This window comes from Mycobacterium sp. 050134, assembly GCF_036409085.1.
Classification (GTDB): domain Bacteria; phylum Actinomycetota; class Actinomycetes; order Mycobacteriales; family Mycobacteriaceae; genus Mycobacterium.
On sequence record NZ_JAZGLV010000017.1, the window covers coordinates 55,394 to 113,064 of the forward strand.

A 57,671-nucleotide genomic window follows, 5' to 3' on the forward strand; every position below is an offset into this window, starting at 1 on the left:
GTGCCCAACCCGAACGGGGTCTGGTCGGTATCGCCGTGCACCACGTCGATGTCGTCGGGCGGGATGCCCAGCTCCTCGGCGACGATCTGGGCGAACGTCGTCTCGTGGCCCTGCCCCTGCGTCTGAACCGACAGCCGCACAACGGCTTTGCCGGTCGGATGCACGCGCAGCTCGCACCCGTCGGCCATGCCCAGGCCGAGGATGTCCATGTCCTTGCGCGGGCCGGCGCCGACGGCCTCGGTGAAGAACGACATGCCGATGCCCATCAGCTCGCCGCGCGCCCGCTTGGCGGCCTGCTCCTCGCGCAACGCCTCGTAGCCGATCATGTCCATGGCCTTGCGCATGGTGGCCTCGTAGTCGCCCGAGTCATACGTCCAGCCGGTCTTGCTCTGGTACGGGAATTGCTCGGGCCGCAGCAGGTTTCGCAGCCGCAGCTCGGCGGGGTCCATCTTCAGGTCGAAGGCCAGGCAGTCCACCAGCCGCTCGACGAAGTACACCGCCTCGGTGATCCGGAACGAGCACGCGTACGCCACTCCGCCCGGCGCCTTGTTGGTGTACACCGCGGTCATGTGGCAGTAGGCGGCCTCCAGGTCGTAGCTGCCGGTGAACACCCCGAAGAAGCCGGCCGGGTACTTCGTCGGCGCGGCCTGGCCGTTGAACGCGCCGTGGTCGGCCAGCACGTTGGACCGGATCGCCAGGATCTTGCCGTCCTTGGTGGCGGCGATCTCGCCGACCATGATGTAGTCGCGCGCGAAGCTGGTGGACGTCAGGTTCTCGCTGCGGTCCTCCATCCACTTGACCGGCTTGCCCAGCAGCAGCGAGCCGACGATCGCGCAGACGTACCCCGGGTAGATCGGCACCTTGTTGCCGAATCCGCCGCCGACGTCGGGCGAGATCACCCGGATCTTGTGTTCGGGCAGGCCGGCGACCAGTGCGTACAGGGTGCGGTGCGCGTGCGGCGCCTGCGAGGTGGTCCACAGGGTGAGTTTCCCGGTGACCGGGTCCAAATCCGCTACTGCGCCGCAGGTTTCCATCGGTGCGGGGTGGACCCGCGGGTAGACCATCTCCTGCTTGACGACGACGTCTGCGCGCGCGAACGCCGCCTCGGTGGCCGCCGCGTCGCCGGTCTCCCAGTCGAAGATGTGGTTGTCTTTCTTGTTCTCGAGGTCGGTGCGGATGACCGGCGCCGACGGGTCCAGCGCCTTGCGGACGTCCACGACCGGGTCCAGCGGGTCGTAGTCGACGTCGATCAGCTCCAGCGCGTCGCGCGCCGAATACCGGTCCTCGGCAACGACGAACGCCACCTCCTGGCCCTGGAACCGCACCTTGTCGGTGGCCAGCACGGCCTGCACGTCGTTGGACAGGGTCGGCATCCAGGCCAGCCCCTTCTCGGCCAGGTCGGCGCCCGTGACGACCGCCTTGACCTTCGGGTGGGCCTGCGCGGCGGTCACGTCGATCGAGGCGATGCGGGCGTGCGCGTACGGCGAGCGCAGGATCGCCAGGTGCAGCATGCCGTGCAGGTTGACGTCGTCGACGTAGGTGCCGCGGCCGCGGATGAAGCGCGGGTCCTCCTTGCGCAGCATCCGCCCGTGACCGCAAGGCTTTTGGTCGTTGTCGACTCGATCTTCCGGTGACGGCGGCCGGGATTCGATGGTCGTCATGCCTGGGCCTCCGCGCCGGAGTTGTCGGCCGCCCACTGGATGGACCGCACGATGGTGGTGTAGCCGGTGCACCGGCAGATCTGCCCGGAGATCGCCTCCCGGATGGTGTCCTCGTCGGGGTGCGGGTCGCGGTCCAGCAGGGCGCGCGCGGTGATCATCATGCCCGGGGTGCAGAAGCCGCACTGCAGGCCGTGACAGCGCATGAACCCCTCCTGCACCGGGTCGAGCCGGCCGCCCACGGCCAGCCCTTCAACTGTCCGGACGCTGTGCCCCGACGCCATCACCGCCAGCATCGTGCAGGACTTCACCGGCACGCCGTCAACGTCGACGACGCACGTCCCGCAGTTGCTGGTGTCGCATCCCCAGTGGGTTCCGGTGAGCCGCAGGTGGTCCCGCAGGAAGTGGACCAGCAGGGTCCGCGGCTCGACGTCGGCGCTGACCTGCTCGTCGTTGACCGTCATGGTGACGTGCATCGCTAGCTCCCCCCTGCCGTGGCGCGCACCCGTGCGGCGGCCGAACGCAGCGTGCGGGTGGTCAATTCGGCGGCGAGGTGCCGCTTGTAGGCGGCCGTCCCGCGGATGTCCTCCGCCGGCTCGCAGGCCTCGGCGGCCCGGCGGCCCGCCTCCACGAAGGCCTCGTCGGTGGCGGGGCCGCCGGCCAGCGCCGCCGACACCTCGGCCAGGGCGGCGCGGTCGGCGTCCACCGCGGTCAGGCCGATCCGCGCGGCGGCGATGGTGTCGCCGTCGAGGGTGATCGACGCGCCGGCGGCCGCGACCGCCCAGTCACCGACGCGCCGCTCCACCTTCGCGTACGCGCTGGACGTCCTGTCGCGCACCGGGATTCGCACCTCGATCAGCATCTCGTTGGGGGCGACGGCCGTCTCGTACGGACCGACCATGAACTCGTCCATCCCCACCGCGCGCTCCCCCGACGGCCCGCGGATCAGGCACACCGCGTCCAGCACCTCGCACACCGTGGACAGGTCCTCCGCCGGATCCGCCTGGCACAGCGAGCCGCCCAGGGTGCCGCGGTTGCGGACCACCGGGTCGGCGATCACCTTCTCGGCGTCGCGGAAGATCGGGCAAACCGCGGCCAGGGTGTCGGAGTCCAGGATCTCGCGGTGGCGGGTCATCGCGCCGATGCGCACCAGGGTCGGATCGGTGATGACGTACCCAAGCTCGAGGGCCAGGTCGTTGATGTCGATGAGGTACTCGGGGTTGGCGATGCGCAGCTTCATCATCGGCAGCAGGCTGTGCCCGCCGGCGACGATGCGCGCCCCCTCCCCCAGCCGATCCAGCAATCCGATGGCGTGGTCGACGCTGGTCGCGCGCTCGTATTCGAACGGCCCGGGCACTTGCATGTGACGCACCTCACTTCGGGGCTGGGGCCCCCAGTGTCGGCCGCCCTGACCTGGGCGTCAATAGCGAGTTAAGTGATCCTTTAACTCGCGGGCATCGTGGTGGATGCGCCCGGCGGTCTCCGACAGCGGCCGGCCCTTACCGCCCCAGCGCTTGGCGATGATGTCAGCGGCGATCGAGACCGCGGTCTCCTCCGGCGTGCGCGCCCCGAGATCGAGCCCGATGGGGCTGGACAGCCGGCCCAGTTCCTCGTCGGTCAGCCCGGCCGCGCGCAGCCGGGCCATCCGGTCCTCATGGGTGCGGCGCGATCCCATCGCCCCGACGTAGCCGACGCGGGGCAGTCGCAGCGCCACGTCGAGCAGCGGCACGTCGAACTTGGGGTCGTGGGTGAGCACGCAGATCACCGTGCTGGAGTCGACCGCGCCGGCCTGCGCCTGTTCCGCAAGGTAGCGGTGCGGCCACTCGACGACGACGTGGTCGGCCGTCGGGAAGCGCGCCGGGGTGGCGAAGACGGCGCGGGCGTCGCACACCGTGACGCGGTAGCCGAGAAGCGATCCCTGCCGCGCCAGCGCCGCGGCGAAATCGATGGCGCCGAAGACCAGCATCCGGGGCCGGGGGGCGTGGCTGCTGACGAAGACCGCCATGCCCGCCCCCAGGCGTTGGCCGTCGGGCCCGTACTCGAGCACCTCGCTGCGGCCGACGGCCAGCAGGCCGCGCGCGTCGTCGGTGACGGCGGCGTCGACGCGCGCCGAACCCAGCGACCCGACCGCGTCGTGCGGCCGGACGATCAGCCGGCCGCCCACCCGGCGCGCGTCGGGATGGGCGATGAGGGTCGCGACCGCCACCGCGCGATGCTGCCCGACGTCGTCGGCCACCGAGCCGAGTTCGGGGAACGTCGCCCGGGACACCGCCTCGACGAAGATGTCGATGATGCCGCCACAGGTGAGTCCGACCGCGAAGGCGTCACCGTCGCTGACTCCGTAGCGTTCCAGCCGCGGCGTGCCGGTCGCGGCGGCCTCGGTGGCCAGCTCGTAGACCGCGCCCTCCACGCAACCGCCCGACACCGAGCCGGCCACCGACCCGTCCGGAGCCACCACCATCGCGGCGCCGGGCTGCCGTGGTGCGGACCGGAACGTCCGTACCACCGTCGCCAATCCCGCGGTCTCGCCGGCACGCCAGACCGGCAGCAGTTCGGCAAGCACGTCACGCACACATCCCAAAGTAGGCTCATGGCGTGACTCCGGCTCAACTTCGGGCCTTTTCGGCGGTGGTGCGGCTGGGCTCCGTGCGGGCGGCCGCCGCCGAACTCGGCATGTCCGACGCCGGCGTGTCGATGCACATCGCCGCGCTGCGTAAGGAACTCGACGACGCGCTGTTCACCCGGACCGGCGCCGGCCTGGCGTTCACGCCGGGCGGGCTGCGGCTGGCCAGCCGCGCCGTGGAGATCCTCGGGCTACAGCAACAGACCGCCATCGAGGTCACCGAGGCCGCCCACGGGCGGCGGCTGCTGCGGATCGCCGCGTCCACCACGTTCGCCGAACACGCCGCCCCTGGGCTGATCGAGCTCTTCTCGTCACGGGCCGACGACCTGTCGGTGGAGCTGAGCGTGCACCCGACGAGCCGGTTTCGCGACCTGATCAGCTCGCGTGCGGTCGACATCGCGATCGGCCCCGCCAGCGAGAACTCGGCCACCCCGGACGGTTCCCTCTTCGTGCGGCCGTTCCTGAAGTACCAGATCATCACCGTCACCGCACCGAAAAACCCACTGGCGACGGGTGTTCCGACGCCCGCGCTGCTGCGCCAGCAGCAGTGGATGCTCGGCCCGTCGGCGGGCGGCGTCGACGGCGAGATCGCGAACATGCTGCGCGCCTTGGCCATTCCCGAGTCTCAGCAGCGCATCTTCCAGAGCGACGCGGCCGCCCTCGAGGAGGTACAGCGGGTCGGCGGCGCGACGCTGACGATCGGCTTCGCGGTGGCCAAGGATCTCGCGGCCGGGCGGCTGGCGCGGGTGGGCGGTCCGGGGCTGGAGAAGTCGGGCGAATGGTGCGCGGCGACGCTGCCGCCGTCGGCGCGTCAGCCTGCGGTGTCGGAACTGGTCAGTTTCATCACCACGCCGAGATGCACGCAGGCGATGATCCGTGGCTCGGGTGTGGGCGTGACGCGGTTCCGCCCGAAAGTTCATGTGACACTCTGGAGTTGAGTGTTGGCTGGATGCCAGCCCAACAGGTCGCTTCGGCGCGGACGTCCGTCGACCCGACGCCCGTCGACTGTGCACCTACGACTTTCACTGTGCACTCAATCAGTTGAGGCAGCGCGAATGCCCATCGGGCACTCACCAGGCGCGCGACAGGTCCGCATGCCGGCGAACCCAAGCGTGCATCGCGATCCCGGCAGCCACACCGGCATTGATGCTGCGCGTCGACCCGAACTGCGCGATCGACACGGTGATAGCCGCGCCCGTGCGGGTGTCCCCGGTGATCCCGGGACCCTCCTGACCGAAGACCAACAGGCAGTCCCGCGGCAGCGCCGTCTCCTCCAGCCGCGCGGCACCCGGGACGTTGTCGACCGCGACCACCGCCAGCCCGGCCTCCGCCGCGAAGTCCAGCAGCTCGGCGGCGCTGTCGTGATGACAGAGCCGCTGGTAGCGATCAGTCACCATGGCGCCGCGGCGATTCCAGCGCCGCCGCCCGACGATGTGCACGGTGTCTACGGCGAAGGCGTTGGCGGTGCGCACCACCGACCCGATGTTCGCGTCGTGGCCGAAGTTCTCGATCGCCACGTGCAGCGGGTGCCGCCTGGTGTCGATGTCGGCGATGATCGCCTCCCGGGTCCAGTACCGGTAGGCGTCGACCACGTTGCGGGAATCGCCCTCCCGCAACAGGACCGGGTCGTATCGCGGGTCGTCGGGAGGCTCGCCGGTCCAGGGGCCGACGCCGCCGCCCGGCACCGGCACCGCCCATTCGGTGGGCCCCGGTTCGCTCATCGCTGCGTCCACACCGCGGCGTGCGTGCCGTCCACCGCGACGGTCGCGTACAGCAGCGCCTCGTTGATCTCGCCCTGCGTGCACAGCGACGCGCTGACGTGCACCGAGTCCAGCGACGCGTCGGGCAGGATCAGCACCGACGACCCGTACACCGTGCACGACGGGTTCAGCCCCGGCGGGGGAAGCGTCGGCGACGCCAGCAGCATCATCGGGCCGCCGCGCTTGGCGGAATCGTCGCGGTAGCGGGCCGCGACCGCGTCGGCCTCCAGGCCCAGCAGCATGTAGCCGTTGCCGGTGAACGCTTGCGGGTCGCCGAGCTGCGCCTTGGTCACCGGCTTGCCGTCCGCCCGCCAGGCCGACAGGCTGGCCGTCTTGACCACCAGCCCGGTGTCGTTGGCGTTGGTCGGCATCAGCCCCACCGGGAACGCCACCGGGTAGGCCGACGACGTGTTCGGGATCCGGTCGCGCGGCGAGTATCCGTAGACCCCCCGGACCTGGCTTCGATCCTGCAGCGGCCCAAGGCAAACCGTTCCGGTGAGCCGGTCCGGCGGCGCCGACAGCGGCGAGCGGACGTCGCGCACGCTGCCCGACACGTCATCGCAGCTGCCCAGCGCTGTGTGTTCCAACGGGTGCGCCAGCGCCCCGTAAAGGCCGAGGCGGATGTCGCCTGGCGCGGCGTGCGCCGCGTGCGGATCCGCGACGCTGCCGTCAATGTCAACCAGCACGTAGTCGCCGTCCCAGCGCAGATTCGACGCCGACATGTTCCAGCCCAGCAGCCTCAGCGATTCACCCAGCCGGGCGCCCAGGGCGCCGTAGGGGCGGGCCTGGCCGCCGGAGCCGGAACACCCGGCCACGAGCGCCAGCAGGCAGGCCGCTATCGCGAGAAGCTGCGTGCGGCGATGCAAACTAGCCCAGCCCCAGATCGGTAAGGCCCAGCACGCTGCGGTAGGGCAATCCCTCGGCTTCGATCGCCTCGGCGGCCCCGGTGGCCCGGTCCACCACGGTGGCCACGCCGACCACCTCGCCCCCGGCGTCCCGCACGGCGCGCACGGCGGTGAGCGCCGAGTTGCCAGTCGTGCTGGTGTCCTCGACGACCAGAACCCGCTTGCCGACGACGTCGCTGCCCTCGATAAGCCGTTGCAGCCCATGCGCTTTCGCCGACTTGCGCACCACGAACGCGTCGATCGGGCGCCCGGGCGCGTGCATGACAGCCGTGGCGACCGGGTCCGCGCCCAGGGTCAGCCCGCCGACCACGGCGTAATCCCAGTCGTCGGTCAGCTCGCGCATCAGCCGGCCGATCAGCGCGGAGGCCCGGTGGTGCAGGGTGGCGCGGCGCAGGTCGACGTAGTAGTCCGCCTCCTTGCCCGACGAGAGGGTGACCCGCCCGTGCACCACCGACAGCCGGCGCACCAGGTCGGCCAATTCCGCCCGGTCGTCAGCTTCGGCCACGGCCACCGCCAACCCGTTTGACGAACCCGCGCAGCAGGCCCCGCGGGATGAGACGCCCGGCGGTCACCAGCGCTTTGTACTGCGCGCCGGGGATGCTGATGATCTTGCCGGCCGCGACGTCGGCCAGGCTCTTGCTCACCACGTCGTCGACCTCCAGCCACATGAACGACGGCAGCTTGGCCATGTCGATCCCGGCGCGGGCGTGGAACTCGGTGTGCACGTAGCCGGGACAAACGGCGTGCACACCCACGCCGGTGCCCTCCAAGGCCACGGCCAGGCCCTCGCTGAACGAGATCACCCACGCCTTGGACGCCGAGTACGTCGACCCGCGCCCCGCCACCAGCCCGGCGACGCTGGCGATGTTGATGACGGTCCCGGTGCCGGCGTCGAGCATGGCGGGCAGGGCCGCGCGGGTGAGGTGCATGACCGAGGTGACGTTGACGTCGAGCTGCTTCTGCAGCACCTCGGGCTCGGTCACCCAGAAGTCGCCCTTGGTGCCGAAGCCGGCGTTGTTGACCAGGACCCGCACCCCCTCCGCGAGGCGGTCGGCGACCCTCGCGCGGTCGGCGGGGTCGGCGAGGTCGGCGGGCAGGATCTCGACGCTGCCGGCCCTGGTCTGAAGTTCACCGGCCAGCTGGGTCAGCCGGTCGACGTCGCGCGCCACCAGCACCAGGTCGTAGCCGTCCCGCGCGTAGCGCCGCGCGTAGCCGGCGCCGATGCCTGACGTGGGCCCGGTGATCAAGGCGACGGGGCGGGGCATGAGCGACATCCTATGACGGCGGCCGCGCCGGCCGATCCGCGCTCCCAGGGTCAGTGCTGGAAGTTGCTGGCCTGCCGGCCGTTGCGCTCGGTCGGCGGCGGGCGGTGACCCGGTTCCGGCCGGGTTTCGGCCTGGGGCGGCTGGTCGCGGCGCACGGGCTCCGGGCCGCGTCGGCCGGCCGCAGCGTCCGAGCCGAGCAGCCCGGAGACGTCCTGCTGGGCGCGGCGCGGCGGGAGCGCCGCCCGCCCCGCCGGCGCGAACGGGCGGCCCGGCGCCGCGGTCCGCGGCGCGGGCACCGCGGCTTCCTCGACGGTTTCCTGCGGGGCCGGCGGCAGCACCCGCAGCAGGTCGTTGAACTGGCGCACCGTGCGCAGGCCCTCGTCCCACTGGGCGCGCGTGCTGGTGACCGGCAGCGCGACCAGCGTCCAGTTCTGCTCGTTCCACATGATCTCGGCGGAGTCGGGCGCGGTGTGGGCGAAGGTGACCATGCGCCGGTCACAGGCCCGGCGGGCGGCGTCGAGGTTGGTGGAGTACACCATCCGCGGGCCGATGGCGCCCAGCAGCCAAATGTCGCTCTCCCGCGGTTCTTTGAGCCCCTTGAGGCGCAGGTCCACCACGACGTTGGTGCCGACCTTGCGGTGTAGCGCGATGACCGTCGCGACCTCTTCGAGGTCGAAGATGTAGACGGCCTCGCCGCGGATCTGGCCCAGCACCACGTTGAAGGCCGGGACATCCCCGACCGTGGACATCACGCCGCGCTTCCAGCGCTTGAGGATCTCGGTCGACTCGTTCTCGAAGTCGAAGCCGTGCGAGCGCGCCCAGGATCGGCGACGCCGGCTGCGCCCGCGCCGCCGATCGAGGTCGACGTACAGCAGCACCCCCGCACCGACAAAGCACAGTGCGGACAGCGTGAACCAAAGGGGGACCATCCCACACAGGGTATCTGCTGTGGGGCCGGAACACCGAAGCCCGGCTGGTCACAACCCAGTTACAGCGGTAGGACGGTCCCGATCGCGAGCGCGGCGTAGCCCCTCGCGCGCCGAACGTCGACTTGTTGGGCGATTTCCGATGAAATGCCGACAACAAGTCGACGTTCGAGCCGCTTCAGCCCAGGATCAGCGAGTCGCCGTCGGGGCTGACGTTCACCGGAACGGTGTCGCCGTCGTGCACGTCGCCGGCCAGCAGCATCTTGGCGAGCTGGTCGCCGATGGCCTGCTGCACCAGCCGCCGCAGCGGCCGGGCGCCGTAGACCGGATCGAATCCGCGCTGCGCCAGCCACTGCTTGGCCGGCAGCGACACCTCCAGCGTGAGGCGGCGCTGCGCGAGCCGCTTCTGCAGCTGCGCCAGCTGGATGTCGACGATGGACACCAGCTCGCCCGGCTCGAGGCCGTGGAAGATGATCACGTCGTCGAGGCGGTTGATGAACTCCGGCTTGAACGCCGAGCGCACCGCGGCCATCACCTGCTCCTCGCTGCCGCCCGACCCGAGGTTGGACGTCAGGATGAGGATGGTGTTGCGGAAGTCGACCGTGCGGCCCTGCCCGTCGGTGAGCCGGCCCTCGTCGAGCACCTGCAGCAGCACGTCGAACACGTCCGGATGCGCCTTTTCGATCTCGTCGAACAGGATCACCGTGTAGGGACGCCGCCGCACCGCCTCGGTGAGCTGGCCGCCCTGGTCGTAGCCGATGTAGCCCGGGGGCGCACCGACCAGGCGGGCGACCGAGTGCTTCTCGCCGTACTCGCTCATGTCGATGCGGACCATCGCGCGCTCGTCGTCGAACAGGAACTCCGCCAGCGCCTTGGCCAGCTCGGTCTTGCCGACACCGGTCGGGCCCAGGAACATGAACGATCCGGTCGGCCGGTTCGGGTCGGCCACGCCGGCCCGGGAACGGCGGACGGCGTCGGACACCGCCTGGACGGCCTTGCGCTGCCCGATGACGCGCTTGCCCAGCTCCTCCTCCATGCGCAGCAGCTTGGCGGTCTCGCCCTCGAGCATCCGCCCGGCGGGGATGCCGGTCCACGCCGACACCACCTCGGCGATGTCGTCGGGCCCGACCTCCTCCTTGAGCATGACGTTCTCGCGGGCCTCGGCCTGGGGCAGCGCGGCGTCGAGCTTCTTCTCGACCTCCGGGATGCGCCCGTAGCGCAGCTCGGCGGCCTTGGCCAGGTCGCCGTCGCGCTCGGCGCGCTCCGACTCCCCGCGCAGCATCTCCAGCTGCTCCTTGAGCTCGCGGACGACGTCGATCGCGTTCTTCTCGTTCTGCCAGCGGGTGGTGAGCTCGGCGAGCTGTTCCTTTTTGTCGGCCAGCTCCGAGCGCAGCTTCTCCAGCCGCTCCTTGGACGCCTCGTCCTCCTCCTTGGCCAGCGCCATCTCCTCGATCTCGAGGCGGCGCACCAGGCGCTCGACCTCGTCGATCTCGACGGGCCGGGAGTCGATCTCCATCTTCAAGCGTGAAGCGGCCTCGTCGACCAGGTCGATGGCCTTGTCCGGCAGGAAGCGGGCGGTGATGTAGCGGTCGGACAGCGTCGCCGCGGCGACCAGCGCCGAGTCGGTGATGCGCACCCCGTGGTGCACCTCGTAGCGGTCCTTCAGCCCGCGCAGGATGCCGACGGTGTCCTCCACCGACGGCTCCCCGACCAGCACCTGCTGGAAGCGCCGCTCGAGGGCGGCGTCCTTCTCGATGTACTTGCGGTACTCGTCGAGCGTGGTGGCGCCGACCAGGCGCAGCTCGCCGCGGGCCAGCATCGGCTTGATCATGTTGCCGGCGTCCATGGCGCCCTCGCCGGTCGCGCCGGCGCCGACGATGGTGTGCAGCTCGTCGATGAAGGTGATGATCTGCCCGGCGGAGTTCTTGATGTCGTCGAGGACGGCCTTGAGCCGCTCTTCGAACTCGCCGCGGTACTTGGCGCCGGCCACCATCGAGCCGAGGTCCAGGCTGATGACGGTCTTGTCGCGCAGGCTTTCGGGCACGTCGCCGGCGACGATGCGCTGGGCCAGGCCCTCGACGATCGCGGTCTTGCCGACGCCGGGCTCGCCGATCAGCACCGGGTTGTTCTTGGTGCGACGGCTCAGAACCTGGACGACGCGCCGGATCTCGTTGTCTCGCCCGATGACGGGGTCGAGCTTGCCCTCGCGGGCCCGGGCGGTCAGGTCGGTGGAGTACTTCTCCAACGCCTGATAGGTGGCCTCGGGCTCGGCGCTGGTGACGCGGGCGCTGCCGCGGACCTTGACGAACGCCTCCCGCAGGGCCTGTGGCGACGCGCCGTGGCCGGTCAGCAGCTTGGCGACCTCGGAGTCGCCGGTGGCCAGCCCGACCATCAGGTGCTCGGTGGAGACGTACTCGTCGTCCATCTCGGTGGCCAGCTGCTGGGCGGTGGTGATGGCGGCCAGCGACTCGCGCGACAGCTGCGGTTGCGAACTGGCGCCGCTGGCCTGCGGCAGCCGGTCCAGCAGGCGCTGGGCTTCGGCGCGGACGGTGGCGGGCTCGACGCCGACGGCCTCCAGCAGCGGCGCGGCGATCCCGTCGTTCTGCGTCAGCAGCGCCAACAGCAGGTGAGCCGGCCGGATCTCGGGGTTACCGGCGGCGGAGGCCGCCTGAAGCGCCGAGGTGAGCGCCGCCTGGGTCTTGGTGGTCGGGTTGAAAGAGTCCACGACACCTCCGTTCGGGTTGTGGGAAAAATCGTTCTCGGCTTATTCAACGCCGTCAATCTTGAGTGTGTTCCGCTCAAGTCTAGTGGATTTGGCGCACCTCGGGGTAGAGGCTTAAGTCGCCACCCCGCCTAGAATCGGGGTCCGTGAGCTTAGAGGACCGGGAGGCGTTGCGGGTGCTGCGCGACGCCTTCGCCGGCAGCGAGCTCGTCCACCGCTTCTACACCCACTGGTTCGCGCTCGATTTCTCGGTGCGCGACCTCTTCCCGCCCGAACTGGACGCCCAGCGGGCGGCCTTCGCCCACGCGGTGCGCTGGGTCTACGGCGAGCTGGTCGAGCAGCGCGCCGCGGAGCCGGTCGCCTTCCTCGCCCAGCTGGGCCGGGACCACCGCAAGTACGGCGTGCAGCCCGGCCAGTACGACACGCTACGCCGCGCCCTCTACGCGACGCTGCGCGCCGAGCTGAATGAGGCGTGGACGCCCGCCGTCGACGCCGCGGCCACGCAGTCGCTCAACCTGATCACCGGCCTGATGCGGGGCGCCGCCGACGCCGAGGAGGGGCCCGCCTGGTGGGACGGCACGGTGATCGAGCACAACCGCGTCTCGCGCGACCTCGCGGTGGTGCGGCTGCACCTGGATCGGCCGCTGCACTACCACCCCGGCCAGTATGTCAACGTCCACGTCCCGCAGTGCCCGCGCCGCTGGCGCTACCTCAGCCCGGCGATCCCGGCGGACCCGGACGGCGGCATCGAGTTCCACGTCCGGCAGGTTCCCGGCGGTCTGGTCAGCGCCGCCATCGTCGACGAGACGCGGCCCGGCGACCGGTGGCGCCTGTCCAGCCCGCACGGCGGCCTCCGCGTCGACCGCGGGGGCGGCGACGTGCTGATGGTGGCCGGCAGCACCGGCCTGGCGCCGCTGCGGGCGCTGATCCTGGACCTGAGCAGGTACGCCGAAAACCCGCGCGTGCACTTGTTTTACGGCGCCCGCTACCGCTGCGAGCTCTACGACCTGCCCACCCTGTGGCAGGTGGCGTCGCACAACCCGTGGCTTTCGGTGTCACCGGTCTCGGAGTACGGCCGGGACCCTGCATGGGCCGCCGACTACCCCGACGTCACCCCGCCGCGCGGGCTGCACGTGCACCAGACCGGGCGGCTGCCGGAGGTGGTGACCAAGTACGGCGGCTGGGGCGACCGGCAGATCCTGATCTGCGGCGGCCCGGCCATGGTCCGCGCCACCAAGGCCGCCCTGATCGCCAAAGGCGCTCCGCCCGAGCACATTCAGCACGACCCCTTGTGGAGGTAGGCAATGGACGTCGTCACGCTGACCGACCCGGCGTCGGAGGTGGCCGCGCAATTTGTCCCGGCCGCGGGCATGATCGGCACCTCGCTCACCGACGCCGGCGCACAACTGCTCGGCCAGCGCCGCGGGCTGGAGGCGTACCTTGACGCGGGCAAGACGATGGGCATCCCGATCCTCTACCCGTGGGCGAACCGGCTGGGCGCCAACACCTATGCTGCGCGGGGCGTGACGGTGGAGCTGACCCCGGGCCACAACGGGGTCCGGGCGGACCCCAACGGTCTGCCGATCCACGGCGTGCTGGCCGCCTACCCGGGCTGGCGGGTGACGGCGCAATCGGACAACGAGCTGACCGCCGAGCTGGACTTCGGGGCGGACCCGCGCTTGATGGCGAGTTTTCCGTATTCGCACCTGCTTTCGGTCGCGGTGCGACTGGCCGGGCGCACGCTGACCGTTCGCACCACGATCACCGCGACTGGTGACAGAGCAGTGCCGCTGTGCTTCGGGTTTCACCCGTACCTGCAGCTTCCCGACTTACCGCGCCGCGAGTGGGTGATCGAGACGCCGGCCCTGCGGCATCTGGCGCTCGACGAGCTCGGGCTGCCCACCGGCGAGTCGCAAGCCCAGGAACCGATGCGGGAAGCGCTGGGCGACAAGGCGTTCGACGACGCCTACGACGGGGTCTGCGACGGCGCGGTGTTCGCGGTGTCCGGCGGCGGCCGGCGCCTCGAGGTGCACTTTGAGAGCGGGTATCCCGCCACGCAGATCTTCGCGCCGCCCGCCGAGAACCTGGTGTGCTTCGAGCCGATGACCGCGCCGACCGACGCGTTGCGCCGCGGTGGTTACCGGTGCGCCCGGCCGGGCGAGCCGGCGATCACCCAGTTCTCGATTCGCGTGGCCGCGGCGAAACTCTCGTACCCGATGGCGATCTGATGGCATGTCGGCCGCGCGAATGGCCGTTGCCGCCCGGGTACTAGGTCCGGACATATTGACGGGGCCGTTGCGCGACATAAAATTCGACAACGGACTCATCAGTTCGGACCGGTGATTTTTCGCGATAATGAACTCGGGGTACGAGCATGATCGCTGAGGTGTTGTCACGAGACTTCCTAACGTCGTGGCTCCGTCCCGTCCAAGAAGAACTACAAAGCCTCGTCGATGAGACGAAGGACCCGGATGGCAGTCTTCGGGCGGCCATCTCCGCGATCCGCGAGCTGCCGGACGAAGGGTCACCCGGACAGCCCGACGATGGCGAAATCGACACCCGGCGAGGCCGCCGGAGGGGGGGCGCAGAGCCGCCGTCGCTGGATGCGCAGTCGTACTTCTGCCGCGACCCGGTCATGAGCCTCCTGCAATCGGCGCTGGACGAACTGATCGAGGAGCGGCGCGCCGACCTGATCAAAGTCGAGGAACGGCCGGCCTCGGGAGGCCGCCGCGGCAGCTCGCTCCCCGCGGTCACCGACCGCAGCATCGGGATCTCCGGGCTGCGCGTGGACAGCACGCGGCGCCTGCTCGGCCCGTTCGAGCAGTCCGACATCCGCTGGGTTGCCGAGGTAGGCATCGCCAAGGCCCTGGCCCTGTTCCGCGACCGACACGAATTCAACCCGCGGCCCGCCGGTCCGATCCGCCTCGCCGACAACGCGCGCATCGTGATGGTCGGCGATTGGGGCTCCGGACTGCCCCGCGCACAACGGGTCGCCAAGCACATGCGCAACACGATCACCGAGGGACTCACGCAGGGCCGCCAGGTCCACGCGCTGCACCTGGGCGACGTCTACTACTCGGGTTTCCCGCGTGAATACACCAACCGATTCTTAAAATATTGGCCGGTTGACACCGAGCAGGCCGGCTCCGTGTATTCCTGGTCGCTCAACGGCAACCACGACATGTATTCCGGCGGGCACGGCTACTTCGAAACCTTGCTGGCGGACCCGCGGTTCGCCTGCCAGCAGCGATCGAGTTGGTTCTCGATCGAGAACGATCACTGGCGAATTGTGGGCCTGGACACCGCCTGGGATGAAAAAGGTATCCACGACCCGCGCCGGGAGCGAGGACTGGCCGCGCCCCAGCCCGAAACGCTGAGCGCGTGGGCCGCCCAAGACGATCGGCCGTTCATGCTGCTGAGCCACCACCAGTTGTTCAGCGGGTGGGAAACGCCGGGTCCGTATCTGCGCGACATCCTCAAGCCGCTGCTGGACGCCGGCAGGATCCGTGCCTGGTTCTGGGGTCACGAGCATAAGTGCGTCGTCCACCGTCCCTACGCGGGCGTTGAATACGGACGGTGCGTCGGCCATGGTGGAGTCCCGGTGTACGCGATCGGAAGCCCGAAACATCAACTGCCGGGGATTGATTGGGTAGAACAGCGTGCGATCGATGGATTCGTCGAGCGGTGGGCACTGTTCGGGTTCGCCGTCCTCGACTTCGACGGCCCCAGCGTCAGAGTCTCCTACATCGATGAATTCGGCCAACTTGCCCACGAGGAGTCTTTCGATGCCCGCTGATGATGCATCCGCCGGGGCGCTGGCCGCTCATACGCCGATCGAGCCGAGGGAGCTGCGCTCGGCATACGACGCTCTTCGGCATGTTCGGCAGCTCGGACTCGATCACAGCCACGGCGAGGTCTTCGGCCCGCTCGTGCGGCGCGTCTTGCGCGCTATCCGCAACGACGACGCCGAAGCGCTGAGGGCCGCGCTGAACGAGCTGGACGGGCAATTGCGTACGGCTACCACCGCGGGGATGAGTGACCAGCAGCCCACACGGCGGTGGCACGAGTCCCTCGGGAAGCCCCGGGGGCGTTTGACAAGCCCCACAAGGCCGTCTGAATACGGGTCGGACGATCTCCACATCACACCAGACGGGGCCGATGCCGACCAAGTCGTGCCAACCTCGGTCGGCCTCATCCAACGCATACCGCACATCGACGTCGGCGCCGACGAACCCCTGCAGGCCGGGGCCTCGTTCGTCGCGTCGGTGTATCTGGACACCAAGGCAGCACGCCGCTTCGAAGACGTCAATGTCTTCACCGCGCCGACACGATTTGACGGCGCTCCCTTGGTGATCGATGTCTGGCTCACGGCCTCGGCACATTTCACGATCACCGGTTCGCCATTCGGGCAAATCTCCCTTGACCCGGAAAAGCCTGCGTCGACCGAGGCCACCTTCACGCTCACGGTGGCCGACGCCGCACCACCGGACGCGGGGCCGCCAATGCTGCGGGCGATGCTCGATCACCGCCTGAGGGCCAGCGGATCGGTGTGCCGCTCCGTCGCGATCGACGGTGCTCCGGCGGCCGCCACTCCGAATGGTGCGGTCAGCTTGTCGCTGGCTACCGACACCCCGGAACCGGACATGCTCATCACCATCGATCGCGCGCGTGGCTCCCGCGACACCTATCAGGTGAAGATACAGACCGGCTTACTGGCGGGCGTTACGGTCAATGGCGAGTGGACCCTGGAGGGCGGCGCCGCGGATTATGTTGCCGCGCTGATGGAAAGGTTTGTCAGCGATGACCTCAGCCCTCTGGGGCGGCAGAACGCCCTGAAGAGTGCGGGTCTCCAGTTCTTCTCCGATGCGCCAAGGGGTTTTCGCGACTTGTACTGGCGGCTGGTCGACGCCGGAACACCGCCGAAGAGCATCCTGGTGATGTCGGTGGAGCCGTCGATACCGTGGGAGTTGATGATTCCCAATGCCCGCGGCCGTGAGGCAGGCGACCCGTTGGGAGTGTCCTGCCGCGTCGGACGCTGGTACGACGAGGACAACGTGGGGCCTGAAGAGTGGATCCCGTTGCGGGACAGCCTGATCCTTGCCCCCGACTATGAGACTGACAAGCTGCCTCACGCGCAGGAAGAACGCGAACTGGTACGGAAGAAATTTCCTGGGCAATTCGCTCCGGAGACGTATGTCGAACTCGACATGTTTTATCGCAGGAACTCAGCCAGCCTCCTGCATTTCGCCTGCCACGGCGAAGACGCAACCCTTCAGTCGATCCGTCTGCGGAAGAACCAGAAATTGTCGGCGGGTGAAATCCGCGGTGGTGGTCTGGGCAAGTCGTGCCGGGCTACCGGGCCGCTCGTCTTCCTCAACGCCTGCGAGGTGGGTCGCCCCGGCAAAGGACTGACGTCGCCCAGCGGATTCGCCGCCCAGCTGATCGCCTCCGAGTGTGGGGCGGTCATCGCCCCGCTGTGGCAGGTCGACGACGAGATCGCCCACGAAGTCGCGAAGTGCTTCTACGACGAAGTCACGAAGGACCCGAGCAGGCCGTTCGCCGACATATTGCGCGATCTGCGCGCTCGCGCGTATGCCGACGGCGGCGAGGACAGCTACGCCGCCTATTGCTTTTACGGCCATCCGCTTGCCTGCGCGGAGAAGTAGCGTCGACCGACTTATCGAACGAGACCGGAGGCAGCCATGGCCGGCACTGGCGGCAGTGTCGCCGTCGCGGTAATTGCCGCCGTGGCCGTGGCGTTGGCGGTGGGTGCGGCCGTCCTCGCCGGGCGACGGGAGCGGCTGCGCAACCGAATTCAGGTGCAACGCGTCGCCGATGCCCTCTCGGAAGCCGCCACGGCGCTTCAGTCCGCCGACACGTTGAATTCCCCGACGCAAACGCCGTCGCGGCGTCGCGGCGGCGGGGACAGCCAACTTCAGACGCCATCCGAATCCGTTCTTCCGGCGCACAACGAGCAGCGGCGTCTCACCGCCGGTGTCGACGCACGCGTTGAGGCGCGGTTCAAGCTGCAGCAGCTTCACTACGAACGCGCGCTGGACCAGAGCACCACGTATTTCTACGTGTCAATGGTGGTGGGCGTTGTCGGACTCGGGTTGGTGGCCGTCGGTGCTGCGCTGGCCCTCACGAATAGGGCGTCGGCGGGCACGGTGACCGCGCTGGCGGGAGTCATCGGCAACGCCACCGCAGCCATGATTTTCAGCCAGGCAAGCCGGGCGAAGCGGGATTCGCAGACCAATCTCGCCGGCATCGCCCGGTCGACCGAGATCGACGAGAAGTACCTGCTGGCGTTTCTCTGCGCCAGCCGCATCGAGGATCAAGCCGTTCGGGACTCAGCCAACGCGGCGCTGGCGCGCGCTTTGATCGGCGCCGATCTCGGCGACCGCACCGGCTAACGTCGTCGCGGCCGACTCCATAACCCCTTGGCCACCCGACGAACTGCGGGCGGCACCCATGCCGGGCAGCGCCGCGCCGAGGCCTTCGATGGCGTTGGCGCGACCCGCTCCCAGTGTCCGCCTCGCTCATGACGGCCTTGCCCCGGTGTCAGTTCAGCAGGACGCCGCACGCGGTGATGTCATGCCATCGGCGAGCGCCAAATGGCCTTCGTACCCAAACTTTTGGGCCATCGCGCGATATTGTCCGACCAACTCGCGGAAGGCGCCCTCCTCACCGCGGGCGCGCGCGAGCAGGGCGCGCAGCCGGAGCAGTACGGTCTGGCGCATGGCCAAACCGCCGTACGCTGGGCCGCCCTCCAACCGCTCGATCGCCGCCTCCGCTTCGAGCACGTCGGATTTCGTCCGTCGCGTCAACAACGTTTCGACCAGCACCCGGGTGCCGGGATTGCACCAGCCGAGCTGTCCGGCGTCGAACAACTCGTCGACCGAGCATCGCAGCAGCGGCATCGCCGCGTCGAAATCGCCGCGGCGCGCCTGCTCGCGTGCGGCGTAGATGTCGACGACGCGCAGCTCCGTCTCGGTGTAGCGGCCTTCCAGGCACATCTCGCGCACTTGGGCCAGCACCTGCAGACCCAGCTCACGATCCGCCTCACCTCGATGCACCAGCGCCAGCCCCAACGCAAACCGAACCAACGCAAGTCCGAAGTCGTCGCCGGTCTCCTCCACAATCCGCAGCGCCTGGCCAATCTCTTCCATGGCTGCGTCATCGGGAAGCAACACGCCAGCCGGAATACCGGGCGTGTACTTGTAACCGATCACGATCGCGTAGGACATCGGATCGGCCTCACGCGCGAAGGCGACCGCTTGACTGAAATCGTCGCGCCAGGTCGTTTTCCCTAGACCCCACCGGGCGAAGCCCCGCGACGCGAACGCCAACGCCAGGGGTGACCCGATCACCAGGTTGCCTTTCGTGGCGTCGCCGTCTGCAAGGTCGATCACCGCGTCCGACCACCGCACCACGTCGGCGATCTCGTCGGTCTCCACCTTGGTGTGGATCGCCGCGAACGACAATCCGATGGTCAGTACCGGGTGAGCCATCGCATCGATCAAGCCCATGTATTCAGACGCGAGCAGCGACGCCTCGCGCAGTCGTCCCCGGTTGAGGTGTTCCATCACCAGTCCCGCCATCCCGATCACCAGGGATGCCTTGTCGCCGGCCAGCTCACACAGCTGACGCAGCTCATCGAAGCGGGAACCGGCGATGCTGGCATTGGCCCGCCAGGCGCTGCCACACAACAAGGTGCGGGGAGTGATCCGCATGGAGGTGCGCTGAGGGTCCTTGACCGGCAGGGCGTCGGCGACCTGAGCGGCGCTCTCCCAACTCAGTCGCGCCGCGGCGATGTCACGGTTGATCGACCATCCGCCGGCGCGCATGTGCCACCCGTACGCGGCGTGCAGCTCGCGGGCGGCAACCAGATGCTCAGCGATCAACGCGGCGTTGGCGTCCGCCAAAGCAGGGTCTCGACCTTCAATTGCCGCCGCCAGGCGCCGGTGCAGCGTGGCGCGGTCGGATCTGAGCTGCGACTCGTAAGCGACCTTTCGGATCAGCGGATGGTGAAACGCGTACTCCGCGCCGGAGGTGAACCGCACCTGGTCGATCAACTCAGCCTCGATGAGATCGTTCATCGCGGGTTCGACACCGATGCTGGTCAGAAGGTCGGCGTCGAAACGCAACCCAATGACCGCGGCTGCACTCAACGTCCGCTTGGCTTCTGGCACAAGACGATCGATCCGCGCGGCGATGGCGGTTTGCAGCGTGGCCGGCACGCTGATGTCAGCGATGTCTTCGTCGCACACAAACGCGCCGCGCTGGCCGCGAAGCACCCCGCGCTCGCCGAGATCGCGAATGATCTCTTGCGCGAAGAACGGGTTGCCCGCGGCGCGCGCCGAAATCGCCGCGCCGAGCCCCGAGACCGACGGATCCCGCCCAAGCGCATCGGCGACCAGCGCTTCGATTTCTGAATCACTCAGCGGGCTAAGGGCAATCGTCTGCGCACCCGCAACTCGGCTTAACGCGCCGTGGTACTCGGGGCGATACGTGATCATCACCATCGACGGAGTCTGCGGAATCACCATGAGGAAATCGACAAGCATCGATTCGCTCACTTCGTCGATCCAGTGGGCATCCTCGACAATGTGGAGCGTGGGTGCGGCGCGGCCCAGTAGTGCGGCGTTGACCAATGCGGTCAATCGGCGCCGGCGCGCGGCGGGATCAATCTTCGGCAGTGCCGTAGCGGGGTCGCGAACACCGAGCAAATCATCAAGCAGCACCAGATCCTGCTCATCGGCGTCAGCTATCAAGGCTCGCAAGCGGGTTCGCGCGGCCTCGTCGTTGAGATCGGTGACGCCGAACGCCGACCGCAGTAGGCGCGTCACGGTATGGAACGGGATCTCACCCCCGTGCGACTCGCAGAACGTCCACAGCACATCGACACCACGGCCGCTCGCCATGGCAGCCGCTTCGCGAACCAGCCGGCTCTTGCCGATTCCCGGCGACCCGACCACGCCCATCACCGTGCCGTGCCCGTCGATCGAGCGGTCCAACACGCCACCGACGGCCGCCACTTCCCAGCGTCGTCCGACGAGTGGAGATTCCGCGCGCACGACGGGAGCGTCCAACGGTTCGATATGCACCAAACGGCGCGCCGACACGGGGGCGTCGCTGCCCTTGATGCGCACCAGCTCGCGGGGACCGAGCATCGCCACGTCCTCCACAAGGCGGGCGGTGGATTCGCTGACCACCACTCCGCCCGGTGGGGCCACCGACTCCATCCGCTGCGCCATCCCGACATGCTCGCCAACCGCGGTGTAGGCCAACGGGGTTGAACCGACCCCACCGGCGATCACTTGACCTGAATTCAGCCCGACCCGCAGCCGCAGCGCGACGCCGTCGCGCTCGTGCACGTCGTCGGCCAGGCGCGTGGCTTGGTCTTGAATTTCCAGCCCGGCCAGGCAGGCGCGCAAAGCATGGTCCTCCAGCGCCACCGGCGCTCCGAACAACGCCATAATGCCGTCGCCGGTGAATTTGTCGACCGTGCCGCCGTAACGCCGAATGACGGCCGCCGACCGGTTGACCAATTCGGTCAAGATCTCCCTGAGCCGCTCGGGCCCGAGTGCGGCGGCGATGTCCATGGACCGGACGAGGTCGGCGAATAGTACGGTCACCTGTTTGTACTCTGCCGCGTCATGCCGCCTCACCGTCGGCGCGCCGCACGCGTCACAGAATCGAGCGTCAGGGCGCAAAACAGTGTCACACTCCCGGCATGACGGGGCCGCCGTCATCATGTGCCGCTCCTACCGCGAATTACGTGATGGACAAAGGATAAGACGTCAGCCATGCTCAGCGCCTCAAGAGCTGTCGGCGACGACGGCGGCGGCGGTACGCTCGGCCAGCGCCGAGATGGTCATGGCCGGATGAAACCCGAGCGCCGTGGGCACCACCGACCCGTCTGCGATGAATAAGCCGGGATAGCCGTGCACCTCCCCCACCGGGGACACCACGCCTTGTGCGGGGCTTTCGGCGATCCGGCAACCGCCGAGGGGGTGGACGGTGAAGATCCGGCGAAACACCTTCCAGAACATGTTCGGGGTGAAGGTGCCGCCGTAGCAGCCCGACACCTCGGCCATCGCCCGCTCGATCCGGTCGATCAGTTCGGCGTTGTCGGTCCGGTAGTTCCAGCGGACGTCGAGTCCGCGGCGGGTGAGATGCAGGCGGCCTCCAGCGTTGTCACGACCGATGGCGATCAGATTGGTGGACCGCCGCCACCCCGGATCGCCGGATGCCGCCAGGGCCGACCGGGACAGCACACCATGGGCGAATGCCCACGGCACAAGCGCCGGCAACAGCCGCCACAACAGCAGAGCCACCGGGCGCGGCAGGCCAGCCGAAGGCCTGCCCATGGCGGCAAGGGCCTTCATGACCGGGGCATGAAACGTGGGGGCGGCAAGGGTGAACTCGGGTGCCTGGTCGCAGAATCGCATCACCGACGTGACGTCTGGCCCGCGGTCGGGGGCCAAGTCGGCCTTGGCGTTGCTGACCGACCCAAGGAAGTCCCCGTTGGCCGAAAAACCCTGCCCGAGGATCGGACTCAGCTGCGGTAGCGATCGGAGTTGGTCGCGGCACCGCAGCAGCAGCTCGCTGGTTCCCAACGTTCCTGCGGCGAGCACCACCCGCCGGCCCACCGTGACATGCTCGGCGCCGGTGCCAACATCGCGGTGCCTGACCTCGTATCCGTCGCTGCACCGACGCAGCTCCACCACGACCTGCCCGGGCCACACTCGCGCCCCGCATCGTTCGGCTTCGGCGAGATACGTGGTGTCGGCGGAGCGTTTGGCTCCGAAGCGGCAGCCGAGTTCGCATTCGGCCACCAATTGGCACGTGCCCCTCGACGTGGGCGGGTCGGGCGGCTGCGGCCAGTGGACGGCTGCGTCGGGGTCGAAGCATTCGCGACCCAGCCGCGACGCGGCGCTGTGGAAGGCGTCGCGTTTCGCCAGCCGAATCGAGGCGGGCAGCGGCGCCACCGCGAACATGTCTGCCACCCGCTGGTAGTAGGGGTCGAGGCTGACACGGTTGGTGCCTTCGGGCCAACGGGGATCGTCGAAAACGGCCGGGTCCGGGCGGATATGGACATTGGCATACACCAGTGAGCCGCCGCCGACGCCGGCGGCGACCACACAGCCCAGCGCGGAAAAGAAGCGAACGTCGTAGAGCCCGGTGGCCTTACGGCGGTTCTCGTGGCGCCATAGCAAGGCGTCGGTGTCGGTCACGTCCCGCGGGAAGTCCTGCGGTCCGTATCGCCGGCCGCGTTCCAGCACGACCACCGAGCGCCCAGCCTGCGCGAGCCGGCAAGCGGCGATGGAACCGCCGAATCCCGACCCGACCACGACGGCATCCGCGGCGGGGCTTAGCGCGCTCACAATCGCGCCGAGGGTTCTAGACCGGCGACGATCTTCGGGTAGACGTCGGCGGCCGCGTGCTCCCCGAAGACGCAGTCGATGTGACCGTATCCCGCAATGACGTGGCGGCTGTAGTAGTGCGAGCCGTTGGCGGCCGACAGTGCGTCAATGGATTTCTGTGTGCTCAGCGGAAGGTAACACGCGTTGTCCGCGCCGTGAATGATGGTCAGCGGCAGCGCCAAACGTTGCAGGTGCGACATGTAACGGTTGGATCCGTCGGCGCCGACCAGGTGGCCGGCGCGCACCATCGTCGCCAGGTGTTTGAACGCGGCGATGTTCGCGACGCCGAACATTTCGGCGAGCGCGGCGTCGTGGGTCACCCGGTTCAGCTGCGTGTGTTCGTACAGCAGCCCGTAGAGGAACGTGATCCGATGGCAGACGGCGTTGTCGCACTCTTCGCCGGCCGACATCGGCCAGAAAGCCAGGGCCCGGTCGAATGCCTTCTCCCACCAGCGCTCGTCGTTGTGGGCGTCGGTGGACAAAGTGTCGAATCCCAGGCGATCCAACAGGTCGGGGACGTGTAGGCCGGTTTTCCACCGCATCACGTCCCCGACCACCATATGGGTCGAGATCTGGGAGCACACCGCCGCGCGCACCTGCTCTGTGGTCAACGACCCGCCCAGCATGGCACAGGTGAAACTCGTCGAACCGGCGCAGTGCGCCACCACTTGCACATTGGGTGCACCGGTGAGCCGACGGACCTCGTCGACGGCTGTCGGCCAGTCATATTGCGCCACATCGTCGAGGGTGAACCTATGCCGTGCGGCGGGCAGGGCGGTGCTGATGCGGAAATCCAGCAGCCAGACGTCGTAGCCGCTTGCGCTGAGAAACTCCACCAGATTGGTTTCGATGGTGTCGATGGTGAAGATCAGGCTCGACACACCGAGTCCGTGCGCAAGCACCACGGGGCCCTTGCCTCCGCCGCGATACCGGGTCAGTCGCAACTCGACGCCGTCGGCGGCGTTGAACGCATGGACCGTCGGCACCGGCGCCCGCAAGGGACGTTTCGGGCGGGGCGGGGCTTCGTGGTCGCCCAGGCGGGCACCGGCCACCGCACCGCCGTAGACGTGGAACAGCTCGGACGCGAACATGGCGCCGAAGCGGGCTTTGGCCGTGAGTTGCTCAGCGACGCTTTCTGTTCCGGTGACCCGGAAGGATCGCAACTGCTGCAGGAAGTCTCCGGGAGATATGGTGAGCGTTCCGCGCGCGACGACCGGACCGGTCCGGTCGTCGCCCGCGTGGACGACGGTGAACAAGGTGGTGGTGTCGCCCCACAGGTCAAGGCCGGTGTCGTGGTGGATGTCTTTGTGACCCTCGAGGAAGAACCGACGATCGTCGCTCGTGCTCAACCGAGCTTGATAGGTCATGTGAGTCGTGCCGGTGGTTTGCGGGTCATCGACGAACAGGTTGAATGTCGCATCGCTGGCCGCCATCGGATCGGGCGACAGGGTGGGGGCGACGACGGTGCCCACCATGCGCGCTCGGCGGTCAGGGTCGACGAGAAACTCGTCGAGGTCTTCGACGAGGATGGTGAACACGAATGACAATGCCGTGCTTGCAGTTTGGCCGGCACGCTCGGCCGCCACAAAGTCAACCGGGATGTCAGCGCCGGTCGCCACCCAGCCTTTCATCCGCTCGGTGAACTCGATGCCGACCGCCTCGGGCGGCCCCGGCGGGAGGTCCGGCGTTGGCGATTCGTAATCGATGTGCCAGCCCCGGTCCTCGGCCAGCAGGGCGGCGTTGCGTTCGGCAAGCGCCGAAATCGTCAATAGCGGGTTGACACCGACCGACGACGGGATGATCGAGCCGTCGCAGACGTACAGGCTGTCGTAGACGGCGTCGCCGCTGCCGCCGCGGAACACCTGGCCCTTGTGATTCACCACACCGGTCGCGGCGTCGCCGCCCATCGGGCAACCGCCCAGCGGGTGCACGGTGATCGGCCTACCGCCCAGTTCGGGGAACGCCCCGGGGTTCTTCACGAGGGTGCCGCGTTGCGATTTGGTGGCCCGCAGCAGTTTGTCCGGGATCTTGTGATGGATCGGTTTGTCGCCGACGCCGGGCCACGCCACCCGCACGTGGCCGTCCGCGCCGAGAACGAGGCGGCCGTCGGCGCCGTCGTGCGCCATCACCAGGAAAGTCAAGGTGTTGCGAACCGCACCGGAGTGCGGACCAAACAGATTGCTGTCCAGTTCCCTGGCTGCCGATCGGAGTTGATCGCCGAAACTGGTGGCGGTGTTTACCCCGAGGACGCCGGCGGCGCTGAACGCGGCGGACAGCTGCGGTGCAAGCCCGCTGGGGATCACCCCATCCTCGATCACCATGGCCTCGTCGAGTTCGCCGTTGCGCAGGTCCACTACGCCGGTGATGCAGGGCCCCACCGGTTTTCGCGCCAGCTCGTCGGCGCGAGCGTTTCCCCACCCGACACCATCGACGGGATAGTCACCGTTGTAGGAGAAGCCCAACACGTCGCCGTTGCCGGTAAAGCGGCTGCCCAGCGCGCTGGACAGAGCGAGAAATTCTCGGCTGCGCAGCAAGATTTCGGTGGACCCCAGCGTGCCGGCGCAGAGCACCACAAGGTCGGCGGTCACGGTGATCGCAGGAGCATTGAACAGCTCTTGACCGGTGTCAAGGAGTTCGCAATGCAGCACCCACCGGTCGTTCTCGCGACTGAGGTGGTGCACCGCAACCTGCGTGAAAGCTTTGACGCCGTGCGCGACCGCGTCGGGCAGGTAGTTCATCAGCAGTGTGTTCTTGGCACCGACATTGCATCCCGAGACGCAGTCCCCGCACATCGTGCAGCCGTTCTGATGAATGCCGGCGGCGTTGGCGCCGTCTTGAAAGGTCACCGCGAGCGGCACACGGTAGAACGGTCCGGATAGCTGCTGGGCGGACTGCCGCAGCGCGTCTAACTTGTTCAGGGCGTGACGTTGGGGAAGCTCCTGCGGCTGCAGCATCCGCCGGGCGCGCGCGTAGCCGTCTTCAAGCCGCGTCGCGGCATCGTCGCGGATTTCCGCGGGCCAGCTGGCGAACACCCGGTCGTCGGCCTGCAATACAACGTTAGCGTTGATCAACGATGTGCCCCCGAGCCCGCATCCAACCAGGACCTGCATGTCGCCATTGGCGCGGATATCGAACAGGCCGGTTCGGGGGCCGAGGTGCCGCGTGTCGAGTTGCAGCTGCCCATTACAGAGCGCCGCGGCCAGACTGTCCGGAAACTGACCGGGGTGCGACTCACGCCCACGTTCCAGCAGCCAGATCTTTTTTCCGTCGCGCGGCAGTCCGGCCCGGGCCAGCCGCGACGCCGTGACCGCGCCGCCATACCCGGAGCCGATCACCACCACCGACGCGTGCCCGCAGAGTTCCTCGACCGGCGATGACAGCCGCGGCAATTTTCGGGTCTTAACTTCCGTGACCGCTTGTTCACGTGTCTGCGCCATAAGAACCAACCCTTTTGCTGGCAGACTAACTCGTACAGCCTGATGTTTCCACGCACGCGCGGTGGGGTCGATAAGTAATCGGCTACTCGATTTCGAATTACCGTGTCTAAGTGGCCGGTAAAGAGGTGCTATTTGACCGCATCGCCGTCGCCACGGTCCAGACGCTTGCACAATTCGCAGACCCGGTTGTGGACATCGAGCGGAAGGAAAGGCGAACCAACCAAAGCCCGTCGCGAGTGGACGACTGGTAGATCACCGTCCTGTTCGCTGCCGCGGACCCTGTACAACGAAAATCGGCGGATTTGTCACTTCTCGGGTGACGGCACATCAGTAGGTGCCATGTGTCTCTGGCGCACAAGCCATAGCCATCGCGCGGGTTCTCCCCTGCGTCGTGGGCATGAAAATAGAGATCGGTGACGCCGCTGCGATCGCGTTCTCTGCGGGCGGATCTACAAAGCAAAATCCCGGTTGCGCAACGATCAGCCTCGCTTGAGCCCGGCAGGCCACACAATCCGTACCTCACGGTCAAGTCGTCGCGCGTGCGCTACCGCGTCGGCCGTTCCGCCCCGACCGCGTGCCGGCTCGCCGTCCCAGACCGCGATGAGCAGATCGCTGTGCTCGGCAATCCACCGCCCCGCGGCCTCGTAGGCGGCCTCACCGGGAACGGCGAACCGCAGTCGGGTGATGCCGGCCGCGGCGGCGAGGAAGCGGTGGTATGCGTCGGCGGCCTCACCGCTCAGGGTCATCGCGTAGCCGTCGGCTGGGATGACCACGTGCAGTCGCCCACCGGCAGCGAGCACCTCCGACGCGAAAAGTTGGTCGGCGCCCGCCGCCAGGCTGCTGTATCCGACGACATCGGTGAACCCTGCCAAGATCTCCCGGATGCCGGCGGTGACGTAGCCGAGCGCGGAGTCGGGCAGATCCTGGTGGCCGGTGACCCCGATACCGGTCATATCCGGCCGGCATCGACCAGCCGCCAGTAACGCTGGCCCAAGGGGGTCAACCGGCAGCCGGTCGAACGCATCGCCGCGTAGTACATGTGCTCCTGGTCGATGGGTACCACCAACTGACAGGCCCGGCACCGCTGCAGGGCCGAAAAGACCGCCACGTGGGAGGCGATGGCCTCTTTTGCGGTCGGCTCATACGACGGGTCGAGCGGGAATTCGGCAACGGGGGTGGGGAACCAGTCGGTGAGCTTGCGTAGCTCGTGTAACGGCAGCCGGGGCGCACACAGCCGAATGTCTTGCAAAGCTTCGACATTGGCTTTGAAGGTGGGCCGCTGCTCCCAAGCCCCGAAGGACTCCGACAGGTAGGCGTACAGGTTCGCGACGTTCACATGCCCGAGCGTGTCGGCTGCGCCGCCTTGCAGGGCTGCCTCCAGATAGGTAGAAAACTGGCCACGCCCCTGGGCTGTCTCCATCGCCGGCTGATCGTCGCGGCTGGCCGTCAGCACCGCGAGTCCCTTGCGCAGGTTCGCCAGGCCGTTGTTCAACGCTTCAAGGGTGGTGGCCCCGCCCGAGAAACAGCAGTCGAGGATGACGGTGATCTCCGACACCGTGCTGTTGTTGACCTTGGTCAAGACCTCCGAGAAGGCGACCCCGGGCGTGTGCGCGGTGGCGTCGGAAGTGCCCAGCGCCACACCGCCGTTGGTCGAGCTACCGTGACCGGCGAAGTACAGCAGTGCGAAACTCGCGCCCCCGGCCAGCAACCTGTCCAGCATCTGAAGTAGTTGCCCGCGGGTGAGTTGCGAGTCGCGGTCGGTCGCGGTGGCGATCTGGCAGTCCAGATTCGGGCTGTTGTCCTCGTTCCTCGCAAGTAACGAGTGCAGCGCGGCAGCGTCGTTGGCGCAGCCGGACAAGGGCGGGAAATCACGGTCGTCGTAATAGTCGATACCCACCAGCAGCGCTCTTTTCACGGCGAGTCTCCTCGTACGCTATCGATGGCGTGCCCGCATCTTCGCATGTCGGGGGCTCATCCGCTGTCATCGCCGGGCGGCAGGCCCGGGCAGACGTCGATATAACCGATGTCAGGGGACACGAGCTCGTTCCACCGTTCGGGACTGATGGTATGAGTGAGCTTGGCGCACAATGCATCCGGCGTGGCGGCGGGCACCGGCCAGACGCGAAGGGTGTGATCGGCGCTGCCGGAGAGCAGCGTTGCGCCGTCAGGGCTCCAGTCCAAACTCGCGACGACGGACGTATGGCCAGAGAGGGGGGCGCCGAGCTGAACTCGGTCACGGGTGTCCCAGAGCCGGATCGTGCCGTCACCGCTGCCGGAGGCCAGGGTGCGACCGTCCGGACTGAACGCTAGGGCAGCCACCGTCACGTCAGCGTGCATCGGATCGCCGATCGCCCGCCAGGTGCGGGTGTCCCACAGCCGCACCGTGCTGTCCGCGTAGCCGGCCGCCAGCGTGTGTTTGTCGGCGCTGAATGCCATGCTCACCACCATCGCCGTACCGGTCATCGGCGGCCCCATCGCCTTGCCGGTGTCGGCGTCCCACAGCTGAATGGTTCCGTCGAAGTCGCCGGTGGCCAGTGTCCGCCCGTCGGCGCTGTATTCGATCGCGATGACCGATCCTGCCCGCGTGACAGGTTGACTCACTTCCCGCATCGTCTCGACGTCCCACTGTCGCACTTCGTCGGCCGACACGCGCGCCGCAATGCGGTGGGTTTCCCGGTTGTACACGATGGGGCGCAGCGCGTCGTAGGGCCCCAGACGCAGCGGCTCGCCCAACGGTTGGCGGGTCCGCGCATCCCAGAGTCGGACAGTGTTCACCGAGCCGTACGACAAGAGACGGTTGCCGTCGATCGGCCACAGGCTGTGAACGTCGTCGTCGTCGACGCGCAGCGGTTCGCCGATCGGTCGCAGCGCCGCAGCGTCCCACCACCGCGCGGTCTTGTCGAGGCTGCTGGATTTGATGCGACGCCCATCCTCGGAAAAGCTGGCCATCACCAGATCGTCGTGGCCGAGCAGGGGCTGCCAGCTTGCGGCGTCCCACATCCGCACCGTGTTGTCGTCGCCGCCGGACACCAGCCGCCGCCCGTCGAGACTGAACACCGCCTTCTCGACGACCCCCCGATGTCCCAGGAGTACGCCGACTTGTCTGCTAGTCGCCACATCCCACAACCGAATTGCCTTGTCAGCGCTCGCGCTGACCAGGAGCCGTCCGTCGGGGCTGAAGGTTACGCCCGGCACCCCGTTGTCGTGACGTAGCGGGGGGCCGACGGGTACCCCAGTGTGCGCATCCCACATCCGGGCGGTGAAATCGAGGCTCCCCGAGGCGATGCGGGCCCCGTCGGGGCTGAACGCCACGCTCATCACGTCTGCGCTGTGACCACGCAGTGGCACCCCTACCGGCACGCCCGTCACCGCATCCCACAACCGCACCGTCTTATCCCCGCTGCCCGACACGATGCGGCTGCCATCGGGGCTGAACGCAACGCTCGAGACCAAATCGTCGTGGCCGCGCAGCGGGTCGCCGATCGGTTGGCCGGTCGCCACGTCCCACCGCCACACGTATCGGCTGTTGCCGGACGCCAGGCGGGTGCCGTCGGGGCTGAACGCCACGCTGGTGACCACCTGGCGCGGCGAGCGCAGCGGCTGGCCGATCGGTTGGCCGGTGGCGACATCCCACAACCGGACGGTCTGATCCATGCTGCCGGAGGCCAGGCGGGCGCCGTTGGGGCTGAACGCCACGCTGGTGACGATGCCGTCGTGGCCGCGCAGCGGCTGCCCGATCGGCTTGCCGGTCAACGCATCCCACAACCGGACCGTGTGGTCGGCGAGTCCCGCGGCGATTCGGCTGCCATCGGGGCTCACCGCGACGCCGGCCACCATGGCCGGAACGTCGATGACCTTGAGCAAGTCTCGTTCCTGCTGCAGCGCGGTCAGCAGCGGGTACCGCTCGCCCTGGTGGTGCGACGGAATGGCAAGCGCGGCCAGCAGCTTCTCGATGGCGGTGACGTCGTCGCTGCCGCCCGGACTCAAGCCCGCGAGCAGCAGCTGCGACTCCCCGTACAGCCGCAACGCGGTCGCATCCCGGAAACGCGCGTCGGCGTCACGTCGGGCGAGGAACGCCCAGCCGAATCCGATCATGGCGACGACCGCGACCACGGCCACGAGGACCAGCGCGACCCGCAGCACCCGAGCCCGTTTGCGAAGCCCCTGGGCGCGCCGATCCTCGCGCTGCCGAGAAGCAAGCAGGTATTCGCGGGTGGTGTTGAGCCGGTCCCGGAAACCCGGTTTGGTGGCCAGGGCTTCGGCCTCGGTGAGTCGCTCGCCCTCCAGCAGCCAGTCGCTGCGACGGGCGGTGCGTTCCCACGCCTGTGCCGCCTGCTCGAGATTGTCGGTGTTCTTCAGGTCGGCCGACTCGTCGTGCAACCATCCCGCGAGCGTGTCCCACTGACGCAGCAGGCTTTCGAGGGCGACCTCGACGATCACTTCACCGTCGCGCTCGTCTTTCAGCAGCAGCCGTTGAGCGACCAGGGCGTCGATGAGACGGTGACTCTCGGGAGGCAGGTCCACCCACCGCGCGGGCCGGCGCAGGGGCTCGTCGTTGGCGGCGTTGATAGTCGCCAGCCAGGGGATGAACGCGGAGCGCAGCCGCGCCAACTCACCCTCGCGGGTGTCGGGGTCGGCGGAAAGTACTGCGGCGATCTCGGTTTCGACGACTCTGCCCATCCCACCCGTCGCCTCGTACTCCGCGAGCCCGACCTCACCACCGCCGTAGTCCTCGTACAGGCGAGCAAGCGTCAGCGAAAGCAGCGGTAGCGCGTCGGCGCCCTCCGCGCAGTCCGCCAGCAGCCGCTCCACTAGGTCGGGTGACCACCGCAAGCGGCCGCCCGCCCGCTGCGCGCGTTCGGCCGGGCCGCAGATCACTTCTCGGTAGCGGTCGCGCGGCATGGGTCGCAAGTCCTCGAAGAGTTTCGGCGCGGGCGCCCCGGCGAGCTGCGGCGCCGTTTGCAGCGGCTCGACGCGGTCGGAGCGGATCGTGGCCAGCACCACGATCGACAGTGGGGGCTGCGCGCTGCGCAAGAGGCCAGCGACCACGGTCAGGAATTCCGAGGCTTCGTTCCCCGCTTCGGCGCCGAACAATTCCTCGGCCTGGTCGATGGCCAGCACAATGGTGGGCGGTGGTGCCGGACCGTCGTCAAGGACCCGTTGGGTCGCGGCGTGTTGGGCCTCCAGCAGCCAGCTCCGCACTCGAGCCGGATCGGCGGCGCAGGCCTTCAGGTCGCCGAGGACCGGTTGGGTGAGGCGCAGCGCTGCGCGCAGGCTGTGCAGGGAGCGGGCCAGACCGTAGGGGCCGGTCAACGGGCGGCGCTCCGGCCGCACGATGTCCATCGGCAGGAAGTGGCGGTCATCGCGCCGCAGCCGCGGCAAGAGGCCGGCCCGCAGAAACGACGACTTCCCCACCCCCGACGGCCCGAGGATGACCAGCGCCCGGCTCTCGCCCGAGCTGCGGAGTTCGCGGATCGCGCTCAGCGCGCGGTTGATCTGCGCGTCGCGGCCGAAGTAGACCGCGGCGTCCACGGCTTGCAGCGGTTGCCATCCGCGGTAGGGCGCGCGATGCGGGTCGTCGGCCGGCGGCCACTCGAAGCCGTCCGGTGCGATGCCGGCGTCGCGCAACCCGTTACGCAGCCGGCGTAGCCCCGAAGTCAAGAAACGCACCGCCTCGGGGTGCCCGTCCACGCTGATCGACGTCATGGGCCCGTCGCCGAACAGGTCGCAGCGTTGCCACTCACTGGTGATGTCGGCTCCGGTCGAAGGGGCCAGGCACACGGGGAAGATCGGCTTGCCGCGATCCTCGGCGATGCGGTACTCCGTCTTGCATTCGTGCGAATCGTCCCAATGCTGCGACAGCACACAGATAACCGCCTCGCAACGCTCACTGGCTGCCCGCAGCGCGTCCTTCCAGCGACTGCCCGCCGGGGTGCCGGTGTCGGGGTCCAAATCGAGATAGATCTCGTTGGCGAGGCCGGGTTCTGTCTGCTCGAGCCAGGTCTTCAAAGCCACTGCCTGCGCGCTGTCCTGATGCGAGTGGCTGATGAACACCCGGGACATGGCTATATGCTCGCGCAAAACGCGCCAGGTGGGTACGTATTCGACGGCTTAGTTTGCGCTCGGCGCCGGCTTCCGAAACGGCCAGGCCGCTCGCCAACGATTGCCACCACCACCGGAAGTCATACGCACCGCAGAAGTGCGGGATGACGGACCACCAGGCGACATCTGGTGCGAACCCCCGCGCGGATGTAGCCTCGACCGGTGAAGCGGCCTTCGGCGCTATTGAAACGCCGCCGGCAGACGACCGACCCGCAGCTGCGCGCGGCGCAGGACGAAGCGGGGCCGGCACGGACGCGCCGCGACGGCGATCCAATTCAATGGACGGAAATTCAAGGCGCACTTGCTGTTTCGCTGACCGAGGCGGCGGGTGACCAGCAATTCGCGCCGCTGATCGCGATGCGCGACGGTCAGCCATCGCTTGAACTCGATCCGCATTGGCACGTGCCGGTCGAGCTTCAAGACCATGCGGGCAAACTGCAGGCAAAACTCCTCGAATTCGTCGTCAGCGGAAAGCTGCCGAAACGCAGTCGGAAACAACGTGCCAACCTCGAGCACGAGCGACACGCCGATGCCAGGAATATGGTTTCGCACCTGGAGGAACGCCGGGCCGCGCGCCTGCGCACCGAAGCGCTCTTCGCCGACGCCCAATCGGCGGGCCGGCCGTTCGTGTTGTTCCTGCGCGGTTACAACAACCGCATCATGGCCCGATACCCCGCCGGCGTCGTCATGTCGGGCACCCTGGCACTGGAGATGCCCGAGCTGGCCGACCTCGTTGATTCCATCGCCCCGATGCCAGTGGTGTGGATGGCCAATCCCATAGAGTCGTATGTCGTCGACATCACGATCGGCAAGCGCAAGGCCTACCAGGTGGGCTTTCGCGTGGAGTCCGACATCGATTGGCAGGAGGACGTCGCCGCGCTGATGTCGGCGGCCTCGTTCATCGTCGTCGACAACACCGCTTCCCTCGTGGACCCCTTCACCTTCGGCGAGGACCGGCGCCGCGTCATGTCTCCGGGTGTGGTGGCCGAAATCAAGCGGCTCGCCGACCTCGGCAGGCTGGGGGACGCGTTCTTCGAGGACGCCGAGGCGGCGAACCTGCTCACCGGTCGGTCCGACTGTCGGGCGCTCGACGCCAAGGCGCGGAACATGATGCGTGCCCACGACACACCCCGGGTGCCCTCCGAGCCGTTGCCACCCGCGATGTGTCCCTGGGTCGGCGGGTCACGGCGCGCGACGATGGAACGCGAACAGGTGGCCGTCGCCGAACTGCTCGAGCGGCTCGAGACCGCCCGGCGACCCGAGCTCACCGACGTCGTGCTCGACGTCATCTACTGGCTGCTCAGTTATGCGGTGCTGCTCGAACAACCCGAACAACTGTCGGCGCTGCTCGACCGTCTTCCGTCGGGTCGCAGGCGATTTCGAACTCGCTGACGCGCGGGCCGGTCGCCTAGCGGGCGCGGCGCGGCTGCCACACGACGAGCGCGGTGCTCTTGGGCACCACCGCGAGGTCGCGGCGCTGGCCGGCACGCACCTGCGCCAGCTCCTCGGTCAGCTCCTTGACCCGCGACTGCAGCGCCTCGACCTGATTGGTCAGCTCGATGATGCGCTTGATGCCGGCCAGGTTGACACCCTCGTCCTGCGACAGCCGCTGCACCTCCCGCAGCAGGTCGACGTCGTGCTCCGAATAGCGCCGTCCCCCACCGGAAGTCCGGCGCGGGCTGACCAGCCCGAGGCGGTCGTAGGTGCGCAGGGTCTGCGCGTGCATGCCCGCCAGTTCCGCCGCCACCGAAATCAGGAAGGTGCGCGACCCCTCTTCTCGCGAATTCCTTGCCATCAGCGATTACCCGCCCATCCCGCTCGCGGATCGAAACCACTGGCCCGCTCGGCGGCCGCGTAGGCCTCCAGGGCCTCCTGCGCGGCGCCCTCCACGTTGGGCGGCACCGCCACCTTCACGGTGACCAGCAGGTCCCCGCTACCACCGCTGCGCTTGGGCACGCCGCGTCCGCGCACCCGCAGGATCCGGCCGTCGGCGGTGCCCTTGGGCACCCGGACGCCGACCTTGCCGTCCAGCGTCGGAACCGAAAGCGTTGTGCCCAAGGCCAATTCGGTGAAGCTAACCGGAACTGTCACCGTCAGGTCGTCGCCCTCGCGGCCGAAGACCTTGTCCGGCCGCACGTGCACCGTCACGTACAGGTCACCGGACGGGGCGCCGCGCAGGCCAGCTTCCCCCTGACCGGGCAGCCGGATGCGCTGCCCGTCCTCGACGCCGGGCGGGATGCGCACGTTGATGGTGCGCGTGCGCGTGGTCACGCCGGTGCCCTTGCACTCGTCGCAGGGGTGCTCGATGATCGAGCCGCTGCCCCGGCAGTCGGTGCACGGCTCGGAAAAACCGAACGCACCCTGATTGCGGTTGATCACGCCGGAACCGTTGCAGCTCGGGCACACCTTCGGGCTGGTGCCCGGGCGCGCGCCACTGCCGTGACAGTTGGTGCACGGCGCCGGGCTGGTCAGCCGAAGCGGCATCGCCACGCCCTTGGCGGCCTCGACGAACTCCAGCTGCGTCTCGGTCTCCAGGTCGTTGCCGCGCCGCGGCCGGCTGGGACGGTTGCCGGCGCCCCGGCCGAACAGGCCGCCGAACAGGTCGCCGATGTTGGCCCCGCCGCTTCGCCCGGCGGCGTCGAACAGATCGTTCAGGTTGAACTCGGCACCGTCACCGCCGAACCCGCCGAAGCCGCCGCCGCCGTCGAACCGGCGGCCGCCACCGAAGCGGCCGCCGGCGAACAGCCGACGGGTTTCGTCGTACTCCTTGCGCTTGGCCGGGTCCGACAACACGTTGTGCGCCTCGGACACGGCCTTGAACCGTTCGCCCGCGGCGGGGTTGTCGGGGTTGGCGTCGGGATGCAGGTCGCGCGCCAGCTTGCGGTAGGCGCGCTTGATCTCCTCCGGGCTGGCGTCGGAGGAGACGCCCAGCTCCTTGTAGAAGTCCTTTTCGACCCATTCACGCTGGGCCATGTTGCGTCACCCCCTCTCACCTTTTGTTGTCTTGTTGTGCTGATTGTGTGGTCTAGTCACCCGGGCTGCCGGCTTTATCGTCCGATTCGCCCGGTTTCGTGTCGGCCGCCGGGGCCGCGCCGGCGTCGCCGACCGTGTCGACGACGGCGACCAGCGCGTGCCGTAGCACCTGCTCGCCGAGCTTGTAACCCTGCCGCATGACGGTGCCGATGACGGGCCGGGAGCCCTCGCCGCCGTCGCCCTCGTGCTGGACGGCCTCGTGCAGCACCGGGTCGAAGTCCTCGCCCTCGGCGCCGAACGACGTCAGGCCGAGTCCGCTGACGACGTTCATCAGCTTGTCCGCCACCGCCTTCAGCGGGCTCGAATCGAGGTCACCGTGCCGGCGCGCCCGCTCGAGGTCGTCGAGCACGCCCAGCAATTCGTTGACGACGCCCGCCTTGGCCCGGTCCGCCGCCGCCTGCTGGTCGCGCAGCGCCCGCTTGCGGTAGTTGGCGAAGTCAGCCTGGACCCGCTGCAGGTCGGCGGTCAGCTCGGCGACCTTCGTACCCGCTTCCGCGCCCGCCTCGCCGGGCTTGCCGGCCGGCGGGCTCCCTTCCGGCTCAGCGCCGGAAGGGGCCTGCCGAACCTCGCCCGTCTGGGGGTCGATGCGCCGCTTATCGGTGACAGTTACCTGTTCCTGATTCGCTTCGCTCACTTGGACTCCCGGTCATCGTCGACCACCTCCGCGTCGACGACGTCGTCGGCAGAGCTGGACGAACCGCCGTCGGCGCCGCCACCGGCCTGACCACCCTCGGCCTGAGTGGCCTCGTAGATCGCCTGGCCGAGCGCCTGGGACTCCTCGCCGAGCTTCTCCATTGCGGACTTGATCGCGGTGATGTCGGTGCCGGCCAGCGCCGACTTGGCCTCGCCGATCGCGGCGTCCACCTTGTTCAGCGTGTCCTCGGGGACCTTGGATGCGCCTTCGGCCCCGCGCTGTTCGGCGACGAACTTCTCCGTCTGGTAGACGAGCGTCTCGGCCTGGTTGCGGACGTCGGCCTCCTCGCGGCGCTGGCGGTCCTCATCGGCGTGCGCCTCGGCGTCCTTGATCATCCGGTCGATCTCCTCCTTGGACAGGCCGGAGCCCTCCTGGATCTTGATCGTGTTCTCCTTGCCGGTGCCCTTGTCCTTCGCGGTGACATGCACGATGCCGTTGGCGTCGATGTCGAAGGTGACCTCGATCTGCGGGACGCCGCGGGGCGCCGGCGGGATGCCGGTCAGCTCGAAGGACCCGAGAAGCTTGTTGTGCGAGGCGATTTCGCGCTCACCCTGATAGACCTGGATCTGTACCGACGGCTGGTTGTCGTCGGCGGTGGTGAAGGTCTCCGACCGCTTGGTCGGGATGGTGGTGTTGCGCTCGATCAGCTTGGTCATCACGCCGCCCTTGGTCTCGATACCGAGGCTCAGGGGCGTGACGTCAAGCAGCAGAACGTCTTTCACCTCACCCTTGAGGACACCGGCCTGCAGCGCGGCACCCACGGCCACGACCTCGTCCGGATTCACGCCCTTGTTGGGCTCCTTGCCTCCGGTGAGCTCCTTGACCAGGTCGGTCACCGCGGGCATGCGAGTGGAACCACCCACCAGCACCACGTGGTCGATGTCGGACACCGAGATGCCGGTGTCGGCGATCACCGACTGGAACGGCTTGCGGGTGCGGTCCAGCAGGTCCTGGGTGATGCGCTGGAACTCAGCTCGGGTCAGCTGCTCGTCGAGGAACAGCGGGTTCTTGTCCGCGTCGACGGTGATGTAGGGCAGGTTGATCGACGTGCTGCCCGACGAGGACAACTCGATCTTGGCCTTCTCGGCCGCTTCCCGAAGTCGCTGCATCGCCATCTTGTCCTTGGTCAGGTCGATGCCGCTGGTGCCCTTGAACTTGTCGACGAGCCACTGCACGACGCGCTCGTCCCAGTCGTCGCCGCCGAGGTGGTTGTCACCACTGGTGGCGCGGACCTCGACCACGCCCTCACCGATCTCCAGCAGGGAGACGTCGAAGGTGCCGCCGCCGAGGTCGAAGACCAGGATGGTCTGTTCCTTCTCGCCCTTGTCCAGGCCGTAGGCCAGCGCGGCGGCGGTCGGCTCGTTGACGATCCGCAGCACGTTGAGGCCGGCGATCTGGCCGGCGTCCTTGGTGGCCTGACGCTGGGAGTCGTTGAAGTAGGCGGGGACGGTGATCACCGCGTCGGTGATGTCCTCGCCGAGGTACGCCTCGGCGTCCCGCTTCAGCTTCATCAGCACGCGGGCGCTGATCTCCGGGGCGGTGTAATTCTTGCCGTCGATCTCGATCGTCCAGTCGCTGCCCATGTGCCGCTTGACCGAGCGGATGGTGCGGTCGACGTTGGTCACCGCCTGGTTCTTGGCGGGCTGCCCCACCAGCACCTCACCGTTGCGCGCGAACGCGACGATGGAAGGCGTGGTCCTGGAGCCCTCGGAGTTTGCGACGACGACGGGGTCGCCACCTTCCAGAACTGCGACGACGGAGTTGGTGGTCCCGAGGTCGATGCCGACCGCACGAGCCATGGTGATTCCTCCTGAGTAGTAGAGCTTGGGTACTGCACTATGCTGAGTGAACCCCGCTCAAGACTGCGCCGGCCAACCCTATGGTGTCAACCCCAACCTTGAGCCTGGTTCACTCAACTTGTTGCCATCTTAACGGCGACCGGGCGCGTCTTGTTCCCGGGGTTTTCACGGGTCCGTCCGCGCCCACGCGTCGGGATGCCAGCTCCCAGCGATGGGAGGCGGGAATGCGCAGGCACCGACGGTACCTCGACATCAATTGAATCGGCTGCTGCAACGAGCTCAACGCCGCCTACGCCGCCGATGGATACGCACATCGGGTTGGGTCAGTTCCAGGACGCCCTGGCCGCCGCCGCCCGCGCAGTGGGCTACGACAACCTGGGGATCTGCGGTTAGCTGCTGGTCGAGTTGGTCGAGGCGGCCACCCGGTGCGGAGACCTTACGACGGCCGGCGAGGCGCTGGCACAGCTCATGGTCCGCACCGACGTGTGCCGACGCGCTCTACCGCCAAGCCCTCACCCACCTCCAAGGCAGCCCGGCCGTCGTGCATGTTGCGCGCACCCACCTGGTCTACGGCGAGTGGCTGCGCCGGGCGTCTCGTCGCGCAGAAGCCTCCGCGGATTCACCTTCGACTGACTTGCGGAGCCTGGACCGCAGCGGGCCGCCCGGCGTAGCGGTCCCGGAACGGCTTGCTGGCCGCGGGTCCCGCGGTGAACACGAAGTCGGGGCCGTCGACCCGCCGCCCCGAAACACGGTCGACCAGAACCGGTTCGGCCTCCACTCCGGTCTCCGCATCGACAAGCACCATGCTGCGCTCACGCGATTGCAGACGCGCGTTGCCCCACGCGGCCAGCGCGACGATCACCGGGCGCAGCGAGCGCCCCAGTTCGGTCAAGACGTATTCATGCCGAACGGGTTTCTCCCGATACGGACGCCGTTCGAAGATGCCGGCGTCGACCAGTCGCTTCAACCGGCCCGCCAGCAGGCTCGACGACACCCCCAGGTTCTCCTGGAACTCGTCGAAGCGCGTGTAACCGTCGAAGGCGTCGTGCAGGATCAGCAAGGTCCACCACTCTCCGACCAGCCCCAGCGTCGCCGACAGGGGGCACTCCCGGTCCTCGAGCCGAATCTTCTCCGTCATTGCGCCACCTTGACTTCTAAATCAGAAGTTACTAACTTCAATTTCAGAAGCGAGTCTACCCAGGGGAGAAGATCATGAGCCAAGAGTCGTTGCCCCAAGCCATTTCGGACTATCTGGCCGCGTCTGTGCGGCGCGACGTCGATGCGGTGGTCGCCTGTTTCAGCAAGGACGCCAGCGTGTTCGACGAGGGCAAACACCGGGCCGGTCGCGCCGAGATACAACGATGGCGCGAAGACGTCGACACCGCATTCGAATACACGTCCACTGTCACTGCCGCGAAGGCGCTCGGCGGCGCCGACGGTACGCAGCACTACGACGTGCACCTGCATCTCGAGGGCAACTTCCCCGGCGGCGAGGTCGACCTCATCAACAGCTTCGTCGTGCGCGACGACCACATCGTGGACCTTCGCATCGTGCCGGCGGGCTCGTGACCCCCCGTTACCGGCTCGCCTCGGGCGTTCGGCGCCTGGCTGCATCCCGGCTATGGAGATGCTGCTCGCATCGAAATGGCTACCGAGGCCGAACAATTGGGTTATCTGACGGTGTGGCTGGGCCTTGGTACCGCGTCAATTGAAGACCTCGCGCCGGTCAACCGGATCCGGGAAGGGACCGCCTCCATCGTCGTCGCGACCGCGATCGTCAACATGTGGACCAACGACGCTTCGGCCAGCAGCGCCGCTGACTTCGGGCCCCGCCGACAGGTTCCGGTGGAACACCGACCGGTTCGCCGCCAACTGCGCCTGCAGATCGTCGAACACCGATTTGGGGAGGCCATCGGGGTTGGCGTCGGTCTGAACCATGAGCGGCGGGACCGCGCTGATGAGAACGGCCTTGGCGGCCCTGGCTCACCGTGCCGAGCGAGGTAACGCACGACTTCGCCCCCGCCGGTGGAGTGGCCGACGTGAATCGCGTCGCGGAGGTTGAGATGCTCGACGAGCTCCGCGAGGTCGTCGGGTAATGACGCGGCGTCCTGCGGACCGGTAGTTCTGGTCCCGGCGTCAGGGCACGCCGGGCGCGCCACGGTCGGGAATCATCTCCTCGATCAGGGAGAACACCGCGCGCGTGGCCGCGCCGGGCGGGCGGACCGCGGACATCGCGACGTAGAGGCGCCAGCAGAGGTCCTGATCGGCGATGCGCACGGTCGCCAGGCCGTGGTCCCCGATTTCGTCGAGGATGAATCGGCTCAAGAAGCCGATTCCGATGCCGTTGCGGATGTGGGTCGCGGTCGTGCCGATGTCCGCGATCTCGAGCGCGATCGTGCGCTCCACCCCGGCCGCCGCGAAGGCCCGGTCCACCACCGCCCGGTTGCCGTAGCCGGGCGAACCGTCGACGAACGTCATCCCGGCCAGCTCGGCGAGCCGGACGGTCTCCCGCTCGGCGAGCGGATGGTCGGCGGGCACCACCAGCAGCAGCGGGTACTCGGCGACGAGCCGCGCGTGCAGATCGTCCGGCGGCCCGTCGGTGAAGACGGTGAACGCGACGTCGAGGTCGCCGGCCCGGAGTTGCTGCACCAGCCCGGCAGACCCCTCGCGGGCGGAGCGAAGCTGGACCAGCACCCCGGGATGCCGGGCGTAGAGCTTGGACAGCAGCGTGGGCAGGTCGATGATGTTGATCGAGGTGAGCGTCCCGAGGGTGACGGTGCCACGGACGGCCCCGCGGGCGGCCGCGACGGCGTCGACAGCCGCGCGGGCGGCGTCCAGGGTGGTACGGGCCCGTGGCGCCAGCGCGCGTCCCGCGGCGGTCAGCGTCACACCGGCCGGCCCCCGGACGAACAGTTGCGCGCCGAGCTCGCGCTCGAGCGCCTTGATCGTCGACGAGACCCCGGACTGCACCACGTGCAGCTTCTCGGCGGCGCGGGTGAAGCCATGGTTGTCCGCGACGGCGAGGAAATACTCCAGCTGGCGAAGCTCCACGTGGCCATTATCACCCTGCGTGATAGCCCCCATCAGAAACCGGTATTGGCACCGATAGCGCTGGTCAACGTACCGTTCGCTTGGAGTTACCCCTCCGGTTGATCGACCACGGTCCATCCGCGGTCCATCCCCTCCCCCTCACTGTGCTGGACGGTGCCTATGGCTTACCCCTTGCCGACCTTGACCAGGATCCGGACGCGTTGGTCGTCGGCGTCCACCGACGACCAGTTCGTCGTTCAGAACCCCGCGACGGGCCAGACGGTCACCGTCGTCCAGGGCTCCGGCGCCGAGGAGGTGGACCAGGCGGTGCGCGCGGCGCACTCCGCCCACCTGCGGTGGAAGCGGCGCCCGGCGGGCGAACGCGGACGGTACTTGCGCGAGGTGGCGGAGGTGATCCGCGCCAACGCCGACGAGCTTGCCCAGCTCGAGTCGCTGGAGATGGGCAAGCCGTTCACCCAGGCGCGCAACGTCGATGTGGACGCGGCGATCAACATCTTCGAGCACTTCGCCGACGCGGCGGAGGCGCTGCCCGGCGTGGCCCGCGACGACGCCGGCGAGCGGGGGCCCGTCTCCGGCATGACCACCCTGGAGCCGTACGGGGTGGTCGCCTGCCTCGTGCCGTTCACGTGGCCCCCGATCCACACGGCGGCGAAGGTCGCGCCGGCGCTCGCCGTCGGAAACGCCGTGGTGCTCAAGCCGCCGGAGCAGACTCCGTCGGTGGTGCTGCGCATGGTGGAACTGATGCAGTCGGTGCTACCGGACCGCGTGGTGCACGCCGTGCCGGGCAGGGGCGAGGTGAGCGGCGTGCTGGCCGGTCACCGGTTGGTGGGCAAGGTCTCCTTCACCGGCTCACCGCGGACCGGCGCCGCCGTGTTGCGGACCGCCGCGCCCAACCTGACGCCGACCCTGCTGGAGTTGGGCGGCAAGAACCCTCTGCTGGTCTTCGACGACGCCGATCAGCACGAGGCCCTGCTGGCCGCCGTCGACGGCGGATTCTTCAGCCACGGCGAAATACGCGCCGCGTCGTCGCGGATCCTGGTGCAGCACAACATCATCGAGGAATTCGGGGAGAAGCTGTGTGCGGCGGTGCGGCGGTTGCGGGTCGGCGACGGCGCGGACCCGGACACCGACGTCGGGCCGGTGGTCACCCGCGCGCAGCAGAAGCAGGTCCTCGACTACCTCGGCATCGGCGTTGCCGAGGGTGCGCGCATCGCCGCGCAGGCGCCGCTGCCAGACGACCCTCGACTGGCGGACGGCTTCTTCGTCTCCCCGACCGTGCTGACCGACGTGACCCCCCGCATGCGGGTGGCCCGGGAGGAGATCCTCGGACCGGTCGTCGCCCTCATCCCGTTCGCCGACGAGGACGAGGCCGTGCGGATTGCCAACGGCACCCGGTTCGGGCTGGCGGCGGCCGTATTCACCCGGGACGGCGACCGGGCGCTTCGGGTCAGCCGGCGGATGCGGGCGGGCACCGTGTTCGTCAACCGCGGGGTGGGTGTGTGCGGCTTCGTAGGCAACAACACCCAGCAGACACTCGCGGAATATGGGTACACCAAGACGATCCGGCTCGCCGACAACCGCGAGCGGCGGCCAGTCTGGACCGCCGCCGCCCGACTACTCGAGGGGTAGACACGACCGAATGCGCACGATCGCGCTCGAAGAGCATTTCGTCACGGCGGAATTCCTGAACGGTCCGGGCGGCTGGCTGAAATCGCGGCAGGGGATCGTGGAACCGATCAGCGACCTCGGCGACGGCCGGATCGCGGCGATGGACGACGCGGGCGTCGACCTGGCGGTGCTGTCGCTGGCGGCGCCGGGGGTCGAACAGCTGGACCCGCCGGACGCCGTTCCGCTGGCTCGCGCCTGCAACGAGGAGCTCGCCGCCGCGATCGCGCGCCACCCCGACCGGCTGGCGGGATTCGCCGCCCTGCCCATCAGCGCGCCCGAGCGGGCGGTCAAGGAGCTCGAGCGGACGGTGCGCGACCTCGGCTTCCTGGGTATGGTGGTCAACGGCCACAGCCAGGGCCGCTATCTCGACGATCCGTTCTTCGCCCCCGTGCTGGAGTGCGCCGCCGCGCTGCGGGCCCCGATCTACCTGCACCCCACCGTGCCGCCGGCCGGCGTGATCGAGTCCTGCTACGCGGGCTTCGCCGACCGCGTCACGTTCGCGCTGGCCACCGTGGGGTGGGGGTGGCACATCAACACGGGCACCCACGTGCTGCGGATGATCCTCGGCGGCGTGTTCGACCGTTACCCGACGCTGCAGGTGATCATCGGGCACATGGGCGAGGCGACACCGTTCATGCTCCCGCGGTTCGACGCCACGCTGTCCCCGGAGTTGACCGGCCTAAAGCGCCCGATCAGCTCCTACCTTCGAGAGAACTTCAACTACACGTTCGCGAACTTCAACGACGAAGCGACCTACGCGAACCTGGTCGCCCAGGTCGGCGTTGACCGGGTGGCTTTCTCGGCCGACTATCCCTTCGGATCCATGCGCGTGGCGCGCGCTTTCCTGGACAACCTGCCGCTCAGCCGCGACGATCGGGCCCGCATCAGCCACCGCAACGCCGAACGGATGCTGGGGATCTAGGTTTAGCCGGTCTGGGCCACCGTGCGCAGCGTCCATGGTTTAGCCTGGGGTCTCCCCGGAGTCACTACCGCAGGAGCTCGATGTCATCACCCGACAGTGCTCGGCTAACGCGTGAAGACGCGGGTTACCACAAAGGCCTCAAGAACCGGCAGATCCAGATGATCGGCCTCGGCGGGGCCATCGGCACAGGTCTCTTCCTGGGTGCCGGCGGGCGGCTCGCATCAGCGGGCCCCGGGCTGTTCGTGGTCTACGCGGTGTGCGGGGTCTTCGTGTTCTTAATCCTGCGCGCGCTGGGCGAGCTGGTGCTGCACCGCCCGTCGTCGGGCTCCTTCGTGTCCTATGCCCGCGAATTCTTCGGCGAAAAGGTCGCTTTCGTGGCGGGCTGGATGTACTTCATGAACTGGGCGATGACGGGCATCGTGGACACCACCGCGATCGCCCACTACTGCCACTACTGGGGCGCCTTCCAGGCGGTCCCGCAGTGGACGCTCGCGTTGATCGCGCTGGTAGTCGTGCTGTCGATGAACCTGATCTCGGTGAAGCTCTTCGGCGAGTTGGAGTTCTGGGCCTCGTTGATAAAGGTGCTGGCGCTGGTGACGTTCCTCGTGATCGGCGTGGTGTTCCTGGTGGGTGGGTTCAAAGTCGACGGCCAGGGCACCGGCCCCCAGCTCTGGGAGAGCCACGGCGGCCTCCTGCCGGCCGGATTGCTGCCCCTGGTGCTGGTTACCTCGGGGGTGGTGTTCGCCTACTCCGCCGTCGAGCTGGTCGGCATCGCGGCCGGTGAGACGGAGAACCCCGAGGAGATCATGCCGCGGGTGATCAACTCGGTGGTGCTGCGCGTCGCCGTGTTCTATATCGGGTCGACGGTGCTGCTGGCGCTGCTGCTGCCCTACACCGCGTACCGCGACCATGTGAGCCCGTTCGTGACGTTCTTCTCCAAGCTCGGGTTCGGCGGCGCCGGCAGCCTGATGAACGTCGTGGTCCTCACCGCCGCACTGTCAAGCCTGAACGCCGGACTGTATTCCACGGGCCGCATCCTGCGGTCGATGGCGCTCAACGGCAGCGGCCCGAAATTCACGGCCCCGATGTCCAAGAACGGCGTGCCGTTCGGCGGGATCCTGCTCACCGGCGCCATCGGCCTGTTCGGCATCGTCCTCAACGCCGTCAAACCGAGCCAGGCGTTCGAGATCGTGCTGCACCTTGCCGCGGTCGGCGTGGTGGTGGCCTGGGGCACAATCGTGGCCAGCCAGCTGCGGTTGCACCGGCTGGCGCGGGCCGGGCGGGTGCAACGTCCGAGCTTCCGGATGCCGCTGTCCCCCTACAGCGGCTATCTCACGCTGGTCTTTCTGGCCAGCGTGGTCGTCCTGATGTTGTTCGACAGGGTGCAGGGTCCGTGGCTGATGGGCGCGTTTGTCTTCGGCACCGTGGCGCTCACCGCCGGCTGGTATTTCGTCCGTCACCGCGTGCGGGCCGCCGCGCAGGACCCAGGTGTAACGACGTCGCCCCTCAGCGACCCGCCGGTGGCGGCTTAGCCGTCGGGCACGTCTCCCGGGTAATCGATGTCGTGGCCGTCGGCGAGGTCGGCGCAGTCGACGCGCATGACGTCGTCGCGGCCGCGCAGGTAGGCGCCCGCACCCTGGTCCCCGGACAACCTGGCGAGGACCGCCGGCCAGTGGTCCCGGGCCAGGACCACCGGATGGCCCGGCCGGTCGCCGAAATACGCCCGCGCCAGCCCGGCACCGGAGCGCGCCACCCGGTCCAGGACGCGCGCCACCACGTCCGGTCCGACGTCGGGGGTGTCGATGACGTGCAGCACCGCGTCGTCCGCCCGCAGGCGGTCGGCCGCGGCCAGGGCGGCTCGGACCGAGGCGCTCAGCCCGTCCTCCCAATCCGGCGCCACGACCGCAGTCACCCCGGGCGGCGGAACGACCTGGCCGGCGCCGAGCACGATGACGACGTCCGCGCAGCCCCCGCCGCGCAGCGCGCCGACGGCGGCTTCCAGCCACCCGTCGACCAGGACCTTCGGCTTGCCGTACCGCCGTCCCGCGCCGGCGGCCAGCAGCACCCCGACGCGCCGGCGCCCGGAGATCCTCGACCGGTCCCTCGGCTGCGATAACGCCACTCTCACATAATGGCATTGAGCTTCTCCCGCTATGCCGGGACCCGTGTCCAGCGCGTCGAGGACGGCCGGCCGCTGATCGGCCGCGGCGGCCCTCACCGACTTCACCCGCGTCCGGACGTCGGAGGTGCACGACGGTTTCCCCGGCAACGTGGCCGGCTGGCTGGGCGGGGCGGCAACAGATCTACGCGCCGGTGCCGACCGAGACATTCTTACAGGCCGTGAAACTCCTTGACGCCCAGGGATTTCGGAAGGAACAGCGCGACGCGCTCGCGCAGGGCCGCCACCGGCCACCTGGCCACCTGGCCGCCGAGGGCTGCATCATCCGGATGGAGCCGACCGGCAAGATGAACGTCTACGTCAACGGCGGCTCGAGCGGAACAGCCTGGAAACCAACGTGATTCAGCCCACCGCCGACGCGCTGGGTGCCGACATCGACGACGTGGCGACCATCCAGGGCGACCCGGTAATCACCCCGTACGGCCCGATGACGGCCGGGGCCGTCGGCGAGACCGGCGCCATCCTGCGCGAAAGGCTCGTCGCGCTGGCCGCGCATCGCCTCAGAGTCGCCGAATCCGAAGTGGAGCTGGCGTATTCGGTGGCCGGCGTGCGCGGTGACCCGTCGAAAAGGGCGGGTTTGCGGTCCGGGAGTTCTCACGCCGGCACGGCGATTTCGCGATCGCGGGGGCGGCTGAGGCGGCGGTGATCGGCAAACCGGCCGGCGGCCTGAAAGTCGACGAGATCGGGCGCGCCGCCATGGCCCTGCTGCGCGACAACCCCGATCCGACCGACGCCGAGATCCGGGAAGGCCTGTCCGGCAACTTCTGCCGGTGCACGGGTTACCGGGGCATCGTGGCGGCGGCGCACCGGGCGGCCGAGCTGATGCGCGAATCGATCACGCCGCGATAAAGATTCGCCATCGGCGTGCATCCGCGGGCGCGTCACTGCGGCCGCTTTCGGCGCCCGCTGTTTAGTCTGATCCCGGTATTGGACCGAGCTGGGAGTTACGCGTGCTGTTGCCTCGAAAGGTGCGGTGGGGGCTGGCCGGCGGATCCTTGCTGCTCGTCCCCGTATTCATCAGCCCCGCCCTGATCGACGGCTGCGCCTCGATCATCGAGGGAAAGCCGGTCGCCGCGCCGGGGGCCGGCCCGGTCGAGCCCACCTTCCCCACCCCCAGGCCGACCACCCCGACGCCCGCGCCGACGGCGCCGGGCACCACCACGGCCCCGCCGTCGGCGCCGGGCGCCCCGACCCCGCCCGCCGGGGCCATTCCGCTGGCGCCCGACCAGAACGGCTACGTCTTCATCGAGACGAAGTCCGGGCAGACCCGCTGCCAGATCAACAAGGACACCGTGGGGTGCGAGGCGCCGTTCACCAATTCCCCGATGCAGGAAGGCGAGCACGCCAACGGCGTCAGCATCAGTTCCGCCGGCAACGTGCAATGGGTGCTGGGCAACCTCGGGGCCATCCCGACCGTCACCATCGACTACAAGACCTACAACGCGCAGGGCTGGACGATCGTCGCCACCGCCGACGGCACCCGGTTCACCAACGACCGCACCCAGCACGGCATGTTCGTCAGCCTCGACAAGGTCAACACCTTCTGACCCGACGCCGCGGCCGGACCGGGACCACAGGTGGCCTTAGTACCATCGGTGCCGTGGCACGCAACGGCCCACCCGACGACTTCCACAACCAGGCGACCCAGTTCGGCGATTACAGCAAGGGCGGGCCCCCGTCGGCGGCCGAGCCCCCGCCCCCTCCGGCGGCGCCGCCCGAGGACGAGTGGCCGCAGTTCGCGGACCCGCTGCACGAGCCCGAGCCGACCCCCTGGTACCGCAAACCGGCGGCGCTGATCGCCTGGATCGTGGCCGTCCTGATCCTCATCGGCCTGATCGTCTTCGGCGTCCTGGAGCTGCTGCACGGCGACCAGGGCACCAGCCACACGCCGTCTACCAGCAGCACGACCCCGGCGACGACCACAACCACCACCACGACCGGGACCACCGCGCCGACCACCACCGAGCCCCCGAGCAGCACCGCGTCGGAGCCGCCCGCCCAGCAGCAGCCGCGCCAGCCGACCCAGCCGCAGCCGACCCACCGGCACCACCTGCCGCAGCTGCCGTCGGTGATCACGATCCCGGAGGTGCCGACCGTGATCACCCTGCCGCCAGGCCTCAACTGACGGGCCGAGCCGCTAAGGTGAGGGCCGCCGGGCTATCGCCAGCCGGACAACTGATACAGGGGTGCGCTATATGAGCGAATCGCTCGGGCTGTCGATCGGCGTGGCCCACCTGGTCGCGGCCCGCTCCGGCGGCGCCCCGGTCACCCGCAGCCCCGTCGTGACGCTGTTCGAGAACCGGCCCACGGAGGTGGGCCTGCCCGAGGAAAATCCCAATCTCACCGGGCAGGGGCTGGTGCTGCGCGGGTTCGTCGAGCGGGTCGGCGACCGCACCCCGCTGGTCGCCGCCGACGGCACGAAGTACCTCGGCGAGGTCCTCACGGTGGAAGCGATCGAGGCCATGGCCCGCACCGTCGGGTACGGGACGCCCGTCACGATCGCGACCCCGGCGTACTGGTCGGAGGCCCAGTCCACCGCGTTGCGTGAGGAGTTCTTCGCCCAACCGGACCTCGCGCGCGCCGGCGTGCCCCCGGTCTTGGTTCCCGACGCCACCGCGGCGCTGGCCGCCCTGCGCGCCCAGCCGGGATTCCCGGTGGGCGGCGTCGTCGCCCTGTGCGATTTCGGCGCCGGCGGCACCAGCATCAGCCTGTTCGATGCCGGCTCCGGCTACCGGCAGATCGGGCCCTCGGTGCGCAACACCGACTTCTCCGGCGATGCACTCGACCAACTCGTCCTCGAGCAGGCGAGCGCGCCCGCGGCCACCGCCGACGTCGCGAGCACCACCCGGATCGGCTCGCAGAGCCGGCTGCTCGGCGAGTGCCGGCGCGCCAAGGAACAACTGTCTTCGGCCACCACGGCGACGGTCTCGGTCGGGTCCGGCGAAACCGTCACGCTGACGCGCACCGACTTCGAGCGACTCGTCACCGAACCGCTGGACCGGTTCGCCGGCGCGGTCGAAGAGGTGTTGCGGCGCAACGGAATCGCCGGTAGCGGGCTGGCCGCCGTGGCGACCGTCGGCGGTGGCGCCGCCATTCCGCTGATCGGCAGGCGGCTCGCCGAACGCTTCGGGGTCACCATCCACACCGCGCCGCAGCCCGCGTTCAGCGCGGCCGTCGGCGCGGCCGTGCTCGGCGACCGGCAGTTGTCGTCCGGTGCACCCACCGCGGCGGCGGCCGCCGTCGAAACGCCCACCGAGATGGTTCGCACCGCCCGGGCCGCCGACGCCGACCCCGTCCTGGCCTGGTCGGAAGACGACGACGACACCGGTGAGCCGGTGCCTTACACGGGGCCGGACATGACCGGCCAGTACGACAGGGAAGCGCCGAAGGCCGCCGAGGTCTATCCCGGCGCCGACGCGGACCGCCTTCCCGCCGAACCGGGCGGCCTGCCCTGGTACAAGCGGACCGCGCTGGTGCTCAGCGTGGCGGGTGCGGCCGCGGCCGTTCTGGTCGCCGTCGTGCTGGCGCTCACGCTGGGCCACGACAAACCCGCTCCCGCCAGCACCACCGCGCCCAACACCCCGGCGCCGTCGCAGACGGTCACCATCACCGGGCCGAACGACATCACGACCGTGACGGTGGTCCCCGCGCCGCCACCCCCTTCGACGCAGCCGACGGAGACCACGTCCGCCGCCCCGCCGCCGAGCACCACGACGAGCACGACGACGACCAACCCGACGACGACAAACCCGACGACGACGAACCCGCCCACGACGACGACCACGGCGCCGCCGACCACCACCAGCCAACAGCCGACGACGACGCAGCCCACCACCACCGCCGCGCCGACCACGACGCGCGAACGGCCGCTGCCCCCGCCCTTCCAGCTGCCCCTCCGGCCCTAGCCCAGGCGAAGTTAGGGCAGCCTTTCTCGCGGCTCAGGCCGCGAAGATGCAACTATGAGCAGGGCTGATCAGCACAAAGCAGGCTGATTCACACTAGGCATTGGGGAGATTTTCTGTGACCACGCAGATGCTCATCAGACTGACCGTGGGCATGGGCATGACGCTGCTCGTGGTGGCGCTTGCCGCACGACGGGTCCTGTTCCTGTTCCAACTGGTCACGGCCGGCAAACCCGCGCCGGGGCACACCGACGACCCCGGCCGGCGGGTCTGGACGGAGATTGCGGAGGTCTTCGGGCAGCGCCGCCTGCTGAAGTGGTCGATCCCCGGCCTGGCCCACTTCTTCACGATGTGGGGCTTCTTCATCCTGCTCACGGTGTACATCGAGGCCTACGGCCTGCTGTTTCAGGACAACTTCCACATCCCGATCATCGGCCGGTGGGACGCGCTCGGCTTCCTCCAGGACTTCTTCGCGACGGCCGTCTTCCTGGGCATCACCACGTTCGCGATCATCCGCCTGACCCGCAGCCCACGTGAGATCGGCCGTTCGTCGCGGTTCTACGGATCGCACACCGGCGGCGCGTGGCTGGTGCTGTTCATGATCTTCAACGTCATCTGGACCTACGTGCTGGTCCGCGGGTCGGCCGTCAACAACGGCACCCTGCCCTACGGCAAGGGCGCGTTCCTGTCCCAGCTGTTCGGCGTGATCCTGCGCCCGCTCGGCCAGCCTGCCAACGAGATCATCGAGACGACGGCCCTGCTGCTGCACATCGCGGTCATGCTGGCGTTCCTCATCATCGTGCTGCACTCCAAGCACCTGCACATCTTCACCGCGCCGATCAACGTCATCTTCAAGCGGCTGCCCGACGCCCTGGGCCCGCTGCTGCCGCTCGAATACGACGGCAAGCCGATCGACTTCGAAAACCCGCCCGACGACGCCCAGTTCGGCCGCGGCAAAATCGAGGACTTCAGCTGGAAGGGGATGCTCGACTTCGCCACCTGTACCGAGTGCGGGCGCTGCCAGTCGCAGTGTCCCGCCTGGAACACCGGCAAGCCGCTGTCGCCGAAGCTCGTCATCATGGACCTCCGCGACCACTGGATGGCCAAGGCGCCCTACATCCTGGGCAAGAAGGAGACGCCCACCGAGAACACTCCGGAGGGCGGGCTCGGCGAGGAAGTGGCCGGCGAGAAGCACGAAGAGGAACACCACGTTCCGGAGTCCGGCTTCGGCCGCGTGATGGGCTCCGGGCCCGAGCAGGCCACCCGCCCGCTGGTCGGCACCGCCGAGCAACGCGGCGTCATCGACCCCGACGTGCTGTGGTCGTGCGTGACGTGCGGCGCGTGCGTCGAGCAGTGCCCGGTGGACATCGAGCACATCGATCACATCGTTGATATGCGCCGCTACCAGGTGATGATGGAGTCCGAGTTCCCGACGGAACTGTCGGTGCTGTTCAAGAACCTGGAAACCAAAGCCAACCCGTGGGGGCAGAACGCCTCCGACCGCACCAACTGGATCGACGAGGTCGACTTCGACGTCCCCGTGTACGGCGAGGACGTCGACAGCTTCGACGGCTTCGAATACCTGTTCTGGGTGGGCTGCGCCGGCGCGTACGACGACAAGGCCAAGAAGACGACCAAGGCCGTCGCCGAGCTGCTGGCCATCGCCGGGGTGAAGTACCTGGTGCTCGGCACCGGGGAGACCTGCAACGGCGACTCCGCGCGCCGCTCGGGCAACGAGTTCCTGTTCCAGCAGCTGGCCGCCCAGGCCGTCGAGACGCTGGACGGCGTCTTCGAGGGCACCGAGACCGTCGACCGCAAGATCGTCGTCACGTGCCCGCACTGCTTCAACACGCTGGGCCGCGAATACCGGCAGCTCGGCTCGAACTACTCGGTGCTGCACCACACCCAGCTGCTGAACCGGCTGATCCGCGACAACAAGCTGGTGCCGGTTACCCCCGTGTCGCAGGACATCACCTACCACGACCCGTGCTACCTGGGCCGCCACAACAAGGTGTACGAGGCGCCGCGCGAGCTGATCGGCGCGGCCGGCGCGACGCTGACCGAGATGCCGCGCCACGCCGAGCGCAGCTTCTGCTGCGGCGCGGGCGGTGCCCGGATGTGGATGGAAGAGCACATCGGCAAGCGGATCAACCACGAGCGCGTCGACGAGGCGCTGGCCACCGGGGCGTCCACCATCGCGACCGGCTGCCCGTTCTGCCGGGTGATGGTCACCGACGGCGTCAACGACCGGCAGGAGGAGGCCGGCCGCAGCGGCGTCGAGGTGCTCGACGTGGCCCAGGTGCTGCTCGGGTCGCTCGAGTACGACAAGGCGACGCTGCCGGAGAAGGGCACGGCCGCAAAGCAGGCCGAGAAGCGCGCACCGAAGCCGGAACCGAAGGCCGCCGTCGCGGCGCCGAGCGCACCGGCCGAGGCGCCCGAAGCCGAGGCGCCCGAAGCGGAAGCGCCGAAGGCGGAAGCGCCCGCGGCGCCGGTGAAGGGCTTGGGCATCGCCGGGGGCGCCAAGCGTCCCGGCGCCAAGAAGGCCGCCCCGAAGACCGAGGCTCCCGCCGCGAAGGCGACCGAGGCACCGGCCGAGGCGGAGGCGCCCAAGGCCGAAGCTCCGGCGGCTCCCGTGAAGGGCCTCGGCATCGCCGCGGGCGCCAAGCGTCCCGGCGCCAAGAAGGCCGCCCCCGCGAAGGCCGAGGCTCCCAAGGCGGAGGCCCCCAAGGCCGAGCCGACGCCCGAAGCCGAAGGCAACGGCGAGGCGTCCCCGCCGGCGGCCCCCACACCGCCGGTCAAGGGGCTGGGCATCGCACGCGGCGCCCGCCCGCCGGGCAAGCGTTGATCACAGATTGAGGTCCGTCAGCAAATTTCGGTAGACAGCGGTGGCACCATAGGTGGCGTGACTACCCACCAGCTGCCCCTGCACGGCCCCGGCCATCAGGCCGGTCACCACCGGCAGCGCACGTTCGCGCAGTCGTCCAAGCTGCAGAACGTCCTGTACGAGATCCGGGGGCCGGTGCACCAGCACGCCGCGCGGCTGGAGGCCGAGGGGCACCGCATCCTGAAGCTGAACATCGGCAACCCCGCGCCGTTCGGCTTCGAGGCGCCGGACGTGATCATGCGCGACATGATCCAGGCCCTGCCGTACGCCCAGGGCTACTCGGACTCGAAGGGCATCCTGCCGGCCCGGCGCGCGGTGGTCACCCGCTACGAGCTGGTCGAGGGCTTCCCCCGGTTCGACGTCGACGACGTCTTCCTGGGCAACGGGGTGTCCGAACTGATCACGATGACGCTGCAGGCCCTGCTCGACAACGGCGACCAGGTACTGATCCCGTCGCCGGATTACCCGCTGTGGACGGCGTCGACGTCGCTGGCCGGCGGCACCCCCGTCCACTACCTGTGCGACGAGACGCAGAACTGGCAGCCCGACATCGCCGACCTGGAGTCCAAGATCACCGAGCGCACCAAGGCGCTGGTCGTGATCAACCCGAACAACCCGACCGGCGCCGTCTACAGCCGCGAGGTGCTGACGCAGATGGTGGAGCTGGCGCGCAAGCACGAACTGCTGCTGCTCGCCGACGAGATCTACGACAAGATCCTTTACGACGACGCCAAGCACATCAGCGTGGCCACCCTGGCCCCCGACATGTTGTGCCTCACGTTCAACGGGCTGTCGAAGGCCTACCGCGTCGCCGGCTACCGGGCGGGCTGGCTGGCGATCACCGGGCCCAAGGACCACGCCAGCAGCTTCATCGAGGGGATCAGCCTGCTGGCCAACATGCGCCTGTGCCCCAACGTGCCCGCGCAGCACGGGATCCAGGTCGCTTTGGGCGGGCACCAGAGCATCGAGGACCTGGTGCTGCCGGGCGGCCGGCTGCTCGAGCAGCGCGACGTCGCCTGGGAGAAGCTCAACGAGATTCCGGGCGTCTCGTGCGTAAAGCCCGCGGGTGCGCTGTACGCGTTTCCCCGGCTGGACCCCGAGGTCTACGACATCGAGGACGACGAGCAGCTGGTCCTGGACCTGCTGCTGTCCGAGAAGATCCTGGTCGGTCAGGGCACCGGCTTCAACTGGCCCGCACCCGATCACCTGCGGATCGTGACGCTGCCGTGGGCGCGCGATCTGGCGGCCGCGATCGAGCGGCTGGGCAACTTCCTGGTCAGCTATCGCCAGTAATCGCCTCTACCGTGGAGCGCGTGACGCACTCCCACTCGTCCGGCCCGTCCCCGTTGCGCCCGCTGGCCGCGCGGATAGTCGTCGGGCTGCTGGCGGCGATCGGCCTGGCGGTGCTGGCGGGCGCGATCGCGTTATGGCCGAGCCGGCAGCACGTCGACATCCCGATGCCGTTCCAGAACGCGGCCGGCGGCGCCGTGAGCACCCAGGCCGGGCACGTCGTGTCGAGCGCCCTGGGCGACTGCGGTAGCCCGTCGGCCAGTCAGGTGCTGACCACCGCGCCGGCGCCCGCCGCGCCGGGCGCAGGGCGGTGCGTGCAGACGCTGATCGCGATCGATTCGGGGCCCAACGCCGGGGCCGGGACGCTGCTGGAGTTCTCCCCCGGCCCGGGACAGCCCCAGTTCGCGGCGGGGGACCGCGTGCGGCTCGTCCGGCAGGTTGACGACCAGGGCGCCACCAGCTACTCGTTCTATGACTTCGAGCGCGGCTGGCCGCTGGTGGCGCTGGCCGTCGCGTTCGCGGTGGTGATCGTCGCGGTCGCGCGCTGGCGCGGGCTGCTCGCGCTGGTCGGCATTGTCGTCGCGTTCGCCGTCCTGGTCGTCTTCCTACTGCCGGCGTTGCGCGACGGCGCGTCCGCGGTCCCCGTGGCGCTGGTGGCGTCGGCGGCCATCCTCTACGCCGTGATCTACCTCGCGCACGGGGTCAGCCTGCGGACCAGCGCCGCCCTGCTCGGCACCCTCTCGGCGTTGCTGCTGGCCGCCGGCTTATCCTGGGCGGCAATAGAATTGACGCATCTCACCGGCCTGTCGGACGAGCAGAACTCGGCGGTCAGCGCCTACCTGGGCAACGTGTCGATCAGCGGCCTGCTGCTGGCCGGCTTCATCATCGGGTCGCTGGGTGTGCTCAACGACGTCACGGTGACGCAGGCGTCGACGGTCTTCGAGCTCGCCCAGCTGGGCCGACCGTCCTCGCGCCGCGCCGTCTTCCTGGGCGCGCTGCGCGTGGGCCGCGATCACATCGCCAGCACGGTGTACACGCTGGTGCTGGCCTATGCCGGCAGCTCGTTGCCCCTGCTGCTGCTGTTCAGCGTCGCCAATCGGTCGCTGGCCGACGTGCTGACGGGCGAGAGCGTGGCCATCGAGCTGGTCCGGTCCGCGGTGGGCGGCATCGCGCTGGCCCTGTCGGTGCCGTTGACGACGGCGATCGCCGCGGTGCTGGCCACGCCGGGCCGCGTCACCTCCGACGTTCGAGCAGATCCAGCAGGTACGACCCGTAGCCCGACTTGAGCAGGGCATGGGCCCGCTCGGCCAGCTGCTCGTCGCCGATCCAGCCCTGGAGCCACGCCACCTCTTCGGGGACGCTGACCTTCAGGCCCTGCCGCCGTTCCAGGGTGCGGACGTAGTCACTGGCGTCCAGCAGCGAGTCGAACGTTCCGGTGTCCAGCCACGCCGTGCCGCGGGCCATCACCTCGACGGCGAGCCGGCCCCGGTTGAGGTAGATCTGGTTGACCTCGGTGATCTCGTACTCGCCGCGCGCCGATTTCTTGAGACCCTTCGCGATTTCGATCACGTCGTTGTCGTAGAAGTACAGGCCCGGGACGGCGAAGTTGGATTTCGGAGTGGCGGGCTTCTCCTCCAGCGAGAGCGCCATGCCGTCGTCACCGAATTCGACAACGCCGTAGGCCGACGGGTTGGCCACCCAGTAGGCAAAAATTGCTCCGCCGTTGATGGTTTGGAAGCGGCTCAGGCTGGTGCCCAGACCTGGGCCGTAGAAGATGTTGTCCCCCAACACCAATGCCACCGGCTCGTTGCCGATGTGGTTGGCGCCCAGCACGAATGCCTGGGCCAGGCCGTCCGGCCGCTCCTGCGTCGCATAGGTCAGGTTGATGCCCCACTGCGACCCGTCGCACAGCAGCCGCTCGAAGCCCGCCGCGTCGTGCGGCGTGGTGATGACCAGGATGTCGCGGATTCCCGCCATCATCAGGGTGGACAGCGGGTAGTAGATCATCGGTTTGTCGTACACGGGCAGCAGCTGCTTGCTGATGCCCTTGGTGATCGGGTGCAGGCGCGTTCCCGAGCCGCCCGCCAAGATGATGCCGCGCATGTTCTGACTCTCTATTCGACGAGGTCGTCCTCGGTGAGTTCGGTGGCCGCCAGCGCCGACGCCAGGTCCTGGTGCCGGAACACCGAGGTGACGCGGTCGTGGACGACGCGGAATGCGGACGCGGCGTCGGCCCCGTCGGCCTTCTGCTCGACGACCACGACGCCGTTGTGCACGTACAGGCGGCCCGGCTCGGCCTTGGCGGGGCCGGCGGCGGCCCACTTGCGGAGCGCCTCGTGCCCCTGGGCGGCCCCGTGCGCGTCACCGATCTCGATGTCGTCGCTGGACAGGGCAACCAAGGTGTCGAGGTCGGCGGCATTGAGGGCGTCGTGCCACGCCAGGACGGTGGCGATCTCCGATGTCGTCATGGTCAGCAAGTTACCGTGTGGCCGCGGTTCTCACAGCGGCGTCCGGTCCAACCAGGTCCGCCAGACGGCGTCGTCGCCGAAGAGCTGGATGCCGGTCTCGCCGATCGGGACTCGGCGCAGCATCGCCAGCAGCAACTCGGCGGCACCGCCGCGCAGCGCCACGCTGCCCTTGCTGTGCTCGTGGGCCCACGCGATCATGCCGCCGTCGGCACGGACTGTCCATTCGCCTGCTTCCCCCAGGTTCGGGTCTGTGGCGTGCAGGTGCAGGGTGTCGCCGTTTTCGAGCGGCAGCGGCGCGCCGCCGCGTCCTGCCTGGCTCGCGACCCGTTCCAGCCATTCGGTGATGGCGTCGGCCGCGATGTCGGGCGCGAGGGTGAACTCCCCACCCAAGGCGAGGGCGGCGTCGGCGCGGTGCACCGCGGTTTCGTGCAGCCGCCGCCGGACCCACCAATTCGCTGGGCGCGGCCCGAGGAAGGTCCACACCGGCGTCTCGGGACCGGTCAGCTTGACGGCGTCGACGAGGCGCTGGGCGCCGCCGTGCATCCAGGAGACGGCGTGGGCCGGATCGGGCGGGGGCTTGCCGCCCTCGACGGCGCGCAGGTCGGGGGGTTCGTCGAGCCGGTCGCGCACGATCTGCGCCGCCCAGCGGTGCCCGCGGCCGACGTGCCGGAAGAGCTGCTTAAGGTTCCACTCGGGGCAGGTCGGCACCGGCGTGGACTCGTCGACGTCGCGGAACAGTTCCGCGAATGCGCGGTTCTCGTCGAGAAAAGCGGCGGCGTAATCCACGCCGGTCAGGCTACTCGCCGCCGGTTATCCACAGTTGGGGGTTCATCCACAGGTTGGCGGTTGTGGGGTGTCGCGCGCCGTCGGGACCATCTATCTTCGAACATATGTGCGATTCGTTGAGCGCCGTCGAATTACGGTCGGCGACCGATGCGCAGCTGGTTGCGGCGA

General features: G+C 68.8%; 45 protein-coding genes and 3 pseudogenes (1 of these 48 cut by a window edge). 20 read left to right on the forward strand and 28 right to left on the reverse strand.

The genetic code is table 11. From position 1 onward, the window contains the following. The 4 genes in view from SKC42_RS20025 to SKC42_RS20040 are tightly spaced (at most 57 nt apart) and all read right to left on the reverse strand, a layout consistent with a single transcriptional unit that may run on beyond the window. Positions 1–1,661, reverse strand: partial view of an aerobic carbon-monoxide dehydrogenase large subunit gene (locus SKC42_RS20025; protein ID WP_330966016.1) — the 5' portion only. It extends 739 nt beyond the left edge of the window; the window shows 1,661 of its 2,400 coding nt (coding positions 1–1,661); it begins with the start codon at positions 1,659–1,661; the stop codon falls past the left edge of the window. Next, the gene (locus SKC42_RS20030; protein ID WP_330966017.1) at positions 1,658–2,134 is read right to left on the reverse strand and encodes a (2Fe-2S)-binding protein; all 477 of its coding nucleotides are present in this window, start codon (positions 2,132–2,134) and stop codon (positions 1,658–1,660) included. The genes SKC42_RS20025 and SKC42_RS20030 overlap by 4 nt, the downstream gene beginning before the upstream one ends. Positions 2,135–2,136: 2 nt before the next feature. Continuing rightward, positions 2,137–3,021, reverse strand: coding sequence for an FAD binding domain-containing protein (locus tag SKC42_RS20035; protein ID WP_330966018.1), 885 nt, complete (start codon positions 3,019–3,021; stop codon positions 2,137–2,139). A 57-nt stretch (positions 3,022–3,078) separates the two neighbouring features. Beyond that, positions 3,079–4,230: an XdhC/CoxI family protein gene (locus tag SKC42_RS20040; RefSeq protein WP_330966019.1), complete on the reverse strand. Its 1,152-nt coding sequence runs from the start codon at positions 4,228–4,230 to the stop codon at positions 3,079–3,081. 23 nt (positions 4,231–4,253) lie between these two features. On the opposite strand from SKC42_RS20040, the gene SKC42_RS20045 reads away from it, so the two are divergent. Beyond that, positions 4,254–5,219, forward strand: a complete 966-nt coding sequence (locus tag SKC42_RS20045) for a LysR family transcriptional regulator (RefSeq protein WP_330966020.1) — start codon at positions 4,254–4,256, stop codon at positions 5,217–5,219. Positions 5,220–5,351: 132 nt separating this feature from the next. Here the strand turns inward: SKC42_RS20045 and SKC42_RS20050 are convergent, their stop codons facing one another. The 6 genes from SKC42_RS20050 to clpB all read right to left on the reverse strand — a co-directional run bounded on the left by SKC42_RS20050 (position 5,352) and on the right by clpB (position 11,862). Further along, a complete protein-coding gene (locus tag SKC42_RS20050; protein WP_330966021.1) occupies positions 5,352–6,002 on the reverse strand; it encodes a TrmH family RNA methyltransferase in 651 nt (216 codons plus the stop codon). After that, a complete protein-coding gene (locus tag SKC42_RS20055) occupies positions 5,999–6,907 on the reverse strand; it encodes a hypothetical protein (RefSeq protein WP_330966022.1) in 909 nt (302 codons plus the stop codon). Before SKC42_RS20055 ends, SKC42_RS20050 begins: the two co-directional genes overlap by 4 nt. 1 nt (position 6,908) lies before the next feature. Beyond that, a complete protein-coding gene (gene pyrE / locus SKC42_RS20060; protein ID WP_330966023.1) occupies positions 6,909–7,451 on the reverse strand; it encodes an orotate phosphoribosyltransferase in 543 nt (180 codons plus the stop codon). Beyond that, positions 7,438–8,211: an SDR family NAD(P)-dependent oxidoreductase gene (locus SKC42_RS20065; protein WP_330966024.1), complete on the reverse strand. Its 774-nt coding sequence runs from the start codon at positions 8,209–8,211 to the stop codon at positions 7,438–7,440. Before SKC42_RS20065 ends, pyrE begins: the two co-directional genes overlap by 14 nt. Positions 8,212–8,261: 50 nt before the next feature. Continuing rightward, the gene (ttfA, locus tag SKC42_RS20070; protein WP_330966025.1) at positions 8,262–9,140 is read right to left on the reverse strand and encodes a trehalose monomycolate transport factor TtfA; all 879 of its coding nucleotides are present in this window, start codon (positions 9,138–9,140) and stop codon (positions 8,262–8,264) included. 175 nt (positions 9,141–9,315) lie between these two features. Further along, positions 9,316–11,862, reverse strand: coding sequence for an ATP-dependent chaperone ClpB (clpB, locus tag SKC42_RS20075; protein ID WP_330966026.1), 2,547 nt, complete (start codon positions 11,860–11,862; stop codon positions 9,316–9,318). A 143-nt stretch (positions 11,863–12,005) separates the two neighbouring features. Here clpB and SKC42_RS20080 point away from each other — a divergent pair, with 143 nt between their 5' ends. The 5 genes from SKC42_RS20080 (at position 12,006) to SKC42_RS20100 (ending at position 18,272) form a co-directional block, all read left to right on the forward strand. Next, complete coding sequence (locus SKC42_RS20080) at positions 12,006–13,160, forward strand: FAD-binding oxidoreductase (RefSeq protein ID WP_330966027.1); 1,155 nt, start codon at positions 12,006–12,008, stop codon at positions 13,158–13,160. Between the two features lie 3 nt (positions 13,161–13,163). After that, complete coding sequence (locus SKC42_RS20085; RefSeq protein WP_330966028.1) at positions 13,164–14,087, forward strand: aldose 1-epimerase; 924 nt, start codon at positions 13,164–13,166, stop codon at positions 14,085–14,087. 158 nt (positions 14,088–14,245) lie between these two features. After that, positions 14,246–15,655 (forward strand): metallophosphoesterase family protein, encoded by a 1,410-nt coding sequence (locus SKC42_RS20090; protein ID WP_330966029.1) that lies wholly within the window; start codon positions 14,246–14,248, stop codon positions 15,653–15,655. Beyond that, on the forward strand, positions 15,645–17,525 hold the full coding sequence (locus tag SKC42_RS20095; RefSeq protein WP_330966030.1) for a CHAT domain-containing protein: 1,881 nt from the start codon (positions 15,645–15,647) through the stop codon (positions 17,523–17,525). The genes SKC42_RS20090 and SKC42_RS20095 overlap by 11 nt, the downstream gene beginning before the upstream one ends. Positions 17,526–17,561: 36 nt before the next feature. Continuing rightward, positions 17,562–18,272: a TRADD-N-associated membrane domain-containing protein gene (locus tag SKC42_RS20100; RefSeq protein WP_330966031.1), complete on the forward strand. Its 711-nt coding sequence runs from the start codon at positions 17,562–17,564 to the stop codon at positions 18,270–18,272. Between the two features lie 153 nt (positions 18,273–18,425). On the opposite strand, the gene SKC42_RS20105 is transcribed toward SKC42_RS20100, so the two are convergent. From SKC42_RS20105 to SKC42_RS20115, 3 genes are all read right to left on the reverse strand, one after another. Further along, positions 18,426–21,617 (reverse strand): ATP-binding protein, encoded by a 3,192-nt coding sequence (locus SKC42_RS20105; protein WP_330966032.1) that lies wholly within the window; start codon positions 21,615–21,617, stop codon positions 18,426–18,428. Positions 21,618–21,680: 63 nt separating this feature from the next. Next, positions 21,681–23,249 carry a GMC family oxidoreductase gene (locus SKC42_RS20110; protein WP_330966033.1) on the reverse strand — a complete coding sequence of 523 codons (1,569 nt, stop codon included), beginning with the start codon at positions 23,247–23,249 and terminating at the stop codon, positions 21,681–21,683. Then, complete coding sequence (locus tag SKC42_RS20115; protein WP_330966034.1) at positions 23,246–26,677, reverse strand: GMC family oxidoreductase N-terminal domain-containing protein; 3,432 nt, start codon at positions 26,675–26,677, stop codon at positions 23,246–23,248. The genes SKC42_RS20110 and SKC42_RS20115 overlap by 4 nt, the downstream gene beginning before the upstream one ends. Positions 26,678–26,835: 158 nt before the next feature. Here SKC42_RS20115 and SKC42_RS20120 point away from each other — a divergent pair, with 158 nt between their 5' ends. Beyond that, the gene (locus SKC42_RS20120) at positions 26,836–26,976 is read left to right on the forward strand and encodes a hypothetical protein (protein ID WP_330966035.1); all 141 of its coding nucleotides are present in this window, start codon (positions 26,836–26,838) and stop codon (positions 26,974–26,976) included. Between the two features lie 228 nt (positions 26,977–27,204). Here the strand turns inward: SKC42_RS20120 and SKC42_RS20125 are convergent, their stop codons facing one another. The 4 genes from SKC42_RS20125 to SKC42_RS20140 all read right to left on the reverse strand — a co-directional run bounded on the left by SKC42_RS20125 (position 27,205) and on the right by SKC42_RS20140 (position 33,352). Then, positions 27,205–27,678 (reverse strand): hypothetical protein, encoded by a 474-nt coding sequence (locus SKC42_RS20125; RefSeq protein WP_330966036.1) that lies wholly within the window; start codon positions 27,676–27,678, stop codon positions 27,205–27,207. Then, positions 27,675–28,640: a caspase family protein gene (locus SKC42_RS20130; RefSeq protein ID WP_330966037.1), complete on the reverse strand. Its 966-nt coding sequence runs from the start codon at positions 28,638–28,640 to the stop codon at positions 27,675–27,677. The genes SKC42_RS20125 and SKC42_RS20130 overlap by 4 nt, the downstream gene beginning before the upstream one ends. Positions 28,641–28,696: 56 nt before the next feature. Then, positions 28,697–32,788, reverse strand: coding sequence for an nSTAND1 domain-containing NTPase (locus SKC42_RS20135; protein ID WP_330966038.1), 4,092 nt, complete (start codon positions 32,786–32,788; stop codon positions 28,697–28,699). A gap of 219 nt (positions 32,789–33,007) precedes the next feature. After that, positions 33,008–33,352, reverse strand: coding sequence for a hypothetical protein (locus SKC42_RS20140; RefSeq protein ID WP_330966039.1), 345 nt, complete (start codon positions 33,350–33,352; stop codon positions 33,008–33,010). A gap of 15 nt (positions 33,353–33,367) precedes the next feature. On the opposite strand from SKC42_RS20140, the gene SKC42_RS20145 reads away from it, so the two are divergent. After that, on the forward strand, positions 33,368–34,219 hold the full coding sequence (locus SKC42_RS20145; RefSeq protein ID WP_330966040.1) for a hypothetical protein: 852 nt from the start codon (positions 33,368–33,370) through the stop codon (positions 34,217–34,219). A 16-nt stretch (positions 34,220–34,235) separates the two neighbouring features. Here the strand turns inward: SKC42_RS20145 and SKC42_RS20150 are convergent, their stop codons facing one another. The 5 genes from SKC42_RS20150 to SKC42_RS20170 form a co-directional block, all read right to left on the reverse strand. Next, positions 34,236–34,622 (reverse strand): heat shock protein transcriptional repressor HspR, encoded by a 387-nt coding sequence (locus SKC42_RS20150; protein WP_330966041.1) that lies wholly within the window; start codon positions 34,620–34,622, stop codon positions 34,236–34,238. After that, positions 34,622–35,800 (reverse strand): molecular chaperone DnaJ, encoded by a 1,179-nt coding sequence (gene dnaJ, locus SKC42_RS20155; RefSeq protein ID WP_330966042.1) that lies wholly within the window; start codon positions 35,798–35,800, stop codon positions 34,622–34,624. Before dnaJ ends, SKC42_RS20150 begins: the two co-directional genes overlap by 1 nt. A gap of 52 nt (positions 35,801–35,852) precedes the next feature. Beyond that, positions 35,853–36,494 carry a nucleotide exchange factor GrpE gene (gene grpE / locus SKC42_RS20160; RefSeq protein ID WP_330966043.1) on the reverse strand — a complete coding sequence of 214 codons (642 nt, stop codon included), beginning with the start codon at positions 36,492–36,494 and terminating at the stop codon, positions 35,853–35,855. After that, complete coding sequence (gene dnaK / locus SKC42_RS20165; protein ID WP_330966044.1) at positions 36,491–38,353, reverse strand: molecular chaperone DnaK; 1,863 nt, start codon at positions 38,351–38,353, stop codon at positions 36,491–36,493. The genes grpE and dnaK overlap by 4 nt, the downstream gene beginning before the upstream one ends. Before the next feature lie 619 nt (positions 38,354–38,972). Then, positions 38,973–39,491 (reverse strand): winged helix-turn-helix transcriptional regulator, encoded by a 519-nt coding sequence (locus SKC42_RS20170; RefSeq protein WP_330966045.1) that lies wholly within the window; start codon positions 39,489–39,491, stop codon positions 38,973–38,975. 74 nt (positions 39,492–39,565) lie between these two features. Between SKC42_RS20170 and SKC42_RS20175 the strand changes: the two genes are divergently transcribed. Further along, complete coding sequence (locus SKC42_RS20175) at positions 39,566–39,922, forward strand: nuclear transport factor 2 family protein (RefSeq protein ID WP_330966046.1); 357 nt, start codon at positions 39,566–39,568, stop codon at positions 39,920–39,922. A 255-nt stretch (positions 39,923–40,177) separates the two neighbouring features. Here SKC42_RS20175 and SKC42_RS20180 read toward each other — a convergent pair. Both SKC42_RS20180 and SKC42_RS20185 read right to left on the reverse strand, forming a co-directional pair. Next, positions 40,178–40,446 (reverse strand): annotated as a pseudogene (locus tag SKC42_RS20180) (alpha/beta fold hydrolase); the annotation flags it as partial. A 43-nt stretch (positions 40,447–40,489) separates the two neighbouring features. Next, a complete protein-coding gene (locus tag SKC42_RS20185; protein WP_330966047.1) occupies positions 40,490–41,404 on the reverse strand; it encodes a LysR family transcriptional regulator in 915 nt (304 codons plus the stop codon). 171 nt (positions 41,405–41,575) lie between these two features. Between SKC42_RS20185 and SKC42_RS20190 the strand changes: the two genes are divergently transcribed. The 3 genes from SKC42_RS20190 (at position 41,576) to SKC42_RS20200 (ending at position 45,526) form a co-directional block, all read left to right on the forward strand. Next, a complete protein-coding gene (locus tag SKC42_RS20190; protein WP_330966048.1) occupies positions 41,576–43,033 on the forward strand; it encodes an aldehyde dehydrogenase family protein in 1,458 nt (485 codons plus the stop codon). A gap of 10 nt (positions 43,034–43,043) precedes the next feature. Further along, a complete protein-coding gene (locus SKC42_RS20195; RefSeq protein WP_330966049.1) occupies positions 43,044–43,994 on the forward strand; it encodes an amidohydrolase family protein in 951 nt (316 codons plus the stop codon). A gap of 80 nt (positions 43,995–44,074) precedes the next feature. Further along, a complete protein-coding gene (locus tag SKC42_RS20200; RefSeq protein ID WP_330966050.1) occupies positions 44,075–45,526 on the forward strand; it encodes an amino acid permease in 1,452 nt (483 codons plus the stop codon). Here the strand turns inward: SKC42_RS20200 and SKC42_RS20205 are convergent. Beyond that, positions 45,523–46,116: a nucleotidyltransferase family protein gene (locus SKC42_RS20205; protein ID WP_330966051.1), complete on the reverse strand. Its 594-nt coding sequence runs from the start codon at positions 46,114–46,116 to the stop codon at positions 45,523–45,525. The two genes, SKC42_RS20200 and SKC42_RS20205, sit on opposite strands and share 4 nt — an antisense overlap. A 194-nt stretch (positions 46,117–46,310) precedes the next feature. Here SKC42_RS20205 and SKC42_RS20210 point away from each other — a divergent pair. From SKC42_RS20210 to SKC42_RS20245, 8 genes and pseudogenes are all read left to right on the forward strand, one after another. Next, positions 46,311–46,744, forward strand: a pseudogene (locus SKC42_RS20210) (molybdopterin cofactor-binding domain-containing protein); the annotation flags it as partial. Positions 46,745–46,872: 128 nt separating this feature from the next. Next, positions 46,873–47,022, forward strand: a pseudogene (locus tag SKC42_RS20215) (2Fe-2S iron-sulfur cluster-binding protein); the annotation flags it as partial. 101 nt (positions 47,023–47,123) lie between these two features. Then, complete coding sequence (locus SKC42_RS20220; RefSeq protein WP_442932203.1) at positions 47,124–47,720, forward strand: hypothetical protein; 597 nt, start codon at positions 47,124–47,126, stop codon at positions 47,718–47,720. A 53-nt stretch (positions 47,721–47,773) separates the two neighbouring features. Continuing rightward, the gene (locus SKC42_RS20225; RefSeq protein ID WP_330966052.1) at positions 47,774–48,298 is read left to right on the forward strand and encodes a hypothetical protein; all 525 of its coding nucleotides are present in this window, start codon (positions 47,774–47,776) and stop codon (positions 48,296–48,298) included. Between the two features lie 70 nt (positions 48,299–48,368). Next, complete coding sequence (locus tag SKC42_RS20230; RefSeq protein ID WP_330966053.1) at positions 48,369–50,078, forward strand: Hsp70 family protein; 1,710 nt, start codon at positions 48,369–48,371, stop codon at positions 50,076–50,078. 115 nt (positions 50,079–50,193) lie between these two features. After that, positions 50,194–52,920 carry a (Fe-S)-binding protein gene (locus SKC42_RS20235; RefSeq protein WP_330966054.1) on the forward strand — a complete coding sequence of 909 codons (2,727 nt, stop codon included), beginning with the start codon at positions 50,194–50,196 and terminating at the stop codon, positions 52,918–52,920. Between the two features lie 24 nt (positions 52,921–52,944). Further along, a complete protein-coding gene (locus SKC42_RS20240) occupies positions 52,945–54,252 on the forward strand; it encodes a pyridoxal phosphate-dependent aminotransferase (RefSeq protein ID WP_330966063.1) in 1,308 nt (435 codons plus the stop codon). A 20-nt stretch (positions 54,253–54,272) separates the two neighbouring features. Next, the gene (locus SKC42_RS20245; protein WP_330966055.1) at positions 54,273–55,535 is read left to right on the forward strand and encodes a YibE/F family protein; all 1,263 of its coding nucleotides are present in this window, start codon (positions 54,273–54,275) and stop codon (positions 55,533–55,535) included. Here SKC42_RS20245 and rfbA read toward each other — a convergent pair. From rfbA to SKC42_RS20260, 3 genes are read right to left on the reverse strand one after another with little or no spacing between them, the layout of a single operon-like run. Beyond that, positions 55,483–56,352 (reverse strand): glucose-1-phosphate thymidylyltransferase RfbA, encoded by an 870-nt coding sequence (gene rfbA, locus SKC42_RS20250; RefSeq protein WP_330966056.1) that lies wholly within the window; start codon positions 56,350–56,352, stop codon positions 55,483–55,485. The two genes, SKC42_RS20245 and rfbA, sit on opposite strands and share 53 nt — an antisense overlap. An 11-nt stretch (positions 56,353–56,363) precedes the next feature. Beyond that, a complete protein-coding gene (locus tag SKC42_RS20255) occupies positions 56,364–56,717 on the reverse strand; it encodes a nuclear transport factor 2 family protein (protein ID WP_330966057.1) in 354 nt (117 codons plus the stop codon). Positions 56,718–56,747: 30 nt separating this feature from the next. Further along, positions 56,748–57,503 carry a maleylpyruvate isomerase family mycothiol-dependent enzyme gene (locus SKC42_RS20260; protein ID WP_330966058.1) on the reverse strand — a complete coding sequence of 252 codons (756 nt, stop codon included), beginning with the start codon at positions 57,501–57,503 and terminating at the stop codon, positions 56,748–56,750. Positions 57,504–57,671: the final 168 nt, after the last annotated feature.

Coding starts and splice junctions, on each gene's coding strand:
- SKC42_RS20030 (WP_330966017.1), bottom strand. CDS start 2,134: ATGCACGTCACCATGACGGTCAACGACGAGCAGGTCAGCGCCGACGTC.
- SKC42_RS20035 (WP_330966018.1), bottom strand. CDS start 3,021: ATGCAAGTGCCCGGGCCGTTCGAATACGAGCGCGCGACCAGCGTCGAC.
- SKC42_RS20050 (WP_330966021.1), bottom strand. CDS start 6,002: ATGAGCGAACCGGGGCCCACCGAATGGGCGGTGCCGGTGCCGGGCGGC.
- SKC42_RS20065 (WP_330966024.1), bottom strand. CDS start 8,211: ATGCCCCGCCCCGTCGCCTTGATCACCGGGCCCACGTCAGGCATCGGC.
- ttfA (WP_330966025.1), bottom strand. CDS start 9,140: ATGGTCCCCCTTTGGTTCACGCTGTCCGCACTGTGCTTTGTCGGTGCG.
- SKC42_RS20085 (WP_330966028.1), top strand. CDS start 13,164: ATGGACGTCGTCACGCTGACCGACCCGGCGTCGGAGGTGGCCGCGCAA.
- SKC42_RS20095 (WP_330966030.1), top strand. CDS start 15,645: ATGCCCGCTGATGATGCATCCGCCGGGGCGCTGGCCGCTCATACGCCG.
- SKC42_RS20100 (WP_330966031.1), top strand. CDS start 17,562: ATGGCCGGCACTGGCGGCAGTGTCGCCGTCGCGGTAATTGCCGCCGTG.
- SKC42_RS20105 (WP_330966032.1), bottom strand. CDS start 21,617: ATGATGACGGCGGCCCCGTCATGCCGGGAGTGTGACACTGTTTTGCGC.
- SKC42_RS20125 (WP_330966036.1), bottom strand. CDS start 27,678: ATGACCGGTATCGGGGTCACCGGCCACCAGGATCTGCCCGACTCCGCG.
- SKC42_RS20135 (WP_330966038.1), bottom strand. CDS start 32,788: ATGTCCCGGGTGTTCATCAGCCACTCGCATCAGGACAGCGCGCAGGCA.
- SKC42_RS20145 (WP_330966040.1), top strand. CDS start 33,368: ATGGTTTCGCACCTGGAGGAACGCCGGGCCGCGCGCCTGCGCACCGAA.
- SKC42_RS20150 (WP_330966041.1), bottom strand. CDS start 34,622: ATGGCAAGGAATTCGCGAGAAGAGGGGTCGCGCACCTTCCTGATTTCG.
- dnaJ (WP_330966042.1), bottom strand. CDS start 35,800: ATGGCCCAGCGTGAATGGGTCGAAAAGGACTTCTACAAGGAGCTGGGC.
- dnaK (WP_330966044.1), bottom strand. CDS start 38,353: ATGGCTCGTGCGGTCGGCATCGACCTCGGGACCACCAACTCCGTCGTC.
- SKC42_RS20170 (WP_330966045.1), bottom strand. CDS start 39,491: ATGACGGAGAAGATTCGGCTCGAGGACCGGGAGTGCCCCCTGTCGGCG.
- SKC42_RS20175 (WP_330966046.1), top strand. CDS start 39,566: ATGAGCCAAGAGTCGTTGCCCCAAGCCATTTCGGACTATCTGGCCGCG.
- SKC42_RS20195 (WP_330966049.1), top strand. CDS start 43,044: ATGCGCACGATCGCGCTCGAAGAGCATTTCGTCACGGCGGAATTCCTG.
- SKC42_RS20200 (WP_330966050.1), top strand. CDS start 44,075: ATGTCATCACCCGACAGTGCTCGGCTAACGCGTGAAGACGCGGGTTAC.
- SKC42_RS20230 (WP_330966053.1), top strand. CDS start 48,369: ATGAGCGAATCGCTCGGGCTGTCGATCGGCGTGGCCCACCTGGTCGCG.
- rfbA (WP_330966056.1), bottom strand. CDS start 56,352: ATGCGCGGCATCATCTTGGCGGGCGGCTCGGGAACGCGCCTGCACCCG.
- SKC42_RS20255 (WP_330966057.1), bottom strand. CDS start 56,717: ATGACGACATCGGAGATCGCCACCGTCCTGGCGTGGCACGACGCCCTC.